Origin of the sequence: Spirosoma aureum (assembly GCF_011604685.1) — a bacterium.
Classification (GTDB): Bacteria; Bacteroidota; Bacteroidia; order Cytophagales; family Spirosomataceae; genus Spirosoma; species Spirosoma aureum.
Genome location: NZ_CP050063.1, coordinates 8,707,893 through 8,765,563, shown reverse-complemented (window position 1 = coordinate 8,765,563; position 57,671 = coordinate 8,707,893). Strand labels below are relative to the sequence as shown.

53 protein-coding genes (1 of these 53 only partly in view) are annotated in these 57,671 nt (G+C 47.2%); 32 read left to right on the top strand and 21 right to left on the bottom strand.

From position 1 onward, the window contains the following. Positions 1-21: 21 nt before the first annotated feature. From G8759_RS35135 to G8759_RS35120, 4 genes are all read left to right on the top strand, one after another. The gene (locus G8759_RS35135; RefSeq protein WP_162388788.1) at positions 22-471 is read left to right on the top strand and encodes a GatB/YqeY domain-containing protein; all 450 of its coding nucleotides are present in this window, start codon (positions 22-24) and stop codon (positions 469-471) included. Positions 472-569: 98 nt separating this feature from the next. Further along, complete coding sequence (locus G8759_RS35130) at positions 570-1,079, top strand: CvpA family protein (RefSeq protein WP_167219411.1); 510 nt, start codon at positions 570-572, stop codon at positions 1,077-1,079. Positions 1,080-1,138: 59 nt separating this feature from the next. Beyond that, complete coding sequence (gene rlmN / locus G8759_RS35125) at positions 1,139-2,185, top strand: 23S rRNA (adenine(2503)-C(2))-methyltransferase RlmN (RefSeq protein WP_167218422.1); 1,047 nt, start codon at positions 1,139-1,141, stop codon at positions 2,183-2,185. Between the two features lie 216 nt (positions 2,186-2,401). Then, positions 2,402-3,823, top strand: coding sequence for an inorganic phosphate transporter (locus G8759_RS35120; RefSeq protein WP_167218420.1), 1,422 nt, complete (start codon positions 2,402-2,404; stop codon positions 3,821-3,823). 91 nt (positions 3,824-3,914) lie between these two features. On the opposite strand, the gene G8759_RS35115 is transcribed toward G8759_RS35120, so the two are convergent. Together G8759_RS35115 and G8759_RS35110 are read right to left on the bottom strand one after the other, a co-directional pair. Next, positions 3,915-4,718, bottom strand: coding sequence for a lysophospholipid acyltransferase family protein (locus G8759_RS35115; RefSeq protein ID WP_167218418.1), 804 nt, complete (start codon positions 4,716-4,718; stop codon positions 3,915-3,917). Between the two features lie 210 nt (positions 4,719-4,928). Further along, entirely contained in the window at positions 4,929-5,711 is a 783-nt protein-coding gene (locus G8759_RS35110) for a DUF3050 domain-containing protein (RefSeq protein WP_167218415.1), read from the bottom strand. Between the two features lie 154 nt (positions 5,712-5,865). Here G8759_RS35110 and G8759_RS35105 point away from each other — a divergent pair, with 154 nt between their 5' ends. Continuing rightward, complete coding sequence (locus G8759_RS35105) at positions 5,866-6,564, top strand: porin family protein (protein ID WP_167218413.1); 699 nt, start codon at positions 5,866-5,868, stop codon at positions 6,562-6,564. A 133-nt stretch (positions 6,565-6,697) separates the two neighbouring features. On the opposite strand, the gene G8759_RS35100 is transcribed toward G8759_RS35105, so the two are convergent. The 5 genes from G8759_RS35100 to G8759_RS35080 all read right to left on the bottom strand — a co-directional run bounded on the left by G8759_RS35100 (position 6,698) and on the right by G8759_RS35080 (position 12,666). Further along, positions 6,698-7,429 carry an RluA family pseudouridine synthase gene (locus tag G8759_RS35100; RefSeq protein ID WP_167218411.1) on the bottom strand — a complete coding sequence of 244 codons (732 nt, stop codon included), beginning with the start codon at positions 7,427-7,429 and terminating at the stop codon, positions 6,698-6,700. Between the two features lie 71 nt (positions 7,430-7,500). Further along, on the bottom strand, positions 7,501-8,319 hold the full coding sequence (gene panB / locus G8759_RS35095; protein ID WP_167218409.1) for a 3-methyl-2-oxobutanoate hydroxymethyltransferase: 819 nt from the start codon (positions 8,317-8,319) through the stop codon (positions 7,501-7,503). A 90-nt stretch (positions 8,320-8,409) separates the two neighbouring features. After that, entirely contained in the window at positions 8,410-9,831 is a 1,422-nt protein-coding gene (locus tag G8759_RS35090; RefSeq protein WP_167218407.1) for a murein hydrolase activator EnvC family protein, read from the bottom strand. Between the two features lie 22 nt (positions 9,832-9,853). After that, positions 9,854-10,756 (bottom strand): DUF4292 domain-containing protein, encoded by a 903-nt coding sequence (locus G8759_RS35085; protein WP_167218405.1) that lies wholly within the window; start codon positions 10,754-10,756, stop codon positions 9,854-9,856. Between the two features lie 128 nt (positions 10,757-10,884). Beyond that, on the bottom strand, positions 10,885-12,666 hold the full coding sequence (locus G8759_RS35080; protein ID WP_167218403.1) for a tetratricopeptide repeat protein: 1,782 nt from the start codon (positions 12,664-12,666) through the stop codon (positions 10,885-10,887). A 448-nt stretch (positions 12,667-13,114) separates the two neighbouring features. On the opposite strand from G8759_RS35080, the gene G8759_RS35075 reads away from it, so the two are divergent. Next, the gene (locus tag G8759_RS35075; RefSeq protein ID WP_162388780.1) at positions 13,115-13,528 is read left to right on the top strand and encodes an Ohr family peroxiredoxin; all 414 of its coding nucleotides are present in this window, start codon (positions 13,115-13,117) and stop codon (positions 13,526-13,528) included. A gap of 50 nt (positions 13,529-13,578) precedes the next feature. Here G8759_RS35075 and G8759_RS35070 read toward each other — a convergent pair whose 3' ends face one another. The 4 genes from G8759_RS35070 to G8759_RS35055 form a co-directional block, all read right to left on the bottom strand. After that, positions 13,579-13,878 carry a Dabb family protein gene (locus G8759_RS35070; RefSeq protein WP_167218401.1) on the bottom strand — a complete coding sequence of 100 codons (300 nt, stop codon included), beginning with the start codon at positions 13,876-13,878 and terminating at the stop codon, positions 13,579-13,581. A gap of 89 nt (positions 13,879-13,967) precedes the next feature. Beyond that, positions 13,968-14,690: an RluA family pseudouridine synthase gene (locus G8759_RS35065; RefSeq protein ID WP_167218399.1), complete on the bottom strand. Its 723-nt coding sequence runs from the start codon at positions 14,688-14,690 to the stop codon at positions 13,968-13,970. Between the two features lie 145 nt (positions 14,691-14,835). Beyond that, positions 14,836-15,075: a 50S ribosomal protein L28 gene (gene rpmB / locus G8759_RS35060; RefSeq protein ID WP_162388777.1), complete on the bottom strand. Its 240-nt coding sequence runs from the start codon at positions 15,073-15,075 to the stop codon at positions 14,836-14,838. Between the two features lie 63 nt (positions 15,076-15,138). After that, positions 15,139-15,306 (bottom strand): DUF5522 domain-containing protein, encoded by a 168-nt coding sequence (locus G8759_RS35055; protein WP_167218397.1) that lies wholly within the window; start codon positions 15,304-15,306, stop codon positions 15,139-15,141. A 166-nt stretch (positions 15,307-15,472) separates the two neighbouring features. Between G8759_RS35055 and rocD the strand changes: the two genes are divergently transcribed. Then, entirely contained in the window at positions 15,473-16,720 is a 1,248-nt protein-coding gene (rocD, locus tag G8759_RS35050) for an ornithine--oxo-acid transaminase (RefSeq protein WP_167218395.1), read from the top strand. A gap of 97 nt (positions 16,721-16,817) precedes the next feature. On the opposite strand, the gene G8759_RS35045 is transcribed toward rocD, so the two are convergent. Together G8759_RS35045 and G8759_RS35040 are read right to left on the bottom strand one after the other, a co-directional pair. Beyond that, positions 16,818-17,903, bottom strand: a complete 1,086-nt coding sequence (locus G8759_RS35045; RefSeq protein ID WP_167218393.1) for a hypothetical protein — start codon at positions 17,901-17,903, stop codon at positions 16,818-16,820. A gap of 292 nt (positions 17,904-18,195) precedes the next feature. Continuing rightward, on the bottom strand, positions 18,196-19,788 hold the full coding sequence (locus tag G8759_RS35040) for an ABC-F family ATP-binding cassette domain-containing protein (protein WP_167218391.1): 1,593 nt from the start codon (positions 19,786-19,788) through the stop codon (positions 18,196-18,198). Positions 19,789-20,341: 553 nt separating this feature from the next. Here G8759_RS35040 and G8759_RS35035 point away from each other — a divergent pair. From G8759_RS35035 to G8759_RS35025, 3 genes are read left to right on the top strand one after another with little or no spacing between them, the layout of a single operon-like run. Next, entirely contained in the window at positions 20,342-20,884 is a 543-nt protein-coding gene (locus G8759_RS35035; protein WP_167218389.1) for a (2Fe-2S)-binding protein, read from the top strand. Between the two features lie 4 nt (positions 20,885-20,888). Then, a complete protein-coding gene (locus tag G8759_RS35030) occupies positions 20,889-21,884 on the top strand; it encodes an FAD binding domain-containing protein (RefSeq protein ID WP_167218387.1) in 996 nt (331 codons plus the stop codon). Then, positions 21,881-24,112, top strand: coding sequence for a xanthine dehydrogenase family protein molybdopterin-binding subunit (locus tag G8759_RS35025; RefSeq protein ID WP_167218385.1), 2,232 nt, complete (start codon positions 21,881-21,883; stop codon positions 24,110-24,112). Before G8759_RS35030 ends, G8759_RS35025 begins: the two co-directional genes overlap by 4 nt. A 63-nt stretch (positions 24,113-24,175) precedes the next feature. On the opposite strand, the gene G8759_RS35020 is transcribed toward G8759_RS35025, so the two are convergent. The 4 genes from G8759_RS35020 to G8759_RS35005 form a co-directional block, all read right to left on the bottom strand. Continuing rightward, positions 24,176-25,201: a WD40/YVTN/BNR-like repeat-containing protein gene (locus G8759_RS35020; protein WP_167218383.1), complete on the bottom strand. Its 1,026-nt coding sequence runs from the start codon at positions 25,199-25,201 to the stop codon at positions 24,176-24,178. A gap of 67 nt (positions 25,202-25,268) precedes the next feature. Next, positions 25,269-25,775: an anti-sigma factor gene (locus G8759_RS35015; protein WP_167218382.1), complete on the bottom strand. Its 507-nt coding sequence runs from the start codon at positions 25,773-25,775 to the stop codon at positions 25,269-25,271. 11 nt (positions 25,776-25,786) lie between these two features. Continuing rightward, positions 25,787-26,239 (bottom strand): hypothetical protein, encoded by a 453-nt coding sequence (locus tag G8759_RS35010; protein ID WP_167218379.1) that lies wholly within the window; start codon positions 26,237-26,239, stop codon positions 25,787-25,789. Between the two features lie 296 nt (positions 26,240-26,535). Next, entirely contained in the window at positions 26,536-27,336 is an 801-nt protein-coding gene (locus G8759_RS35005; RefSeq protein ID WP_167218377.1) for a Rossmann-like and DUF2520 domain-containing protein, read from the bottom strand. A gap of 157 nt (positions 27,337-27,493) precedes the next feature. Here G8759_RS35005 and G8759_RS35000 point away from each other — a divergent pair, with 157 nt between their 5' ends. The 3 genes from G8759_RS35000 (at position 27,494) to mptB (ending at position 31,124) form a co-directional block, all read left to right on the top strand. Next, positions 27,494-28,180, top strand: a complete 687-nt coding sequence (locus G8759_RS35000; RefSeq protein ID WP_232074069.1) for a glycosyltransferase family 2 protein — start codon at positions 27,494-27,496, stop codon at positions 28,178-28,180. A gap of 74 nt (positions 28,181-28,254) precedes the next feature. Further along, positions 28,255-29,775, top strand: a complete 1,521-nt coding sequence (locus G8759_RS34995) for a cellulose synthase family protein (protein ID WP_167218375.1) — start codon at positions 28,255-28,257, stop codon at positions 29,773-29,775. Then, positions 29,772-31,124: a polyprenol phosphomannose-dependent alpha 1,6 mannosyltransferase MptB gene (mptB, locus tag G8759_RS34990; protein WP_167218373.1), complete on the top strand. Its 1,353-nt coding sequence runs from the start codon at positions 29,772-29,774 to the stop codon at positions 31,122-31,124. Before G8759_RS34995 ends, mptB begins: the two co-directional genes overlap by 4 nt. 12 nt (positions 31,125-31,136) lie before the next feature. On the opposite strand, the gene G8759_RS34985 is transcribed toward mptB, so the two are convergent. Together G8759_RS34985 and G8759_RS34980 are read right to left on the bottom strand one after the other, a co-directional pair. Further along, on the bottom strand, positions 31,137-34,364 hold the full coding sequence (locus G8759_RS34985) for a TonB-dependent receptor (RefSeq protein ID WP_232074068.1): 3,228 nt from the start codon (positions 34,362-34,364) through the stop codon (positions 31,137-31,139). Positions 34,365-34,517: 153 nt separating this feature from the next. Next, positions 34,518-35,117, bottom strand: coding sequence for a Crp/Fnr family transcriptional regulator (locus G8759_RS34980; RefSeq protein WP_167218369.1), 600 nt, complete (start codon positions 35,115-35,117; stop codon positions 34,518-34,520). Positions 35,118-35,288: 171 nt separating this feature from the next. On the opposite strand from G8759_RS34980, the gene G8759_RS34975 reads away from it, so the two are divergent. After that, on the top strand, positions 35,289-36,191 hold the full coding sequence (locus G8759_RS34975) for an SAM hydrolase/SAM-dependent halogenase family protein (RefSeq protein WP_167218367.1): 903 nt from the start codon (positions 35,289-35,291) through the stop codon (positions 36,189-36,191). 23 nt (positions 36,192-36,214) lie between these two features. On the opposite strand, the gene G8759_RS34970 is transcribed toward G8759_RS34975, so the two are convergent. Together G8759_RS34970 and G8759_RS34965 are read right to left on the bottom strand one after the other, a co-directional pair. Next, positions 36,215-37,339 carry a hypothetical protein gene (locus G8759_RS34970; protein WP_167218365.1) on the bottom strand — a complete coding sequence of 375 codons (1,125 nt, stop codon included), beginning with the start codon at positions 37,337-37,339 and terminating at the stop codon, positions 36,215-36,217. A 137-nt stretch (positions 37,340-37,476) separates the two neighbouring features. Then, positions 37,477-39,594 carry a S9 family peptidase gene (locus G8759_RS34965; protein ID WP_167218363.1) on the bottom strand — a complete coding sequence of 706 codons (2,118 nt, stop codon included), beginning with the start codon at positions 39,592-39,594 and terminating at the stop codon, positions 37,477-37,479. 98 nt (positions 39,595-39,692) lie between these two features. Here G8759_RS34965 and G8759_RS34960 point away from each other — a divergent pair, with 98 nt between their 5' ends. From G8759_RS34960 to murG, 18 genes are all read left to right on the top strand, one after another. Next, complete coding sequence (locus G8759_RS34960) at positions 39,693-40,382, top strand: DUF3431 domain-containing protein (RefSeq protein WP_167218361.1); 690 nt, start codon at positions 39,693-39,695, stop codon at positions 40,380-40,382. Between the two features lie 139 nt (positions 40,383-40,521). Next, positions 40,522-42,015: a M20/M25/M40 family metallo-hydrolase gene (locus G8759_RS34955; RefSeq protein WP_167218359.1), complete on the top strand. Its 1,494-nt coding sequence runs from the start codon at positions 40,522-40,524 to the stop codon at positions 42,013-42,015. 122 nt (positions 42,016-42,137) lie between these two features. Continuing rightward, on the top strand, positions 42,138-42,536 hold the full coding sequence (locus G8759_RS34950) for an FtsL-like putative cell division protein (protein WP_162388760.1): 399 nt from the start codon (positions 42,138-42,140) through the stop codon (positions 42,534-42,536). Beyond that, positions 42,526-44,640, top strand: coding sequence for a penicillin-binding protein (locus G8759_RS34945; protein WP_167218357.1), 2,115 nt, complete (start codon positions 42,526-42,528; stop codon positions 44,638-44,640). Before G8759_RS34950 ends, G8759_RS34945 begins: the two co-directional genes overlap by 11 nt. A gap of 96 nt (positions 44,641-44,736) precedes the next feature. After that, on the top strand, positions 44,737-46,215 hold the full coding sequence (locus tag G8759_RS34940; RefSeq protein ID WP_167218355.1) for a UDP-N-acetylmuramoyl-L-alanyl-D-glutamate--2,6-diaminopimelate ligase: 1,479 nt from the start codon (positions 44,737-44,739) through the stop codon (positions 46,213-46,215). Positions 46,216-46,319: 104 nt separating this feature from the next. Beyond that, the gene (gene mraY, locus G8759_RS34935; protein ID WP_167218353.1) at positions 46,320-47,528 is read left to right on the top strand and encodes a phospho-N-acetylmuramoyl-pentapeptide-transferase; all 1,209 of its coding nucleotides are present in this window, start codon (positions 46,320-46,322) and stop codon (positions 47,526-47,528) included. Between the two features lie 126 nt (positions 47,529-47,654). Then, positions 47,655-48,098, top strand: a complete 444-nt coding sequence (rplM, locus tag G8759_RS34930) for a 50S ribosomal protein L13 (protein WP_162388754.1) — start codon at positions 47,655-47,657, stop codon at positions 48,096-48,098. Between the two features lie 6 nt (positions 48,099-48,104). Continuing rightward, entirely contained in the window at positions 48,105-48,491 is a 387-nt protein-coding gene (rpsI, locus tag G8759_RS34925; protein WP_162388753.1) for a 30S ribosomal protein S9, read from the top strand. 166 nt (positions 48,492-48,657) lie between these two features. Continuing rightward, a complete protein-coding gene (gene rpsB, locus G8759_RS34920) occupies positions 48,658-49,497 on the top strand; it encodes a 30S ribosomal protein S2 (protein ID WP_167218351.1) in 840 nt (279 codons plus the stop codon). Positions 49,498-49,712: 215 nt separating this feature from the next. Then, on the top strand, positions 49,713-50,546 hold the full coding sequence (gene tsf / locus G8759_RS34915; protein ID WP_167218349.1) for a translation elongation factor Ts: 834 nt from the start codon (positions 49,713-49,715) through the stop codon (positions 50,544-50,546). A gap of 133 nt (positions 50,547-50,679) precedes the next feature. Next, positions 50,680-51,276 carry an RNA polymerase sigma factor gene (locus G8759_RS34910; protein WP_167218347.1) on the top strand — a complete coding sequence of 199 codons (597 nt, stop codon included), beginning with the start codon at positions 50,680-50,682 and terminating at the stop codon, positions 51,274-51,276. Positions 51,277-51,449: 173 nt separating this feature from the next. Beyond that, a complete protein-coding gene (locus tag G8759_RS34905; protein WP_167218345.1) occupies positions 51,450-52,055 on the top strand; it encodes an RNA polymerase sigma factor in 606 nt (201 codons plus the stop codon). 226 nt (positions 52,056-52,281) lie between these two features. Next, the gene (locus G8759_RS34900) at positions 52,282-53,109 is read left to right on the top strand and encodes a mechanosensitive ion channel family protein (RefSeq protein ID WP_167218343.1); all 828 of its coding nucleotides are present in this window, start codon (positions 52,282-52,284) and stop codon (positions 53,107-53,109) included. A gap of 50 nt (positions 53,110-53,159) precedes the next feature. After that, positions 53,160-54,155 carry a DUF3078 domain-containing protein gene (locus G8759_RS34895; protein WP_167218341.1) on the top strand — a complete coding sequence of 332 codons (996 nt, stop codon included), beginning with the start codon at positions 53,160-53,162 and terminating at the stop codon, positions 54,153-54,155. 72 nt (positions 54,156-54,227) lie between these two features. Beyond that, positions 54,228-54,560 carry a large-conductance mechanosensitive channel protein MscL gene (mscL, locus tag G8759_RS34890; RefSeq protein ID WP_167218339.1) on the top strand — a complete coding sequence of 111 codons (333 nt, stop codon included), beginning with the start codon at positions 54,228-54,230 and terminating at the stop codon, positions 54,558-54,560. A 90-nt stretch (positions 54,561-54,650) separates the two neighbouring features. Next, entirely contained in the window at positions 54,651-56,003 is a 1,353-nt protein-coding gene (gene murD / locus G8759_RS34885; protein ID WP_167218337.1) for a UDP-N-acetylmuramoyl-L-alanine--D-glutamate ligase, read from the top strand. A 39-nt stretch (positions 56,004-56,042) separates the two neighbouring features. Next, positions 56,043-57,164 carry an FtsW/RodA/SpoVE family cell cycle protein gene (locus G8759_RS34880; RefSeq protein WP_167218335.1) on the top strand — a complete coding sequence of 374 codons (1,122 nt, stop codon included), beginning with the start codon at positions 56,043-56,045 and terminating at the stop codon, positions 57,162-57,164. 86 nt (positions 57,165-57,250) lie between these two features. Beyond that, on the top strand, positions 57,251-57,671 hold the 5' end (the start) of the coding sequence (gene murG, locus G8759_RS34875) for an undecaprenyldiphospho-muramoylpentapeptide beta-N-acetylglucosaminyltransferase (protein WP_167218333.1). The gene runs 671 nt beyond the window's last position; only the first 421 of its 1,092 coding nucleotides appear in the window; its start codon is at positions 57,251-57,253; its stop codon lies off the right edge, out of view.

The following is a 57,671-nucleotide window of genomic DNA, read 5'->3' as shown; positions in this document are numbered from 1 at the left end:
TATCCATTATTCATTACCAAAATGGCTCTGAAACAACAAATTGACGCTGATATCAAGCAGGCTATGCTGGCCAAAAATCAGGATAAACTCCGGGCTTTGCGTGCAATTAAGTCCATGATTTTGCTTGAAGAAACCAAAGAAGGTGGCACCGGCGAACTTAAACCCGAAGAAGAAACCCGAATTCTGACCAAAGCGGTGAAGCAGCGGAAAGATTCTGCCGATATCTACCGTCAGCAGAATCGGGCAGATTTGCTGGCAACGGAGGAGACGGAAATCGCCATTATCGAACAATATCTACCGAAACAGCTTTCGGAAGACGAATTGAAGGAGAAGCTCCAGGCAATTATCACGCGCATTGGCGCTTCGGCCCCTTCGGATATGGGAAAAGTAATGGGAGTAGCGACCAAAGAGCTGGCTGGTCAGACCGACGGGAAAGCTATTTCTGCAGCAGTTAAGCAACTTTTACAATAAGCGAAAGTGTGAAAGAGCGAAAAGGTGATCTAGCCTGTTTGCTCTCTCGCTCTTTAGCTCTTTCACCTTTTCACTAATTGAATACGCTCGACCTGCTGATGATCATTCCCCTGGTCTGGGGGGCTTTTAATGGTTACCGCAAGGGTCTCCTGGTGGAGATTGTTGCGGTCATTGCGTTTGTTGTGGCCATGATCGTTGGGTTCAAGTTTCTGGCCTTTGGCATCGAATTGCTGAGTCCGTACATCAGTCGCGAACTGGCACGTAAACTGTTGCCCTGGCTGGGATTTTCGGTGATCTTTTTTCCTACTGTGTTCATGATCAACCAGATGGGCTTTGCGCTCCGTCGCTCCCTGAAATATACACTCCTGGGAACGTTCGATAGTGTGGCAGGGGCAGCTGTTGGTCTTTTTACGTGGGTGTTTGGAATTAGTGTAATCCTTTGGTTGTTCAGCTATATGGGTGTCAGAATACCCCCCCGCCAGACCGAAGGCGCCTTTTTGTATGCGTACATTCGGCCAGTTGCTCCTCAAATAATGGACAAAGCTGCTGTTTGGGTACCTAAAGGGCTGGAAACAGGGAAGAAATTAAGTGAGCGAATGAGCAACTGAGTGAATGCCATCGGGTACTATTCACTCAGTTGCTCAATCACTCATTCACTCATTGAACAATGAAACAAGACATTCGCAAACTTACAGCCGCTCAATTGAAAGACTGGCTGGCGCAACATGGCGAACAGGGATTCAGGGCGAAGCAAGTTCATGAATGGCTCTGGAAAAAATCAGCTCAGTCGTTTGAGCAGATGACCAATCTGTCACTGCCAACGCGTGAATTATTAAAAACTCACTTCGAAATTCGGCCTCTAACTGTCGATCAGCAACAGCGAAGTAATGACGGCACCATCAAATCGTCGTTTCGGCTGTTCGATGGCAATCTGGTCGAGGGCGTGCTGATTCCTGCTCTCCGTAACGATGATGTGGACCGTATGACAGCCTGCGTATCAAGCCAGGTTGGTTGTTCGCTGACGTGTAAATTCTGCGCGACGGGTTACATGGACCGCAAACGCAACCTTGATGCTGCCGAAATTTATGATCAGGTGGTGGCTATCGACCGGCAGGCCAGGGAAAACTATGACGCACCGCTGTCTAACATCGTCTACATGGGCATGGGCGAACCGCTGCTGAATTATAAAAACGTGCTGGAATCGGTCGATCGAATTACATCGCCCGATGGGTTGGGTATGTCGCCCAAGCGGATCACGGTGTCGACGGCGGGAATTGCCAAAATGATCAGGCAACTCGGTGATGATGCGGTGAAATTTAATCTGGCCCTGTCGCTACACGCGGCCAATGACCAGAAGCGCAATCAGATAATGCCCATCAATGAAAGCAATACGCTTCAGGCTCTGGGTGATGCGCTGGGCTATTTTTACAAAAAAACGGGTACTCGTATTACGTTTGAATACATCCTGTTTTACAATTTTAATGATACCCTACAGGACGCGCAGGAGCTTTGGAAGTTTACAAAACGGGTTCCGGCAAAAATCAATATTATCGAATACAATCCTATTGCAGAGGCTAATTTCAAGAATACAGATCCGCAATCGTTGGATAAATTCGCTGGTTTTCTGGATGATAAGGGCGTAACCGTAAATGTCCGCCGTAGTCGGGGTAAAGACATCGATGCGGCCTGTGGACAGCTGGCTGGCAAAAAGTAGAAACACCAACATGCGATTTAGGTGATCAGCCTCACGACATCGTCAGGAATCATAACCTGACTGAGCTGTAACACGTTGCTGAACCGCAGAAGTCATACTATATTCGGTCTCTACTTAACAATTTGGTAATACTGCTATGGCCAGTTTACCTTACTTTTGTGGCAATCATCGGCTTACGGACTTGCTGTTTGCCTAATCATAGAAGATCTCCCACCCATGTTTGGATTAGAAACGGATGTTTTTATCCTCCTCTTTATCAGCTTATTCGCTGCCTGTGCTTTCGAATTTGTTAACGGTTTCCACGATACGGCCAATGCCGTTGCCACTGTCATTTATACCAATTCACTGAAGCCAACGGCGGCCGTTGTGTGGTCAGGAATATGCAATTTTACCGGTGTTTTGCTGGGCGGTATTGGCGTTGCAATGGGTATTGTAAACTTGTTGCCGGTCGAATTACTGGTCGACCAGAACGTTTATCACAGTGTTGCTATGGTACTGGCCTTGTTGCTGAGTGCCATCATCTGGAACCTAGGAACCTGGTATTTCGGACTGCCAAGTTCAAGTTCTCATACCCTGATCGGATCGATTCTGGGCGTAGGTCTGGCTTTTTCTACCATGCCTGATAATAAAGCTGGATCGGCTGTAAACTGGGAAAAAGCGATTGAAACAGGCGAAGCACTGCTATTGTCTCCTCTATTGGGCTTTAGCCTGGCCATTGTATTGATGTTTGTGTTACGTCGATCGGTGCCCGAGGATGTGAAAGGTCAGCTTTTCAAGGAGCCAAAGAAAAATAGTCTTCCACCTTCCTGGATTCGTGGTGTCCTGATTGCAACCTGTTCGCTGGTTAGTTTCTTTCATGGCAGCAATGACGGTCAAAAGGGAGTGGGCCTGATCATGTTGATTCTGATCGGTATTGTTCCCTTTCATTTTGCCGTACAGCCCGATCTTGATCCGCGTCTGATGCAACCAAATATTACGGGTATCGAACAAACGATCGCAGCGCTGGATTCAAATCAACTGGCGCCCATAAACCGTGATCGCCTGGCGCGTACCCGTATTGAACTGGCCGAACTGAAGGTGATGGTCAATGCTCCGCTTGTCGACAATAAAATTCCCAAGGAAGAACGTTTGAATGTTCGGCGCGATTTGCTGCTAATCAATAGCAACATGAATAAAATTGCGGAAGACGAAGGGGCCAACCTTAGCGCGAGCCAACTGGCGGTCATGAAAAAGAGTCTGAGCGAAGAAAACGGTTTGCGTCGTTTTACCGACTATGCTCCGTTGTGGGTAATTCTAATGATTGCTCTTTCGCTGGGCCTTGGTACGATGATCGGCTGGCGCCGGATTGTGGTAACCGTAGGCGAAAAAATTGGTAAGCAGCATTTAACGTATGCACAGGGCGCTTCGGCCGAACTGGTCGCTGCCAGTATGATTGGGTTAGCATCGGCGTTAAAACTGCCAGTTAGTACCACTCATGTTCTCTCCTCGGGTATTGCTGGAAGTATGGTTGCCAGCAAAGGTGTCAAAAATCTTCAGGCGGGTACCATTCGGAATATTGCTTTAGCGTGGGTATTGACGCTACCCGTTTCCATGCTATTGGCCTTCACACTTTACCTTTTATTCCGCTGGATTCTTTAACAGCGCCTTGAGCGACAGCGAAGATCAACTCATTGAGTCAGGTCATAGTGCCTGAAGTATATACCTTGTGGAAGGTTGATCTTCGCTTCGACTATTTCACCCATTCTGGCGCATCCTGTTCGATGGCATGCCGAACTTTGGCCACAATATCGTCGACGGTATCGTCGGGGCTTACCAGAAGTGGCGCTTTAAACTTTACGGTTAATAAAGTATTGCGCTTTTTAAACCTCAGCCCTTTCTTATCGAAGGCCCGGCGGAAACCGTTGATAACTACCGGAATTACGATTGGCTCGTTGTTTTTGATAAGATGTCCGGTCCCTTTCCGGACCGGAGCGTAAGGACTCGTTGTTCCTTGTGGGAAGCTAACCACCCAGCCATGAGCCAATGCTTTAGCGATTTTATCGTTAGCTGACGTGTCTACCGACCGCTGTACTTCGCGCCCTTCAGCACGCCAGGAGCGTTCAATCGTTAAAGCACCTCCCGCCGAAAAAATTCTGGGCACAATTCCTTTCTTCATCGTTTCTGATGCCGCCACGTAGTATTGCCGGGCTCGGGGCCCAAGAAGATACAACGGCGGTAGCATCGTATTCTGGAATCCCCATTTAACGGCGCAGAAGATATGGAAGAAGGCAATAACGTCGGCAAAATAAGTCTGGTGGTTCGACAGGAAGAGGACGTTGTTGATCGGTAAGTTTTCTAAATTTTCGGTTCCCTCAATCTGAATTCGATTGACGACTGTGTAACGAGCATAGGTAAGCCAGCCAACAATACCAATCAGCATACGTCTAACCAGAAGTGAGTTGCCAAACGGATCTCGCTCAAAAATGCCGAGCAGGTCTAAAGGCATCAGAAACTTAGGCAAGTAGCTAAATTTAGTAGGCTTTATGTATTTCATCACAGGTTAAGGGGGTCGCAATTCGATCCAATACAGCCGATTGTATAGCCATTTTATCGTGGCTGTTTACCAACAGAATGCACTGAATTAGTAAAGTTACAAGTCCGCTATAATGTTTTCAAGAAAAAGTACAAACCGATGCATTATAACGAAAATGCCCGAACAGGGTTTAGGCTTGTTCGGGCATTGAGATTAATTAAAAAAAGGTAATTACGCCGGTTCTGCAAGTGAGATCTGTTCGTAAACACTATCCCATAAAGCAATTCGGGCAACTAGAGCAGCTTCAACGGCTAGCGTAGCTTCGTTCCAGCGTTGTGTATCAGATCCGCAAAGTTCGGCCGTCATGGCTTTGGCTAAATGCGAATGATGGTCGCCGTCGACTTCAATATGTCGTTCGAGGTAATACGTAAAAAGGCCAAGCCGTTCGGGTGACTGATCGCGCAGTTGTCGGACAAGAGCAATAAACAGGTCGGGTATCAGGTCTTCACGTCCAAACGTAAATACAGCCGCAATTTCATGCAATTGGCCTTTTTTGATTAAGTCAAACGTAAAATTGACAAATTGACGGCTCCCATCCGGCAAGCTCACGTTTGAAAGCGCTTCATTGATGGTTTGGCCATGGGTTAGTTCGCTTATGAGGGCGTCGATCTGATGAGTAGCAGCACCAGCCTCATTCATTGCCTTCAGGTAAAGCTCAAAATGGCTGAGTCGATTCCCGTCCGGGTCGACGTCGCTTTCTTCTCCAACAACGATTTCGTTGATCAGATACCGTGTTTCGGGATTGCCGATCGGCCTCCAGGGAACATCTACGCAGGTTAAATTACGCTGTAGAGCCTTTAACAGCGACATGAAATCCCAGACAGCCCAGACATGCGACTGCATGAACAGCCGCAGATCGTCGATGCTACGTACCGAAGCGTATAACGGATGATTGGTTAGTTGTTGACGAAGCGGCTCGATGCGGTCCGACAAAAAATTTAGTTGCTCATTCATAGCGTATTGTAAAATAATTTCAACTTATCATTAATCTTTTTTTCAGATGCTCTGTCCAACCATCGATTTACACAAAACGCAGACAGCCTATTGCAAACGTTTTACACAATCAAGTTCAGGTTCCTATTTTACCAATCCATTTTTCCTTCAGACCATGAAACGTATTGTGCTTTCCCGTGTTATTGCGTTTGCCTTTACCCTATTCGCTGTTCAAACATCATTTGCTCAGGTTCAGATCGGTATCCGGGGCGGTGCCAACTGGGGCTTTGCGTCCAAACCCGATTTTCTGGGTAGTCTCACACCAAGTCTACACCCTTCGGCTGGCCCAACCGGCGCCATTTTTTTAGATATTCCAGTTAGTGACCGTGTATCATTCCGTCCTGAAGTGGCTTATGTACAAAAAGGTTTCGTTGTTAAAGAGGGGCTGGACCTTAATTTTGGTGGATTTACGCTACCCCTGGGTGCTCGGATTGCCTATCAGTCACAAACCATCGAGATCCCTTTACTGGCTAAAATTAACCTATCCGACGGTGCAGTTCAGCCTTACCTGATTGCTGGCCCTGCTGTGAGTTACGCGCTCGATGGCCGTGTCCGTACCCGTGCAACGGCGCTCATTACAACCCAGCCTATCGATGTCGACGTTAATTATGGTAACATGCTGAATCGCTGGGATGTTGGTGCTGTTGGTGGCTTAGGTTTATCAATGGACGCTGGGGTTGGTAAGTTCTTCATTGAAGGCCGCTACACGCATGGGTTCACCCGCCAGGTACAAGTTCCAGTCGTTAACATCAATACGCGTAACCGGGGCGTTGCCGTATCGCTGGGCTATTCATTTCCAATCGGCGGCTATTGATCTTCGATTTCATCATTCACTACAAGACTTTATATTTTTTGTTGAATCAACCTGAATCAGTAAAGGCGGGGCTAATTAGCTCCGCCTTTCTTATTAGGACAAAAATTTGGATACTAAATGTATACAAATTTTCTTATTCGAAAATAAAATCCATGTTTTTATCTTTATAATTTTCATCATCCAATTCCAGAAACTCTTCCCAGAAAGGATCATTAGGTAAGCCTGCCTTACAGATGAGTGGCTCTTTTTTGACCGGATGAATGAAATACAGCCGACGGGCATGGAGATAGATCTTTTTGTCGGCAACAGCCCGATCATACCCATATTTAACATCGCCCCGAATGGGGCTGCCCATATGCGCCAACTGCGAGCGAATCTGATGCGGCCGACCCGTAATCGGGTTTACTTCGAGCAGATAATGCTCATTGATTTTGCCCATTACGCGATACGATAGTTCGGCTTTCTGGGAGCCAGGAACTTCATAGTCATAAACCGTTACCTGGTTCTTCTGCTCATCTTTAATGAGCCAGTTAACCAGTTTATCGGTATTTTTGGGTGGCTTGTGCCGAACGACTGCCCAGTAGGTCTTTTGTACCTGACGTTTACGGAAGATTTCGTTCATCCGTTCCAGCGCTTTTGATGTCCGGGCAAATACAACCAGTCCACTTACCGGCCGATCGAGCCGGTGTACTAAACCCAGAAATACTTCACCGGGTTTTTCGTATTTCTCTTTTACGTACTGCTTCAGTACTTCCAGCAGGGTAGTATCGCCAGTGCGGTCACCCTGAACCAGAATCCCCGGCTCTTTATTAACAATCAATAGGTGATTGTCTTCGTAAATTACCTGAAATGGTTTCTTATTCATAAGTAACGCGGTTTTTCGCCCGCGATATAACGTCTTCTCCGGGTTTACACCCATGCTACTTATTTACTAACTCAATAAGCTTCTTTCTCGTTCGGAAAGTCGTTGGCTTTTACATCGTCCACATAATGGGCAATAGCCTTAGTAATGATTGTGTGCAAATCAGCATACCGGCGTAAGAAACGAGGCTTAAACTCATTATTGATGCCCAGCAGATCGTGGAGAACAAGAATCTGACCGTCAGCATCTGGGCCAGCACCAATACCGATAGTCGGAATCGTAAGGCTTTTAGAGACTGTTTTGGTCAGCGAAGCAGGGATTTTTTCCAGTACAACGCCAAAACAACCAATGTCCTCAAGCATACGGGCATCGTCGATGAGTTTTTGCGCTTCTGCTTCTTCTTTTGCCCGGACGGCGTAAGTGCCGAATTTATAAATAGACTGGGGCGTCAACCCCAAATGGCCCATCACCGGAACGCCTGCACTCAGTATTCGGACAATTGATTCCCGGATTTCCTGGCCACCCTCCATTTTTACGGCATGAGCGCCCGATTCTTTCATGATTCGTATCGCCGAACGCAGTGCTTCGGAGGAGTTACCCTGGTAGGAGCCGAAAGGAAGGTCAACCACAACCAATGCCCGTTTAACACCTCGTACCACCGAACTGGCGTGGTAAATCATCTGATCGAGCGTAATTGGCAACGTTGTTTCATGACCCGCCATTACATTCGAAGCCGAATCACCGACTAAGATCAGTTCAACGCCAGCTGTATCGACGACGCGCGCCATCGAATAATCGTAGGCGGTGAGGGCAGAGATTTTCTCCCCCTTATTTTTCAGTTCCTGAATGGTATGCGTTGTAACGCGCTTGATATCGGGATTATGAACAGACATGTCAGTGGTCAGTTGCAATTCTGAGTAAGCAGTCAAATGGCTGCAAAGGTAGTGCTTTTTAGTAACTGACAACTGAAGCTTTCGAATAGCTTAATGAGGCTGGAGCCACGACTCTGGATTGAGTTTGGTAAATTCTTTCCAGATCTGGAATTGCATTTCAGAAACCCCGTTTTTATCGGTCGCAACGGTACCGATCGATTCGCGGGCTTTTACCCGTTGCCCAACCCGTACGGAAACACTGCGCAACTTGGCATAAACCGTAAAGTAGTCGCCATGCTGTATAGCCACGACGTTATTCATCCCTGGCATATTGGCCACATCCTGTACCACACCGTCGTAGACAGACCGAACGCCTTCTCCAGCATTCGTCTGAATATCAACGCCCTGATTTTCAACATAAATGCCTTTTAAGACGGGGTGAGGCTTTCGCCCAAAGTGGTCAGAAATAAAGCCTTTTGTAACAGGCCAGGGGAGCCTTGACCGGGAGGCTGTAAAGGAAGAAGCCAGTGCCGACTCTTCATCGTTGAGGTTATTGTTACGGCGTTCGTCTGGTTTGGCAGGAGCCGGTGCGGGCTCGGCTGGGGTCTCTGCTTTGGCTACATCGGCGGGGGCCGGTTTTTCGCCCGCTTTTTCGGCAGCCGCGATTGCTTCTTCGGCTCGTTTCCGTTCGGCGGCTTTACGGGCCGCTTCGAGTCGGGCTATGCGTTCGCGTTCGGCACGCTCGCGAGCTTCCCGCTCTGCCCGTTCTTTCGCTTCCCGCGCAATCAGCCGGGTAATCATGGATTCCAGTCGACCTACAGCCCGGCGACTTTCGTCCAGCTCAGCACGAAGTTCAACTTCTTTAACACTCAGCGCTTTGACAACCTGATTTTTTTCATCTTTCAGGTTTTCCAGCTTTTTACTTTCCTGCACTTTTGTTACCAGTGTTCCCTGTTGTTCTTTGCGCTTACGCTGAGTGGCCTGTTGCTTGCCCTGCAACATTGTCTGGACATTGTTCATCTGCCGAACCTGACTTTGCCGGGCATCAGAATATTGACGGAGGTAACGATAACGGGCAACTAACTGATTGAAGTTATCGGACGCAAACAGAAAACCCATCGGATTAACCTGTTGACGGCGTTTATCCGCTGCGTACACCATCGAGCCATATTCGGCCTTTAATTTGTTCAGGTCGCGTTTGAGCGTATTGCTGGCCTGGCGAAGTTCGGCAATCTCGGATTCGGTCAGTTTAAGGTCTTTATTGAGGAGGTTGATTTGCTGCGACTGCGCGTTAATTTGCTGATTAAGGGCTTTGAGCTGCCCCAGACCTACCTGTTTTTCGGAAGCGGTCTGATTGAGAATGGTGCGAATCTGCCCCATTTTCTCCAGGTTTTGCTTCTTCTCTTTTTCCAATGCCTGCCGATTCCGTTGGGTTAGCTGTGCCATTCCAGGTATTGCCAACAAACAAAGGCTTACCAGTAAGCCAAGGCTCAGTTGGAAAGGAACAGGCATCGAAAAAGCTTTAGATTGCATAAGGGCTAAGAAACAAAATTACTTACGGCCGACGTTGATAACTGGCTGGAATCGTGAATGGAAATCCTGGAGTTTTATCAACCAGTTCAACTTTATTGTGTTTAATCCGTAGCAATGTCTGGTAAAATTGACCATCTGTTCTCGATTGGTAATCAAGCGTTACCAGGCTTGTATACGGAAACAGAAAATTATTCAGCGACGTAAAATCTTCATAATCCAGCCGCAAGGTGTTTTTGGTTGGCTGTTCGGTTACCATTAGTTTTTTTAGTTTCCGATCCTGCTCACCGATGTAGTTTTCGACCAGAACTTTACCCTCGCTCTGGCGCAACAGTAAATAATCCCGTTCGTTTTTGATTTTCTGAGCCGGGCGTTTGGGCAACGGTAAATTACCAACGATCAGCGCCTGTAATAATTCGAAATTCATGGCGAAATTGAATTGCTTACTTAGGGTCGGAAAATCATAAACAGAGTACTCTTTATGAATTTTATCGATTATGGTGATCGAGTCGCGGGTAATTAGTCCGCGCACCGCTTCGATTCCTAATTTGGATACTGACAGCCAGATCAGGCTGTCTTTGCGGACCCGAATGTTGATATTGGCGTTATCAATATCCTGATTGGGGCTTTTGAATGAAATTTTTGATTTGGCGGTCAGAAAGCGGAAGTCGATCTCGGCCACGTTAGCCCGTGCTTCTTCAATGCCTGGACGTGTTGGGCGAGGTGTTGTAGCTATCGAGTCGACCGGTCGAACTGGGGTTGGACGATCCGCCACCGACGAGTCGGGTGTTGTGGTAGTCAATGAGGTTGGTGTTGAAACGGTGGCAGTTGGTTGAGAGCCGCTCGAATGAGACAGATGCCGACGTCGACAGCTTTCCGAGTTTACCAACACGCCCAGAAGAAGAACAATTAACAGGTATTTATTCATTTGGGTGGTTTTCGGTATTCAGTATTTGATTTTCGGTATTCAGTTTTGGGGCGCTTTGGGTTTATTTAATAACCGTCAGAAGCCTAAATCGTAAACTATAAACCGTAAACCATACGTCAGAAACCGTTTTACAACTTTCCGGTGGCAATTTTCTTGTCTAAGTCGGGACTGCCACCACCTTTTGTTTTCGCAAGTTTCCATTGCTCGGCCGCCTTGTCGGGTTGGCCAAGCTGATAGAGAACATCGCCATAATGTTCGATAATCGTTCCGCTTACACCCGCCGGATCGGCCACTGCTTTTTCCAGGTACTGCTTTGCCTTGGCATAATCTTTCGAAATATAGAGCACCCAGGCGTAGGTATCCAGGTAGGTTGCATTGGTTGGATTCCGTTCGACGAGCTTTTGCGCTAGTTGTAGAGCTCGCGGCAAATTTGCTTTCCGCAATGACAGGAAGTAGCTGTAGTTATTAAGAACGTGATCGTTCAACGGGTCTACTTTCAGTACGGCTTCGTAGGCTTCGTCGGATTTTGCGTGATCACCAAGGCCATTATAGGCATCACCCAATTGAGCTTCGATGCCTTTCTTGAGTTCGTTGTTCGAGGTGGCAGCCAGCAATTTTTTACTTTCTTCCAACGCATCGACAGCTTCCTGATACTTCCGCTTATAGAGATTGGCCGATCCATTCGAATACCAGAAAAGCCCCTGTGTCGGAAACACTTCGAGCGCTTTTTGCGAGTGATCGAGCAAACTATCTACCTGATTCAATTCACCATCTAATTGCAATAAGGCACCCCAAACCTCATAAATTGAGCCATCTAAACGAGCCGCTTTGGCGTAGGCGTCACGCGCTTCAACTTTCTTGCCCTGCTGCATCAGTAAATCAGCTACCATCACCTGTGTTTTGGGGTCGTTTGGCGAGGTTTTGGCTAAATTCTGCGCCATACTTAGCGCATCCTGCTGGGCCGTAGGGTTTTCTCCGGTCATGCCAACGTAACTCGACAGAATCCGTGCCTTCAGCCCTGCTTCCAGATTCGGATTGGAAAGAACCTGATTCAGCTCTTTGCTAACACGGGCCATATCGCCCTTTTTTCGATAAATATCGGCCAGCAGAACATGTGCCTGAGGTAGATCCGAATTAAGTTTCAGTGCTTTATCGATCCAGGTGATGGCCTGGTCAGTGCGGTCGTTGGCAATCAGTAGTTCAGCTCCTTCGAGAAGATAATCAGGGTCACCTGGCTCTGAAGCAACTAGTTTCTCGGCCTCTTCAACCGCTTTGTCAATTTTATTCTGTTTAAGATAGATTCGCTGTTTCTGGCGCGTAATTTCTTCATTCAGTCCCAACTCCCGTTCTACCTTGTTATAGGTATCGAGTGCTTTATCCGGTTTTTCGTCAAAAAGGTAAATCGCGGCCAGTTCAACCCCATATTCCACATTTTCGGGGCCTTTTTTTAGCAGCGTTTCGTAAAGCTCTTCGGCTTCAACATAGCGTTTCTGTTTGACATAAAGTTCTGCCAGCAAGAGCGCGTAAAATTTATTTTCTTTATCCAGCGAATAGGCTTTGGAAGCATAAGGAATGGCTTCTGTGGTTTTGCCGGTTTTTATCAGGGCATTCGCCGTAGAGTATTGGGCAGCTGCATTGTTGGGATATTTCTGCAGAATTTTGCTAAACTGAGCAATGGCTTTTGCCGGCTCATCGGTCATCATAAACCGCATTCCTTCAGCAAATAGCGTTTCTTCTTCCATGCGAACCGTGGTTGTTGAACCTGATCCCGGTTTAGCAATGGTCGAGTCGGCTTTGATGCGTTTACGTTGCGCTACTGCAGGTGATACGGTAAGCCATAGCACCATACTCAGGCAACCAACTAACCCGATAAGTCGATGATTAAGAAGAAATCTGTATGATGTATTCATGTTGGTCTGCGTGTCGTAGTGCATCATTAACGAAAAACGCGGCTCAACCCGTTCTATTGCGCTTTTGGTTTAAATAAAGCCCTAAGACAAAGGTAGTTCAAAATGATTGAATGTTGGCAACCAATGGATGAACTGAACGGGTAAGAGCCCAATTAGGTGTTGGTATGTTTACATAAATCCCAGCAAATTCTTTGCCTTTATGACCAGAACCGTTTCGTCGTTTTTAGAAATATACAACCTGGTTCTGGCTAAACAGAACATTATGTGATAGACGGGCACATAAATTACTGAATAGACCCATTGCTTTGCTATTTCCAGAGCTACTGGCTTTCGCTCACAACCCTGTGGCTTCAAGACGGTGAGCGAAAGTCAGCAGTATAATTAACTTTTCTGGTTAGGCAGGGTTAATCATTTGCTATGTAAAAGCAATAAATTAAAAACTCAACGAATGGAAACGCTGTATACAGCCACCGTCAGCAATGTCGGTGGGCGCGAGGGAGATGTTAAATCGCTTGATGGGATTCTGGAAATGGATATCCGTCGGCCAGTTGAAATGCATGGAGAAGGCGGAAAACCTAACCCGGAAATGTTGTTTGCTGCGGCCTATAGCTCCTGTTACAACGGGGCACTAATGGGCATTGCCAAAAGGAAGAAAGTTATCCTGCCCGAACATGCCGTTGAGGTTAGTATCTCACTCAATAAAGACGGAGAGAGTATGTTTCTGTCGGGAAAGATCGTTGTGAAAGCACCCGGTATGGATCACGACGAACTTCAGCAACTGGCCGAAACGGCACACGCTGTTTGTCCCTACTCCAAGGCCGTAAAAGGTAATATGGATATAAAAGTGGAAGTGCTGGTGTAAAGGTGAGGAGCGGGGAGAACTAATGAAAGTCATTCTCCCCGCTCCTGTTCTTAACTTACGCCATCATATACCTGAACCCGCCCCCACAGGTGAGAACACTTGGCTACAAATGCCTCGTGAATTGGATGTACCTGATACGCATCATGGGCCGCTTTGTCGGTAAAGACAAACGTTAGTGTGAAGTCGTAGGAGTGATCAATGACAGGTCGGCGGGTTTCGGCGGGCGTACCGATGTAGGCAGCCGAAATTTCCTGTACGGCTTTCAGTGATTCCAGACCAGCCCGGAGAGCATTGTGGTCATCCCCGTTTTCGGGATGTTTAAGCCAGAAGAAAACAGTATGAACGAACATTTGGGTTTGTAGTTTTCGGTTTACAGTTTATAGCGTTAATAGGCCGACGCGAAACTACCACAAACAGTAAACCGAAAGCCACAAACGACTCAACTAAATTTTTCCAACTGTTTCACCAGTACGCCAAAATCCTTGGGATAGGGGGCTATAAATGTCTTCTCTTCGCCATTCAACAGGCTGAATGTCAACGAGTGGGCGTGGAGTGCAACCCGATGGATTAACGGTTGCTCTTCGGTGCCCTGCTTAAGGTTAAACTTACGCTTCACATCCGACAAAAAGACGGGTTCTCCTCCATAAGTTGGGTCATTGACGATTGGCGCTTTCAGGCACATCAGATGGACCCGAATCTGGTGCATTCGTCCCGTGATGGGCATACACTCGACCAGTGTGGTTGTACGATAGGCTTGTAGCGTATTGAAAATGGTTTCAGCAACCTTGCCTTTCTCCCGGTCAATTCGGACAGCCGTTCCGTCTTTGATGGGCGAAATGGGCAAATAGACCGAAATGCCGTCGAAATCGTGTACACCATTCGTAACGGCGTGGTAGCGTTTCGTAACCTCACGGTGCTCAAACTGCATCGCCAAATGCCGGTAAGCCTCCGGATTTTTGGCGATGGCCAGAATTCCCGATGTTTCCTTGTCCAGCCGATGGCCGAGTTGTGCATCAGCATGGTAGGCTTTTGCCATGCGCACAATACTTTGACCACCCCGGTCAACCGTGCGTTCGTCGAGCGAGGCTACGTGAGGTGGTTTATTGATCAGTATATAATCATCGTTTTCGAAAACGATGAGGTCTTCAAAGTTCAGTTTCATGAAAAACCGTTTTTGGTTTTACGATTGTCAATTTAGTGAAGTCGGCATAGAATTGCCGAATACCGTAAACTCAAAACCGTAATTACAAACACAAAAAGCCTCCTCCGTAGCGGAAGAGGCTCACTGATAAATATCTTGCGAAAGACTATACCGACAGCGTACCGCGCTCGTATGCCTTGCGGAGCGTTGCTTCCAGACCGTTTTTGTTGATGGTCTTAATGGCCGATGTAGCCACTTTCAGCGTAACCCACTCGCCGGTTGATTCGACGAAGAACCGCTTCTTTTGCAGGTTCGGGAAAAATTTACGCTTGGTTTTATTGTTGGCGTGAGAAACATTGTTTCCCGTACGCGTGCGTTTTCCTGTTATTTGACAAACTCTGGCCATTACCGTACTCGTTTTCCGTATGAGGGCGCAAAATTACCTAATCTATTCATAATCTGCAACTCATTACTCCTTTTTTTTGAATCCATACGGGCAATGCCGGCAACCATTCCGGCAACAATAACCTCGTTTGAGATGATAGGCGGCCGTAAAGACAACAAAACCTTCGGGTGTATAGTAATAATCAGTGTTGTCTAAACCTGCAATTTTTTTCTTCTCGGGCTGCGATGACATGCTTTTGGGCATATGCCTGAATAACTGTATTTTTGAGCAAACGGCCTGTTTGATTTTGGGTATTGCGTTTTGGCGTTGACACGTGGTTAGGCACAGCATCAATCGGCCAATGGCTAAAATCCAGCATCTGGCGCCTAAATATATTAAACTTATTTCACTGCGAGCTATGGAAACGACAACACCGATTTCAGCCGCCGACCAGGCCATGCAACTGGAATGGCACTACGGTGCACATAATTACCATCCGATTCCGGCCGTATTGACGCGGGGCGAAGGGGTCTTTGTGTGGGATGTGGAGGAGAAGCGCTACTTTGATTTTCTGTCTGCTTATAGTGCGGTTAGTCAGGGCCATTGCCATCCACGTATCATTAATGCAATGATTCAGCAGGCGCAACGATTGACGCTTACATCGAGGGCATTTTATAATGATAAAACGGGTCTGTGCGAAAAATTCCTCTGCGAATATTTTGGCTATGATAAAGCGCTTCTCATGAATTCTGGCGCTGAAGGGGGAGAAACGGCTCTTAAGCTGACCCGAAAATGGGCTTATAAAGTGAAAGGTATCCAGCAGGATCAGGCTAAAACCGTCTACGCTGCCGGAAATTTCTGGGGGCGAACGCTGGCTGCCATTTCATCATCGACAGATCCGAGCAGTACAAACGACTTTGGTCCGTTGGTTCCCGGCTACATTATCATCCCCTATAACGACCTGAACGCACTGGAGGATACTTTTAAAAGCGACCCGAATATTGCCGGATTTATGGTTGAGCCCATTCAGGGCGAAGCCGGAGTCGTTGTGCCTGACGAAGGCTACCTGCGTGGTGTTCGCGATTTGTGCACGAAATATAATGTCCTGTTTATTGCCGATGAAGTCCAAACCGGAATCGGTCGTACCGGTAAACGAGTAGCCTGCGATCATGAAAACGTAAAGCCTGATCTGCTGGTATTGGGTAAAGCACTGTCGGGTGGCACAATGCCCGTATCGGCGGTAATGACGTCAGACGAGGTAATGCTGACGATTAAGCCCGGCGAACACGGCAGCACCTATGGAGGAAATCCGCTGGCGTGTGCTGTCACGATGGAAGCGCTTCAGGTTGTTGACGACGAGAAATTGGCGGAGAACGCAGCAGCGATGGGCGACATTTTCCGGGCTCGTATGACTGCGTTGAGTCAGAAAACGGATCTTGTAAAATCTGTTCGCGGGAAAGGATTACTCAATGCCATTGTCATTGCCGAACGGCCCGAGCTTGGCTCCGAAACGGCCTGGGAAATCTGTCTTAAACTAAAAGACAACGGTCTGTTGACCAAGCCGACTCACGGCGATAAAATCCGGTTTGCCCCTCCGCTCGTTATTAACGAAGACCAGATGCACGAAGCATGCGATATTATTGAAAAAACGGCGCTGGCATTTTAGTCAATAGCCTAGCGAAAAACAAAGCGGTGGGCGAGAGGAGGCTGGGTTAGTAGTGCCCATTTCTCCTGTTCGCCCACCGCTTTGCGTTACTAGCTATTTATTCCGCTTTTGTACCATCGGCATTGTAAAAAACACCACCTGCTATTGGCTGACCATTTTTGAACGTTGCCACCAAACGGCCACCATCTGCGAAATAGTAGGTCCCTTTGCCATTCGGCACGTTTTTCTGAAACCAGCCTGCATACTTATCGCCGTTCAGGAAGAAATAAACGCCGTAGTCCGAACGAAGATTATCCCGGAAGTTACCTTTGTACTTTACCTTGCCATCGGCGTAATACTCGACTCCTTCGCCGTGTTTATCGCCTTCTTCAAATTCACCGGCATAACGTTCGCGGGTGGGGTACACGAAGGTTCCTGTTCCATCCTGGCAGTCGCCGGAAACACAGCCCACTGTGGCGCGGGCGGTGGAAGTGGGAGCAACAACGGGTCGCGATGGGGCAGCTGTTGTATTGGTGTTAGTAGCGATAGGCTTGGGAGCCATCGCTGTTGGGGTTTTAACGGCTGTCCGGTTTTTGGGATACATCGCTTCAGCTTCCAGCCAGCCTTTTCGGATCGCTTCGATGCGGGCAGGTTTGGCCGGGTGCGTTGATGTGGCATGTTCGTCGCCGAGCGCCCTGACAGCTACGGTCGCTTCATCGAGTGATGCGCCCAGCTGATGCAGGACAAATCCCGAAAACTTATCGGCTTCAATTTCCTTGAGCGGCTGACCGCCCCGTCCATCAATCGTGTGTCCCTGAAGGTGATGACCGATCTCGTGCGCCATGATGCTGATGGCCGACCAGTCGGTTTCAGTTTCTTCTTCGATACCTTGCATGAAAGCCGCATCATAAATTATAAAACGCTGGCCTTTAACCACTGTAGCAAAGCAGTTGTCGGTATTGGCACACTCCATAACCTTGAAGTTGCGCACCAGGCCAATTGGTTTTAAAATTCGGTCTACCACACGTTCGGCGTGGCCAGTAGAGGGCGCGTTCGTGTTTGCACAGATAACCTGCGGACCACTGTTTCCGCCTGTGTATTTGCAGATGAATGTTTCCTGCGCTGGCGTTTGAGCCATCAGGGGGCCAAACAAGGCCATGCTTACTAAAATAGTGGGTAGTGATAAAGCCGTTTTCACAGGCATAACCGAGCAGCGTTAATCGTTCAACACGGCAGAATAACGAACAAATACAGGTTGCTATTTTAGGGCAAATGAGTAAAGTGGCGAGATATGAATAGGCAAATGCCTTTACTGGTTTCTTCTCTAAATCTCTCACTAGCTTCACTGGAGAGATTTAGAGAAGAAAACCTTTGTGAACCAACTACTTATCTTAAAATAAATCAATTTATTAGGTAAGCAGTTGCGGAATATCCACTGAACTATTCCCCTTTGCCTAGACTAAAGGTTCATCGGTAGATTTAACGAATGACCGGCATTAATTCAGGCTGATCGTTGATTCTACCAGAATCTCATCAATAAAATACTGGTCATGTGAAATGACCAGTACAGAACCGTTAAAACTCTTTACCGCCGTTGTCAGTATTTCCTGACTAAGCACATCCAGATTATTGGTAGGTTCATCCAGAATGAGTAGGTCGGGCGTATTATTGCCGATTTCCAGGCAGCAAAGCACCAGTTTCATCTTTTCACCTCCACTGAGTCCAGCGCATTTCCTGTCCCAGCTCTCCCTGGGAAATTGATGCTGGTGCAACATCATTTTCAGGTCATGCTCCAGCAGCGGTCGGGTATTGAATTTTTGGGCCTGCTCAATAACCGAAAGCTGGTTGTCGATGATCGAATAGTCCTGATCTATGTAGGCATGGTGGAAATCAGCCCTAAAAAGTACTCCGACCGACGGCTGTAAATTACCCGTCATTAGTTTCAGGAGCGTTGTCTTGCCGGAACCATTATTGCCCGCTATCCTTATTCGGTCGCCAGAACGAACCTGAAAGGTCAAAGGAGACTGCCAGAGGTATTGGTCGCTATAGGAGAAATTTATGGCCCTGGCATCGATCAACAGCTTTCCTTTGTGTAGATCGGATTTTCGAAGATCGAGCTTTAAAGCCTGATTTTCCTGAATTTGGGACCTGATTTGTTTAACGTTATCCGCAATGCCATTTATTTTCTCGGTTTGAACATCTTTCAATTTGGCGGTACTTTGCTCTGCTTTGCGTTGAAGTCCACCGGCAACAATGCGGGGCAACGATTGTTTTTGGCCTTGCGCCTTTCCCCGGACTTCCTTCTTCTGACGTTGTTCCGCAACATCCCTGGCTTTCTGCTGGGCTTGTTTCAGAGTCTTCGCCTGCTCGTCCAGTTGATTGTGCAGCGCATTTAATTTACCATCTTTCTGGTCTTTATAGAACGCATAATTTCCGCCATAGACCTCAATGCCACTTTTACTCAATTCCAGCGTCTTGTCCAGCAGATTTAACAATGTACGGTCATGGCTAACCACCAGAATGGTTTCTCTACTCTTGATAATGAACTCATAGAGTAAATCACGGCTTTCTGAATCCAAATGATTGGAGGGTTCATCAAGAAGGATGATGGAAGGAGAATGAATGCCTATTCCCGCCAGAAAAACCTTTGTTTTCTCTCCTCCGCTCAATGAATTCATGGTTTGAAAAAGGTCCAGATGCTGTAAATGCCAATAGGCCAGTGCGGTAGTCACACGTTCTTCAATCTCCCAGTCATCATTCAAAACTGTAAAGTTTTGGGAAGATACATCCCCGTCGAGAATGGCCCGTAAGGCGTTCCGCTTCTCCTGTATTCCTAATGCTTTTGCTACGGAATAATCATCGAATTGACCTACATGTTGGGGTACGTAATAGGGTTTTCCCGAACAAATAATTTCGCCTTCGGCTGGTAGAATACGACCTGCAATTAATTGCAGAAAAGTTGATTTGCCTGCGCCATTATTTCCTACCAAAGCCGCTTTTTCGCCAGTAAGAATGGATACGTTTATGCGTTGAAACAGCACCCCTCCATCGGGATGTATATAGGAAAGTGACTTAGCTACAATACTCATGATTGTACTAAATTGAATGGGATAAACGAATGGGAAAAATAGAATACGGATAGCCAAACAAGCCCGTGATGGCGTTTGCTATCTTGCTGACTGAGCAATTCGAAATTGCCCGTTATGGAAGGAGAATTACATGAGATTTAAGTAATAGCCACTACACAGAGGGACTGCGTAATTGGCCTATTGACAACTTTTTGCCAAAACGTTCCGCTGAGCTGGAACAGATGATGGTAGACAACCATCGATCTTACTTAAATCCTACATGGAAAGAGTGATTCGTTTTTAACGATACAAAGATAATGCTGGCAACGCATAAAACGCAAGCTATTGCACCACTGAAAAAATGACTGGAGTAAGATCATCGGGAAGACTATCAGAGGCTAATTGCTGAAAAAGTCTCAAAAGTCGATGATCAATAAGCACGTATTTTATGCGATTGGCCGGGCCGGTCAATAACTCGATCGCCTGAACAGTTGCTGATCTTCTGGTTTTTTGAACATCCGCCTGAAGGGTCCGTTCTACCATTCATCTGATTAACTATTGCTTAATAGACAGTATGCAGACGACACTCTTACCTCCTGAGGTACTTCCGAATGAGGTTTCGTTGCCAGTCAAACGATTGGTTACGTTAACCGTAAACGGCGAGGAAAAACAACTCGAATTAGCTCCCTGGACAACCTTACTCGACGCGCTACGAGAATACATGAACCTGACCGGCACCAAAAAAGGCTGCGATCATGGACAGTGTGGTGCCTGCACTGTGCTGGTTGATGGAAAGCGGATTAATTCGTGCCTGACGCTGGCGATCATGAAAGAAGGGTCCGAAATAACGACTATCGAAGGAATTGCCAGCGACGGCGACGGCTCTTCGATTCAATTACATCCGCTTCAGGCCGCTTTCATTGAGCATGATGCCTATCAATGCGGCTATTGCACGCCGGGCCAGATCTGTTCGGCCATAGGATTGATCAACGAAGGGCGAGTGCGCACTGCCGACGACATTCGGGAGTTGATGAGTGGTAATATATGCCGCTGCGGTGCATATCCCCACATTGTAGATGCGATTAGTGAAGTAATGCAAATCGATGTAAAGGCCTGATGTTATGAATAGCTTTTCTTACGCCCGTCCCGATGATATTGAGATTGCTGTAGACGATTTGGCAACTCACAATGGGGCTAAATTTATAGCTGGTGGTACGAATCTCCTCGATTTGATGAAGGAGAATGTCGAACGACCTAATCGACTCATCGACATTAATCGGCTCCCGCTCAGCACAATTGAGGATACTGAAGACGGGGGGCTACGGCTTGGCGCTTTAGTGACAAACGCTGATACGGCCTATAATGAGCAGGTAGAAACGCGTTATCCACTCCTGTCGCAGGCTATTCTGGCGGGAGCATCTCCTCAGCTGCGAAATATGGCAACAAACGGCGGCAATCTCTTTCAACGCACACGCTGCTATTATTTTTACGATACGGCGATGCCCTGCAACAAACGCCAGCCCGGTTCTGGATGTGGTGCCCTGAACGGCTATAACCGCATTCATGCTATTCTGGGTACGAGCGAGAGTTGTATCGCGACTCACCCATCGGACATGTGCGTTGCTTTACGTGCGCTTGATGCCGTTGTCCGCGTATCGGGCCCATCGGGTGAGCGAACCATTCCAATCGCTGATTTTCACCGGCTACCAGGTCATGAGCCACAATACGACAATACCATACAACCCGGCGAATTAGTGGTCGCTATTGATTTACCCGCAAAAGGGTTTTCTGAGTACCATACCTATCTCAAACTTCGCGACCGCGCTTCGTATGCGTTTGCCCTGGTATCGGTAGCTGCGGCTCTCGAAATAGAAGATGGCCAGATTACCGATGCCCGAATTGCATTAGGTGGTGTGGCACATAAGCCCTGGCGAAAGCAGGAAGTAGAAGCTATGCTGATTGGTAAGCCAGCCACTAAAACCAGTTTTCAGCCCATAGCTGAAGCGCTGGTTGAGGGGGCGCGGGGATATGGACATAATACATTCAAAATAGAACTGGCTAAGCGTGCTATCGTGCGGGCGTTAGGGCAGGCTGCTAAACTCGAACCAACCGTATGACTCGATACATCGGAAAGCCGCTGAGCCGTGTTGATGGGCTCGATAAAGTGACTGGCAAAGCTAAATATGCCGGTGAGTTCAATGTGCCGGGTTTAGCCTATGGATACGTAGTGTCAAGCGCTATTGCCAAAGGCAAAATAAACCGTATCGATACTCGTGATGCTCTTAGCCTTGATGGGGTCTTACAGGTCTTTACGCATGAGAACCGGCCAAAACTGGCGTGGTTCGATCTAAACTATAAAGACCAGGATGCACCCCCAGGTTCGCCGTTCAGGCCGTTGCAGGATGAGAAAATAAAGTATAGTGGTCAGCCTGTTGCACTGGTTGTGGCCGAAAACTTTGAACTGGCCCGGTATGCAGCTTCGCTGGTTAAGGTCGATTATACCATTGAACCGCACGAAACGGATCTGGAAGCAAATCGGGACGAAGCTCGTAAGCCCAAGCTGGGTGTAGCGAGCTTATTGAAGCCACCACCGCCTAAACCTCGCGGCCATTTTGAGGAGGCTTTCGCTGAATCGGCCGGGCAGGTCATGGAGGAGTATGTTCATGCCATTGAGCATCACAACCCCATGGAGATGTTTGCTACGACGGTGGTTTATGAGCGAAAAGGGAAGCTAACGATATACGACAAAACACAGGGTGCTCCCAACAGCCAGTTATATGTGTCACAGGTATTTGATATGCCGTTTAGTGATGTACGCGTACTATCGCCTTACGTTGGGGGAGGTTTCGGATCCGGGCTACGCCCTCAATACCAGTTGTTTTTGGCAGTGCTGGCCGCTCGTGAACTGAAGCGATCGGTACGGGTGACCCTGACCCGCCAGCAGATGTTCACATTTGGTCACCGACCCGCTACGATACAAACAGTGGGTTTGGGTGGCTCTCTAGATGGAACGATGAATGCGATCCGTCATGATGCCGTTGCCGAAACCTCACAATTTGAAGATTATACTGAAATAGTGGTCAACTGGGCGGGCATGCTCTATTCCGCCGAAAACGTCAAACTTAGCTATGAACTAGTCCCGCTGGATGTATACACGCCACTCGATATGCGGGCGCCGGGCGGAGTAACGGGCGTGTCGGCTCTTGAGTGTGCAGTTGATGAACTGGCTTATAAAATCGGGATGGACCCGCTCGAATTGCGTCTGAAAAATTATACAGACCGGGACATGAACGAAGACTTGCCCTATTCGAGCAAAGAGCTTAGAGAATGTTTTCGGCAGGGGGCCGAGCGATTTGGCTGGTCTAAACGCAACCCTGAACCCCGATCAATGCGAACTAATCATACACTCATCGGGTGGGGAATGGCAGTCGGTATATGGGATGCCACGCAGGGACCCGCGCGGGCAGAAGCCGTTCTGATGGTCAACGGAAAATTGCGCGTGAGCAGTGCTACGGCTGATATCGGGACCGGTACATACACTGTTATGACGCAGATTGCTGCCGATACACTCGGGATTCCGGTTGAGGATGTGCTGTTTAAGCTGGGTGACTCTGATCTGCCCTTAGCGCCCATTCAGGGTGGTTCCTGGACGGTGGCAACGGTCGGTTCGGCCGTCAAAGTCGCCTGCGAAGATCTGGGCAAAAAACTGTTCAAACTGGCGAAGAAAATGCCGAATTCTCCGTTTGCGAAAAAAAGCCTTGATGAAGTCGAGTTTATGAACAAATCCATTCGTCTGAAAAACGATCCGACTACATCGGTTTCATTGCTGGCCGTAGTCGATTCAAATGGAGGTCGGGCTGTTCGGGAAACGTCGACTTCGTTACCGAATATGCTGGAACAACGAAAATACGCCCGAAATACGCATTCGGCAGTGTTTGTTGAAGTTCAGGTCGATGAAGAACTGGGAACGATTCAGGTAACGCGGGCCGTGAGCGCCATTGCGGGTGGCCGTATCATGAACCCCAAAACTGCCCGTTCTCAAATTATTGGTGGCATGGTTTGGGGGATCAGTAAAGCACTTGAAGAAGAAAGTGTGATGGATCACACTTTTGGTCGATTCATGAATCATAATTTAGCCGAATACCATGTAGCCGTTAACGCCGATATTCATGATCTTGACGTCATCTTTGTTGAAGAACATGATACTATCGTGAATCCTCTTGGAGCGAAAGGACTTGGCGAAATCGGTATCGTTGGCATGCCTGCCGCCATTGCCAATGCCGTTTTTCACGCTACTGGTAAACGAATTCGGGAGTTGCCGATTACGTTGGATAAGCTTTTGTGAATAAGTGAGTTCAGTAAGGGGATGATGGTGGAAATCACCTAAGCTTCCCCTTACTGAACTCACTTATTTAAATCGTTGTACGGCTATTTTTCCTTTGGCCCCTACAGCATAGCAAGTGCCTTTTGCACAGGCGAGGGAGTGGAATCCGTCCGTGTCGATTTTTTGCCAGGTTTGACCCTGATCGGCCGATAAACTCGTGCCAGATGGCCCTACAGTAAGCAAACGATCGCCAGGAATAAGCGCAATGGCTTCTTTAAGGCCAGGTGGGTCAGTCTGGGCAACAAGTTGCCAGGTATCGCCACCGTCGCGGGTGATGGCTGCATTAGGGCCGGTTTGTTGCTCCTGCTTGTAATTACCACCAACAACCATTCCTACTTTCTCGGTAAAAAACTGCATTCCGAACAAACCTGTAGCATCGCCAGCCGGTAACGGCGTATTGCTGACACTCCAGGTCCGGCCGCGGTCGCTGGAGCGGAATACGCGTGAATTGATGGCCCCACCCGAGGCAATCCATACGTTTCGTTTGCCCTGTATGACAAGGCTGGTGCCACTGGCTGCAAAGGCAGCTTCATTGGGGTGCATCAGGGGTATGTTGCCGGGAGGCACAGGTTGCCACGTTTTTCCGCCGTCGTCGGTCGTGAGAATGAACCATCTGTTATCGACTGGATCACTGAAAATAATGCCATGCTGTTTATCCCAGAAATCCATTCCGTCGAAGAAAACTCCGGGTTGTTGTGTTCTGTACAGGAGCGCCCATGTTTTTCCGCTGTCAGTTGTTTTATAGATGCGAGCCTGATCTTTTTCGGCGGGGCCAGCACTCATTAAGTAAGCGGTTTGCTCATCAATGGCCTGTACATCGCGAAAATCGCATGATTGGGCATCCGGAACACTCCCCGTTTGCCAGGTTTGACCGCCATCCGCTGTACGAACAAAGGTGCCCTGAGTGCCACCAATCCAGGCAACATTAGGCCCTGATACGCTCACCGACCGAAAGCTGGCGGTAGTTTGAACTGTTTGTAATTGCCATTGCCCAATGGCAGGAGCGAAAGAAGAGAAATAGGCTAAAACAATAACTATACGTTGCTTCATGGGAAAGAGATTGTCTGCTAACGGGCAATTCGTTTGCCTTATGACAGTCAGTCAACCCAAATGTAACCTAAGGTGTTACACCAGATGGCAGCGGGGATGTTTGCTGAGAGGCTGCTTTAAGCCGGATAATTTCCTGTTCGAGACTGTTTGTTTTGAAATAATAGTAAAGTCCGAGGATCAAAAAAATCTTGGATAGAATAAACACGGCAATAAAAGCCGGGCGCCAGTATTTATGCACCCGAATGTGGGTATCATCTACTTCGACATCTATGTAATTGGGTTTTACCGATTCGTCTGATGGCTCTGGTTTGAAACGGGTGTACTCTTCCGGATCGCGCTTTTTGAGCTCGTTCTTATTTATTTTTTCCAAAATCGCCTTCCTGACGGCTGGTGGCGGAGGAACAGCGTTACGCAAAAAATACTGCTCCATTTCTGTTTCCAACTCATTCAAATGAGATAATATTTCCGGATCAGTAGTCAACAAACGTTCTACCTCCTGTTTCTCATCGTCAGACACCAGGCCTAATAGATATGATTCTAAAACGCCATTTGTCAAATAGTGATAATTCTTCAAGGCGAGGACAGTTAAGATGTACGAAGATACTTAAAATAATCGCGAATAGACTTCATGACATCTGCATATGGCATTTGCAATCGTTCGGCAATCGCTCCGAGCGCATAGCCCTGGCGGAACGATAGATCAAATATAAGCTTCTCTGTATTGTCGTTCTCGGGTTGTTGAGGTTCTGCAGGTAATGGATTGGCAGTTGTTGCGATCCTATTGGCTTCGAGCGCTTTGGTACGGGCTAGCCGAATTATATTACAGGCCAGACTGGTAGGCGCTTTCAGACACTGATCCATTTCAGGAGAGGCAAATAAATCGACTAAAATCTGTTGCGCCAGCTCAGGTTGGGGAATTATCTGTAAGATAACGCCATACGCCATAGCCCCAAACTTTTCGTACAACGCAAGCCGCTCAGTATCCGCAGAACTGCCCTCAGAAACAGACGTTCCGTCTAATCGTTTTAACGCACCCATACCGGTCAATTAATTACACCTGTTCCATCAAAGGATCACTGGTTAGTAGAATTCTCAAATAATAGTTGAGAAAACTTTTCTCCATAAAGTACTAACAGCGCGAAATATACGCAAATGAGTTAGTTACATGAGCAGGAGGTATATCAATTTTGTTTAAAAATAAAGTAAAACTATATCATTTGTTGATTTTGCCCAAGTCTTTGATAATTTATTAAATGTGACTTAGGGAAAGGTAAAACCAAGTTACCAGTGATACAACAAAAGCTGATTTTTGAAAACCTATACTATTCTCTGATTCATCGACCATATCGATGCCTGATATTTTCGGTCATGATCTGATAAATTTCGGCCAGTTGCGGTTGCGATGATAACTGGGATAAATGGCTTTCGATCGTTGTCATATCGCCCCGGCGGGCCGGCCCTGTCTGAACATCGGCGGGATTATTGGCCGCCAGTCCCTTGCGGATCGTTTCCCGGATAATGGGTTGCAGCAATTCGAATTCCAGGCCATCGGCAGTGCTCAGATCATGAGCAATGCTTAATAGATGATTGGTGAAATTACAGGCGAAGACGGCTGCCAGGTGGAGCGTTTGGCGTTCTGACGACGTAAGCAGGTAAACAATATCACTTAATTCCTGCCCTAACTTGACGAGAGCGTCTTCCGTTACTTTGTCGGATGCTTCGATGCAGAGAGGTATCTCGCCGAAGTCCATAAAAGACTGACCTCTAGTAAACGTCTGTAATCCGTAAAACACACCCGTTTGTACCGGAACATCGCTATAAATAGCCATCCAGTTTTGAAGCGCACTGAGCGATTTATTGCCTGATGTGTGAACAAGCGTAGCGTTTTCGGGCAATACGAGTCGAGAACAGACCGAGTCGAGGGCGTCGTCGGGAACGGCCAGGACAAATAATTTTGAGGGGCTGTCAGCAAAATTCAGATCTGAATGAGTCCGGGCATCGTAGAGATTACTAACCAACTGACGACTATGCTGAAGCTGCCGACTGTAAACTTCATTGATGTGATGTCCCGCGTTTTCGAGGGCTGGAGCAAGGTGCCAGGCGAGGTTACCCGCACCAATAAAGGATATTTCCATATGTCAAGTATATAACATTTTGATTGAATTTGGCATCCTATCTTTGGGATGGGTAAATGAGCGAATAGATAATTGGGATAAAGCAATACTAAACCAGGCCCTTCCTATTCGCCTTAATGCCCCAATTTCTTGCTCACACAAACTGCTTAGCTATATTTTGTACTCAATACTCGTTATCATTCCTGCCTTCAATGAAGAAAACTCGGTTGGCAACGTCATCCGTGAAATTCCGGTAGGTCTGGTGGATGAAGTTGTCGTGGTCAACAACAATTCGAATGACCAAACGGCGGTTGAAGCGGCCCGCGCTGGAGCCACCGTATTGAACGAGCCAATTCAGGGATACGGACGGGCTTGTTTGGCCGGAATCACCTACGCTCACAATCGGCAACAAAAGCCAGATGTTGTTGTTTTCATTGATGCTGACTATTCGGATTTTCCCAACGAAATGACACAGGTGGTAGCGCCCATTCTAAACGATGAAGCAGATATGGTGATTGGTTCGCGGGCACTGGGTAACCGACAGCGGGGCTCGATGACACCGCAGCAATTGGTTGGTAACTGGCTGGCTACAACGTTGCTTCGCTGGCTGTATGGGGTTCATTATACGGATCTTGGTCCGTTTCGGGCGATTCGATTTGATAAACTACTGGCTTTGAACATGCGGGATACAACGTACGGATGGACTGTTGAGATGCAACTGAAGGCAGCAAAGCAAGGACTACGGATCACAGAGGTTCCGGTCAACTATCGAAAGCGAATTGGGTTCTCAAAAATTTCAGGAACCGTGAAGGGCACGGTGCTGGCAGGTTACAAGATTATTACGACGATTTTCAAGTACTGGTAATTAATAACCGGGCAATTGTTCATAATTGCCCGGCAACGAACTCAACGTTAGATCAATTTTGTTTTTTCGACAATATGGAAATTTCAGTCCTGATTCTGTATGGGCTGGCTTTGGGGCTATTGTTTCTCTACAACTGTGGCCAGTTAAGCCTGATTATCATCTACCTGCGTTCTGAGCGAAAACGCAGGGAAGCTATCCTGTCGGTTGGTACACTAGAGCCAGACAAATTCCCCCGCGTAACCGTACAGTTGCCAGTCTATAACGAACTCTACGTCATTGAGCGATTGATCGACGCCGTCGTGCAGATGAATTATCCTAAAGACAGGCTCGATATTCAGGTACTCGATGATTCTACCGACGAAACCGTACAGATCATTGCCAATAAAGTAAAAGCGTATCAACGGCAGGGCTTTGCCATTGAGCATGTTCAGCGGCCGGAACGCAAAGGGTTCAAGGCCGGTGCGCTAGCTTATGGTCTGGAGTTTGCAAAAGGGGAGTTTATCGCGATTTTTGATGCCGATTTTGTGCCTGACGCTGATTTTCTGCTCAAAACAATACCCCATTTCAGAGACCCGAAAGTAGCTATTGTACAAACGCGCTGGGAGCATCTTAACGAAGATTTCTCGCTGATGACTCAATTGCAGGCATTTGGTCTAAATGCTCATTTTACCATTGAGCAAAGCGGACGGTATGCTGCCGGTTTTCTGGCTAATTTCAATGGTACCGGGGGCGTCTGGCGTAAGTCCGCCATTGCCGATGCTGGTGGCTGGCAGAGCGATACCCTCACTGAAGACCTCGATTTAAGCTACCGGGCTCAACTGCGCGGCTGGAAATTCGTTTATCGTGAGGATGTTGGTTCGCCTGCTGAATTGCCCGTAGCGATGAATGCGCTAAAGTCACAGCAATACCGCTGGATGAAGGGTGCCGCCGAATGCGCCCGCAAACTATTCGTAAAGGTTCTGAAAGCACCGAATGTCTCGCTGGTCAGCAAGCTCCATGCATTTTTTCATTTATTCAGTAGTGCTACGTTTATTCTGGTATTACTGCTTGGTGTGTTGAGTGTGCCACTTATTTATATTCGTCATCGACATCCGGAATGGGAAAACGCGTTTTTTGTGATCAACCTGTTTCAGGTTAATCTTCTGATTCTGATCTCATTTTATGGTATTCCGTTCTGGTTACTGAAACAGGGAAACAAGTCAAAATTAGCCTGGTATTTTACCATGTACTCGTCACTGATGATGGGTCTGTCGCTGCACAACACAATTGCCGTCATTGAAGGGTACATCGGGCGAAAAACACCGTTCATCCGAACCCCTAAATTCAATGTACGAACGGCCACTGATCGTTGGGATGCCAATAAGTATGTTAGTCGTCAATTGAGTTGGTTGACACTGGCAGAAGGGGCTTTAGCCATTTATTTTTTCGGAGGGCTGATGCTTGCTATTTACACGCATGATTTCCGGATGTTCTTTCTGCATTGTATGCTGATGGTTGGGTTTGGAATGGTCGCTGTATATTCGCTCATCCAATCGGGACGTCGTCCGGCCAGCCCCGCTGTGCGGTTGGCTCGCCCCGTGCCGGTGAGCGTATGATCGTAACTCCGCTTCGTTTTCTTTGGTTGATTTTATCGGCCGCTTCGTATGTTACCCTGGCCTATTTCGTTACCCGTCAGCAATTCGGATGGTTGATTAGTTTATCGACTGTCTTATTGCTGGGGTATACATGGGCGATTCGCCGGATTGATAAGCAGCGCGAAGGGTCGACTGACCGTGTCCTGTTTGCTTCAGCAATCGGCTTTAGGCTCCTATTGCTCTTTGCCGTTCCCTGCCTTTCCGACGATGTGTATCGATTCGTTTGGGATGGGCGTCTGCTGGCACATGGATTTAATCCGTATCTATATCTGCCATCCAGACTTGTTGAAACCGATTTAGCTGCCACAGCCGGTTTAGACCGAGTGTTGTTTCAGCAACTTAATTCTCCAGATTATTTCACGGTCTACCCGCCTTTAAATCAGGCAATATTCGGACTGGCTGCCTGGCTATCGCCACATAGTTTATTGGGTAATATTGTCTGGTTGCGCATTCCAATTCTGCTTAGTGAAATAGGGTCGCTTTGGTTAATGACCAGGCTATTTCGTCGGTTGAACCGTAACCCCAATCTGGCTCTATTATATGGACTGAATCCGCTGGTTATTCTGGAACTGACAGGAAACTTGCATTTTGAGGCCGTTATGATCTTTTTTACGCTGCTGGCTGGCTGGTGGCTTTTGACAGAACGCTGGATACGTTCCGCGGCTGCGTTGGCACTGGCCATTGGTACAAAATTGCTGCCTTTATTGCTGTTGCCACTGATTGTTCGATGGCTAGGCTGGCGAAAGGGAATGGTTTATGCCACGCTAGCCGGTGTTTTCACTATTCTCCAGTTTTTGCCATTTGCGAGTCTGGAACTGGTTCAAAATGTAGTATCGAGCGTAAATCTGTATTTTCAGAAATTTGAATTTAATGCCAGTGTGTATTATGTTCTGCGGTCTGTTGGTTATTGGATTAAGGGGTATAATGCCATTGAAACCATTGGCTTCTGGCTGTCGATTACAACAACGCTGAGCATTTTGTGGATTTCGTTCCGGTGGCGTAACGTATCGGTTCCGGCGCAGATATTGGCAATCTTGACCCTCTATTTCGGTTTTGCAACGACGGTACATCCCTGGTATATCACCACGGTCGTTGCGGCTTCGGTCTTCACCCGATTTCGGTATCCGTTGGTTTGGTCTGCGATAATTCCGGTATCGTACTTTACCTATCGCACAATACCCTATCATGAAAACCTGTGGCTGACCGCAGCTGAATATAGTACAGTTGTAGCGGTTGCATTTTGGGAGGTAAGAATAGGCCAGAAATCCAATAAAAAAACCACTGGCATTTCGACCAATGGCTTTTTCTGAGTTGCGTCCGAATTAGAACGAATAGCGGGCTCCTAACTGTACGGAGTATGGAGTGCCGTTTTTCTGCGTAACCCCTACGTTTTCATTGACGCGGTAAGCATACTGGCGACTTGTGGCATTAAAACCAGATGGTGTTAGCAGTGTTTGATTGCCAAGATTGAAATTTCCACCCCAATTCCGGCCTGAAGTTGCTTCGGCACCTTTCGTTATAACACCGTCCAGGGCCTGGCCAAGTAGGTTTGCAAAGTTGAAAACGTCTACCGAAACCTCTAATTTCTGAGTTTTATAGGTCTTGAAAATCTTTGAGAGCCGTACATCGAACGTACCCGAAAATCCATTTTCACCACCGTTCCGATCGGCAATAGAGCCAATACTGTTGCGAATATGCTTCGCGGCACGGTTGTCGGGATTGTCAAGCACGCGCTGGATCGATGTGCGAACCGATTGGGCTACTTCCGGATTCGTAGGATCAAAGACAAAGGCCAGGTCATTATCGTTACCAGGCCCACCGACAAAGTCACCGTTGATGTCGCCATCTACTAATAATGAATAGCGTGTCCCACCCATACCCGTAAAACGTACACTAAGCACAACGCCCCCAATAGCCGGTGTCGACCCGTAGGCTACGAGTTTGTGCCGGAACTGATTGTCCGAATAGTTGATCTCATTCAGGCTGCGCGGATCACTCTTGACGGGCCTGAACGTAGATGTATTGGCTACGTTTCCATTGTAGGATGTGTTGTCTTTGGCATCGTTCCAGGTATAGCTGAAGGCCAGTGATCCGTTACGCGGCAGACGAATCTCGCCATCAACAACAAACGTCAGAGTTTTAAGCCGGGCGCCATTGGTCAGCATTAGTGTTCGGCCAACTTCCTGCGTTTTACGTCCCAGCACGTTATCGGTCTGACCACTACTAGTAGCGATCGTATTGGCAGGTACAAACACACTCCGGTTGGCTTCGTTGGTTAGCGTAAAAGCAGGCTGATCGACCAGATTCTTGTCGATATACACGTAATTATTTGTTGTATATGTATACAGGACGTTGGCCCCCAGCCGGATATTATCGCCGATAAATCGACTGTAGGCTGCGTTTGCTTTATAAATAGTAGGCACCTGAAAGTTGGGGTCATTCAGATTGATTGTCGACACGATGTTGGTGCCCGCTGGTATGCCTGGAGCCGTACTGGGGTCGTTGCGGTAAGACACAAAATTTGGCACCGGCACTGGATTAGGCTGGTTTACATTGGCGGGTCGCGTTACATCGATTGAGGCAACTTTGGTTCCGCTATTCTGAATGTTGTTCACCTGGGCGTAGTTGATGACATATGCTGAAAATACGCCACCTCCCAGCCGGAATACATCCCGGTTTCTACCACCTGGGTTCCAGGTCAACTGAAAGCGGGGCTGAATATTATTCCAGTCAGTTGGATTGGCATCGGTACGCAGTCCTAATGCCCGTTCTACTGTTGGGTTATAATCGCCTTTTGTCAGATAGCTGGTCAGATCCCAGCGTAAGCCTGCCTGTACAGCCACATCGGGATGAGGATTGAACTGCACCTGCCCAAACAACGACGCATTGAGTACATACTGCTGCACCGATGGAATCCCATTGATCGGTACTTCCCGAGCATAGCGTGATGGATTCAGATTGTTAAACTCGCTCAGACTGTTGAAAATAAACCGGCCATTTTGCTCATTGGAAATATAGGTGTCCAGATACGTCAACGTGTTATCGGTCCCGAATGTGAAATTATACCGCCCTTTGTTCCAATAAAGGGTATTGGCCAGTTGGACCTGGTTTTCCAGATTGCGTTCTGGAGTGAATCGCTGTCCTCCCAATTGAACGGAGGTATTGCTGCTTCGACCGTTTGGCAATATCGAACGAACCGTGACGATGGCGCGGGGAATATTGGCTGATGGCAACAGGTTGTTGGCTTCGTAATTTCGGGTAGCCGACTGATACTGTACTTTCAATTCATTGATCAGTGTCGGCTTCAGCGTAGAGCGGAGGGAGATCAGGGTGCTATTCTCCCGGGATTTGAAGTTGCCATATACCTCAAATAAATTGATCGCTGAGTTGTCGTTATTACTATTGGGGTTGTTCCAGTTGCTGAAATTATTGCGGATCGTGAGGATGTTTCTGGGATTGATCTGCCAATCCAGACGGGTAAAGAGGGTATTGGCCACGGTTTCCCGGCTGAATTCTCCCACTTGCTGCGTATTGCTCAATCCATATTTCTGCCGCCCAATCGTGATGACACTGTCCAGTACGGCTTTGCTGATACCCAGTGCATTGGCATCAGCATCGGATCGAATGTCAGCGATGTAAAAAGGGGATGATTCTGTCTGCCGATCCAGCGCAACAAAGTAATGGAGTTTGTCCTTGATAATAGGGCCACCTAAGCTGAACCCATACTGGAATCGACTGAAATCGACCGCTCGAACATTACCGCGAATGTCTCTGGCGCTAGACAAGCCACTGGCGTTGTAATAGGTGAAAGCCGTACCGGTAATTTGATTTGTTCCTGATTTAGTGACGACACTAACCGACCCTCCGCCCTGACGTCCTTTCGTTACATCGTAGTCATTGGTTGTGATTTCAAACTCACGGATGGCTTCGAGCGATAACGAATAAGGTCCACTGCCCAGGGCACCACTGGTCAGGTTATTGCGTGCGCTGGCCCCGTCGATCAGGTAATTGGTCGATGATGGTAACTGGCCGCCAACGCTACCGCCGTTACTTAATGGCGACAGGGCTAATAAGTTGGTGAAGCTTCGGTTGTTGACGGGCAATTTGGCAATATTGTCGGCCGTGATAGCCGTGGAAGCGCCTAACCGATCGACTCGGCTTTTGAGTGCGTTTTCTGTCACTTTTACCTCCTGCAACTCGTTGGTATTTTCGGCCAGATTAACATTGATCACCACCTGGTCGCCCTGATTGAGCCGATAACCTGTTCGGGATTGATTAACATAACCGACATACGAAACAATAACTGTATAGGGTCCGCCAAGAGGAGCCTGCCTGAACGTAAATCGCCCATCAGTATTGGTGATCGTATTGATCTGGAACCCCGTCGATTCGTTGCGGGCAGTAACGGTTGCGCCCGGTAATACCTCGCCATTTGTTCCTTTTACCAGGCCGATAATACTGGCATCGGTAGCCTGTCCGAAGAGGTTGGTGCCAGCCAAAAGTGTAAAATACGCTGTAATGCAGAGAAAATAAGCTAAACGTTGCCGCATAGTGTTCATGATCGAGTTGGTGATGAACACCAAAAGTCCGATTACTCACCCACAGCCATATGTTAGATTTTAACCTATTTTTAATCCTTGATATTGCCTTTACATTGGGTTAACATTAACTCAACACTGGCCTGTAAATACGCTTGTTTTCGGCTAGAACACGGCTTCTTTTAGTTTCTTGGAAATAGTTTGTCGGGTTGTTCCAGTAAGATCGGCCAGTACCTGAAGAGATAATAAGTTAAACACGTTATGGGACTTGCCTTCATTGTCACGAACGAGTTTGTCGTATTCTTTCCGAAGATTGGCCAGCCGGGCATCTATATCACCACGAGTCATATAGAGTAGCCGGGTTTCGGCTTTCCACCATCGTCGAACAACGTTGCTATTAAACCAGTCGGATGCAATTGGGTTGTGAACAATGATGTGTTTAAAAAAACGAAGGTCAATAGATAGAACGGTTACACTCGTGACCGCTTTTGCAAACTCAAAAAATTCGGTATCATCCAGATAATTCAGATCGCCAAAAAATTCGCCGGGCTGTAATATATCATAAGCTACCCGTTCGCCATCGGGCGAGTAGCTGCCAATTTTTACCACACCTCGTTCAATCAGGTGAATGCAGGTTTGTTGATCGCCGGGCTGATAAATGTAAACCGCTCTATCGAACTTTTGCCTGACAACAGTATTCGGAGCCCACCGATCTTCACTATTTACTAAATTTGTTAGATAGGTATACAATGAGTCATCCTTCATAGATAAGTCTTAACGTGTATATAAAGCTGATTTGATTGTACTCTTGGCGGGATGCAGCACCTAATTTACGGATAAATGCTGCCTGAAGAAGGGGGTTAATAATAAGATAACAGTGCCTGGAAAAAGCTGGCAGGCAATATCTTTGCGATTCATGCGCCAATCTCTGCTTTTATGACTATACGCACTACAGTCACCTTTCTGATTCTTTTTTGCTTCCGTCAACTTGCTACGGCTCAGAATGGTATTGTTGTTTTTCAATCTGATTTTGGTCTGAAAGATGGAGCTGTGTCAGCCATGAAAGGCGTGGCCATGGGCGTCTCAGCCGACCTAAAACTGTTTGATCTCACGCATGAAATACCCGCTTATGATATCTGGCAAGCTGCTTACCGACTTCATCAGACAGTCCCCTATTACCCGAAAGGAACCGTTTTTGTTTCGGTCTGTGACCCCGGCGTTGGTACAGATCGGCACTCGGTTGTATTGCTCACAAAATCAGGTCATTATATTGTGACGCCTGATAACGGTACCCTGACATTAATTGCGGAGCATTTGGGCATCAGCGAGATCCGGGAAATTGACGAAACTGTCAATCGACTGAAAAATTCGAATGAGTCGTATACTTTTCACGGACGTGATGTCTATGCCTACACGGCTGCCCGGCTGGCATCCCGCACCATAACATTTCAACAAGTCGGTTCAACCGTTCGTAAAGACGTGGTTCGTTTGCCGTATCAGAAAGCCGAGTTTTCAAACGGTATGCTGAAAGGAAACATTCCAGCTCTTGATATTCAGTATGGTAATGTCTGGACTAATATTCCCAAAGCGATGTTGTCACAACTGGGTGCTAAGTCCGGCGAGATGCTACGTGTGCAGATTATGCATAAAAACGAAACGCTGTACGATAAATCCGTTCGGATGGTCAATACGTTTGGTGAATCACCCGTTGGCGATGATGTGGCCTATATCAATAGTCTACTGAACTTTTCGATTGCCGTTAATCAGGGCAATTTTTCGGAGAAGTATAAGGTGTTCAGTGGTGCCGACTGGAAAGTCGTTGTGAGCAGGCAGCCCTAATATAAACAAGGCTTCGGTCAGAATTAGCTGAAAAACAGATCTGTATCATCAGCCTTCCGAATTTTATAAGACTTGAGCCAGGCTTTCAGAATGGCAGGGTCGGAGAGGTCTTTTACATCTTTCTTGGTGGCTTTAATGTCCTTTTTTAACGCACGAATGTCGTTGTTAAAACTGAATTCAAGTCCTAAGACCGAATTGACCATCATGAACGGTTTGCCAAGCATGCCCGATAGTTGACTTTGCAGACCAACTAGTTCGTCGCTAAGTTCATCGGCCTGTTGCTTCAGAATTTTATTGTAGTACTTCAACTGGGTTTCGGCCAGCGATTCCAGATGTTGCTGGTCGATCCGGTTGAATTCAAGCTGGAGCCGAAGCAGAGCAAGAAGGTCGCTTTTTTCGTAGGCTTCGGTCACACACTGCATAATTTCGGTTTTGCGTGTTTTCTCCGCTTCGTCGGGTTCTCGGTCGGGGTGAAAAGCCTTTACCAGGTCCATGTAGAGGGTTCGTACGGCCTTCGTGATGTTACGTTCTTCAAGCTGTTTTTTGGCTTCACGCTCCTGTTGCTTTGCTGATTTTGGCTTTTTTGCCCGTTTTTCTTCCGCTTCCCGCTGCTCATCGGCCTGTCGGGTCTGCAACTGTTCCTCTATGTACGCCATAAACTTTTCCTGCGTACTGATATCCGCATTCTCGTCGAACTTGATTCCGTACATCGAACTGACCATTTCTTTCATTACCTCAGAAACCTGCTGGTCGGCTTCAGCATCGGTAGTATCAAAGCCGTCGGTATCGTACTTATCGAAGATCGGTTTGAGTTCGTCCAGGCCGTGTTCACTAATCAGATTATAGGTCAGATTGACGATCAGGTCGACCAGTTTTTTCTTCTCCGCTTTGGTTGTTTCTGGTCGTTCGTATGCATGATCGAACACGCGCACGAGGTTGGTCCGTAGTTGATTGAACTCTTGCAACAAAGGCTCATACTCGGTATAGATGCGTTGCTGAATAGTAGTAGCGGCTGATCGGAAGAGACTTAGATTATCCTCTAACTCGCCAATTTTATTGGTCAGCCGATTAAACTCTTTCTGGACTTTCGAGAGCGGGGCTTCGTCTTTGCCGGGCGTCGGAATAAAAACGACCTGAGGATTAGGCATACTGTAGAGGTTATTTAGGAAGGCAAAACAAAACCAAGTAATGAAACAAGACTTAAACTTGAATGCTAAGCGTTCAAAAAATAGCTCAAAGGGTAAGCAAGAAACATGCCCTTTGAGCTACAATTAATATCTGTATCCTACTGCTTCTCGCCAACCAGATTCAGCATGAAAGCATACTCCAGCGCAATTTCCCTGAGCGCCTGGAAACGACCCGATGCGCCACCGTGGCCTGCTTCCATGTTGGTATGGAGCAGAAGCTGGTTGTTATCAGTCTTCATTGCCCGTAGTTTGGCAACCCATTTGGCAGGCTCCCAGTATTGCACCTGCGAATCGTGCAGACCCGTGGTTACGAGCAGGTTCGGGTAGGCTTTCTTTTCAACATTATCGTAGGGCGAATATGACAGCATGTAGTCGTAATACTGTTTTTGCTTTGGATTACCCCACTCCTCAAATTCACCGGTTGTGAGCGGAATACTTTCATCGAGCATGGTTGTAACTACATCCACAAACGGCACAGCCGCCACTACTCCCCGATACAGTTGTGGTGCCTGATTGATGATGGCGCCCATCAGCAAACCACCCGCGCTGCCACCCATCGCAAACAGCTTGTCGGAGCTGGTATACTTGTTTTTGATCAGATATTCCGATACATCAACAAAATCGTTAAACGTATTTTTCTTCTTCAGCATCTTGCCATCTTCGTACCACCGACGGCCCATTTCCTGGCCACCCCGGATGTGGGCGATGGCATAGATAAATCCCCGATCGAGCAGGCTCAGGCGCGTAGAGCCAAAGCCCGGATCGGTGGAGTAGCCATAGGAACCATAGGAATACTGGAGGAGCGGAGCCGAGCCATCTTTGGGCGTGCCTTTACGATAAACAAGAGAAACTGGAATCTGCGCACCGTCGCGGGCCGACACGTAAAACCGCTCCGAGACATAGTTGTTTTTATCGAAACCACCCAGCACCTCCTGCTGTTTCATCAGCTTTTTCTCATGGGTGTCCATGTTGTAATCGAAGGTGGAGTTGGGCGTTGTCAGCGATGCATAACTATAACGAAGCACATTTGTGTTGAAATCCGGGTTATAACCAATGCCCGAAACATAAGCCGGTTCGCCAAAGTCGAGGTATTCGTCGGTCCTGGTTTTTTGGTTGATAACCCGAATGTTCGTCAGGCCCGCTTTCCGTTCACCCAATACGAGGTGATTGACAAATACGTCCATATTGTCGAGATAAACGTCAGGCCGATGGGCAATTACCTCTTTCCAGGCAGTGCGGTCGGCGGTTTTACCTTCTGGCACTTCCATCAACCGGAAATTCTCGGCCTTCCAGTTCGTACGGACATAGAATTTGTTTTGATAATGAACGATATCGTATTCATGACCTTTCTCCCGCGGCAGAAAAACCTTGAATTCGCCCGTTGGATTGCTGGCTTCCAGAAGGCGATATTCCGTCGAGACACCATTATGGTCGGAGCCAATCGTGATGTATTTCTTGGATTTTGATCGACCCAGCCCCATGTAAAACTGGTTATCCTGCTCTTCGTAAACCAGTACATCGGTTTTGGGGTCAGTGCCCAGCACATGCCGATATACCTGGTAACCCAGTAGCGTCTGTGGGTCTTTCTTGATGTAAAACAAGGTCTTGTTGTCGGTTGCCCAAGCGAAACTACCACCTTCGGTATCCGGAATGAATTCGGGATAAATCTGACCCGTTTTCAGATTTTTTATCCGTAGCGTATAGAGTCTCCGGCTAACGGTATCTTCGGCGAAAATGGCCAGTTCGTCATTATCCGATATTTCATACCCACCGATCTGGTAGTAATTATGCCCCTTAGCCATGGCGTTACCGTCGAACATTATTTCTTCGGTACCTTCCAGAGAACCCTTTTTGCGGCAATAAATCGGGTACTCGCCCCCGGTTATGAATCGGGTGTAATAATAATATGGCCCTTCTTTATACGGAACGGATTCATCCTGTTGCTTGATTCGGCCTTTCATCTCCTCAAAGAGCTTTTCCTGTAGCCCCTTAACGGGCGCCAGTACCTGATCGAGGTAAGCGTTTTCGGCTTTCAGATACTTGATGACCTCCGGATTTTCCCGCTCATTGAGGTAATAATAATTGTCGATTCGCTTGTGGCCGTTCGTGATTAATTCTTTCGGTTTAATCGCGGCCTTGGGAGCCTTAAGTGTTTGTGCCTGTGTCATGCTATACAGCGTGAGCGTGGTAATGAGAGTAAAACAAGTTCGTTTCATAACAGTCCGTCAGGGCAGTTCGTTTCGGAAGCTTGCTCGTAAAAATAAGCTACAGATTGACGAAACCTATACGCTTTCGGAAACCTTATAGGTTCGTTATGCTCGAACTCGTCGTTGCTCATTATACGGAAAATCTAAACTGGCTCCGCAACCTGCCTTCCGGAATTCGTCTGACTGTTTACGATAAAAGCCCGGATCATTCAGCCGGATCTGATGCGATTTCGCTCCCTAACATTGGCCGGGAAGCGCATACGTATTTGCACCACATAGTCAGTCGATATGATTCGCTGGCCGACTGGACACTTTTCGCTCAGGGAAAGCCCTTCGATCACGCATTTGATTTTAAGAAAACCGTAAAATCATTTGTCGATAAGTCTGATCACATAGACGATCCGGTCCAGAAACCATTTCACTGGCTGGGTCATCTGATCGACACCGATGATAACCGGGGGGAACGTCTTTTTCAACCGTGGAGCAAAAACGAGGATGGGCGGAGACTTGATTTGCGGGGCTTTCACCAGACGCTGTTTGATACGGCTGGACCAGTACTTTACACGTTTGTGTTGGGTGCTCAGTTTGCCATCCATCGCGATGCCATTCGGCAACAGCCACTTACTTTTTATGAACGGGCTCTGGCTGTGTCCATCACATTTCCGGATGCGGCCCATTGCTTCGAGCGGAGCTGGGACCGTGTTTTTGGTCTGACTGGTATTGACCCCGACTGGCTTGCCGGCCGGCAAACCGTCTACCTGAAGCCCATGAAAAACCAGTTACCCGAAAAGTTGTAGTCTGGTTTCTCAACGTAGTGTCTGTTTTCAGTTTTTTTATCAGCTGACCGAACGCTTTTACCGGATAAAGTGTCTGACTAGTTGGCCCCAAAATCAGCGGTCTTTTTTGTATATTTAGCGAAGAATTAACCAACCCTCTATGCACCGAACGTTTTACGTGCCCCGCTTCCGGCTCGTCCTGTTCTGTATCGGCACTGCCGGTTTCCTGACCGCTTTTTACTCCAACACTATTTCGCTCGAAAAAGCCTTCACTCGTATCAATGAGGAGGTGATGCAGCACAGTCGAGCCTATGAAACGCTCTCCGATGCAACGCAGCAGGTAGGACATCGGCTTACGGGTAGCCCCAACGGTACCCGCGCCGAAGCGTATGCCTTTGATCTCCTATCGTCTTATGGTTTCAAGGAAGTTCGTTATGAGCCTTTTGAGGTCGAAGCCTGGACACGCGACACCGTTACTTTATCGGTTGTACCAAACCGGAGCGATAATTTTCGGGAAGTAAAGGTTGTATCGCTGGCGCACTCACCCGTTGAGGCTCACGTGAAAGGTGAAATCGTGGATGTCGGCAATGGACTGGAAGGCGACTTTGCGGCTTTAAAAGATAAACTGAAAGGTAAAGTTGCGCTGGTAAATATTGGTCTGGCCGCTCCCACAAAAGGTGCCCGTAACTTACACCGTTCCGAAAAAACAGCACTGGCCATTCAGTATGGGGCTTCGGGGGTGATCATGGTCAACCTGGTTCCGGGAAATGTATTACTGACCGGAACGGCCTCGGTTACGGGTAAACTGATTCCGATTCCATCTGTCTGTATCTCCTACGAAAGCGGACAATCATTGCGTTCATGGATGCAGGAAGAGGCTAACCCGCTGCATGCTGTTATCGATATGACCAATACGAGTCGTAAGATTCGGGCCCGAAATGTCATTGCAACGCTCAAAGGCTCGAAGTATCCTGACGAAAAGATCATTGTCGGTGGCCATCTGGATTCCTGGGATCTGGCAACGGGCGCCATTGATAACGGCATCGGTTCATTCGCTATCATGGACATTGCCCGAACCTTCAAAGCACTGAAGCTGAAACCCAAACGCACCATTGAATTCGTGCTCTTTATGGGAGAAGAACAGGGCTTGCTTGGCTCGCGGGCGATGGTCGAAAATCTGAAAAAAAGCGGCCAGCTCGACAAAGTCCGCTATATGCTGAACCTCGACATGACCAATGATCCGACGGGGCTGAACGCTTTTGGTCGTTCCGATATGGTATCGTTTCTGAATACGGTTGGCGAAACGATCAAGCGAGCTGAACCGGCATTCGCCAACGAGATGCAAAATCAGGCCGGACTTCATTCCGATCACCAGCCGTTCATGCTAGAAGGCGTTCCGGTCGTTGGCATGAATGGTCATCTTGCCCGTGAAGTACTGGATTGCTATCACGCTAACTGCGATCGCATTACACTTGTCAATGCCGACCAGTTGAAAAACACAGTCCGCTACTCAACTATGCTGCTTTTTGCCCTTGCCGATGCCGATGATATTCCGACTCGGCGACAAACGGATACGCAAACTCGTGATTATCTGGTAACCCAAGGCTTACGCACACCCCTACAGATTGCCAATGAGTGGCGCTGGAAAGAGTAAGCATTTCTTTTGCCACGAAGAAACGATGACACTTTGCCAAAAAGTTGTCATCGTTTCTTATTTATAGGCTACGGGTGGCGTAGTGTTTTTTGTTACTTTGTGGACGCGAATCCTGACCCATCATGGCTAAAAATACATTCCGGGAACCCGAACGGGTTGCTAAACAGAAAAAGCAACGTCGCCGACTCAGAATGGCCTCGTGGCTCAATGATTTCATTGGCTTAGACCGACTCTTTGGCGAAGACAACTCCTGGCCAATTCGCCATATCGACCGTATTTTATGGGTTACTTTTCTGCTCGTTGTTTATATTGGCTTAAATCATAATGCCGAACGTCTTGTGCGTCGAATTCAGCGTACTAAAACGCAGGTAGATGAATTACGGTCGCAGTATACTGTTTTGCAGGCCGATTTTATGAAGAGCGGAAAACAGTCTGAACTTAGTAAGCGTGTAGCCGAAATCGGCCTGTCCGACAGTCAAAATCCACCCCATAAAATCGTCGTCAAGAGCAATGAACATTAAACAAGACATCATTCAACGGGCCAACCATGTTTATTACGTTGTCGTTGTCCTTTCCCTGAGCGTGATTTTTCGGCTCGTCTACGTTCAGTATTTTCAGACATTTAAAGGCAAGTTCTGGCGCGAACGGGTAGCGGCAACGCTTATTCAGCGCGATACCATACGGGCTATGCGCGGCAATATTTATGCGAACGATGGCAGAAGTCTGCTGGCGACTTCATTGCCTACATATGTCGTCGGGCTGGACCCAACGATGGCCAAGCAGGATTACTTCGACAAGAAAAAAGACTCGCTTGGTCTGTTACTGTCCCGAATTTACGGTGACCGTTCGGCACAGGATTATACCGGACTCGTTATCGATGCCCGCGCCCACAAACGCCGGTATGTGCTGCTGAATCGTAAACGCGTCACCTTTCAGCAACGGCAGTATATGCTGAAGTGGCCGTTTTTTCGGTCGTCGCCAAAGGTGGCTGCCAGGGGTGGGGTTCTGCGCCCCTACTATGAGCGCTATCATCCATTCGACCATATGGCGGAACGGACCATCGGTAATCTTGATGCTAAAACGGGCCGGGGGCTAATTGGACTGGAAGCCAGTTTTCAGCCTGCTTTGGCGGGTAAAAATGCCGTTGGGCTGGTTGAAGTACTGTCTGGTGGAGTTCGTAAACCCGTTGAGGATGGTCCTGACATGAAGCCAGAGCCAGGGATGGATTTGTATACGACCATCGATGTCAACTATCAGGATATGGCCGAAACGGCTTTGCGGTCAGCCCTCCAAAAATACAACGCGGCCAAAGGGTGCGTCATCGTAATGGAAGTAGCAACGGGGGAAATCCGGGCAATGGCCAATTTGACCAAGCAGGGAGATCGGTACGTTGAGAATTTTAACCATGCACTGGCTGGCCGTACGGACCCTGGCTCTACCTTCAAATTAGCTACAATGATGGCCCTTCTTGAAGATAAAGCGATTTCGCTTGAGCAACCTGTTGCCACAGGAGGGGGCTCGATGCAGTATCATGGCCTTGGTATTCATGATGCTAAACGGGGAGGTTCGGGCACAATTACGGCTCGGCAGGTCTTTGAAAAGTCGTCGAATGTTGGAATTCACCTGCTGATGCGGAGTCACTTTTACAGCAGAGCCGACCGCTATTGTGACTACCTGCGCCGGTTTCATCTCGATAAGGCAACGGGTATCCACATGAAAGGTGAGGCCATTCCGGTGGTTCGAAATCCTGATATGAAAGGCTGGAGTAAAGTCTCGCTGACATCCATGTCTTACGGCTATGAAATGCAGATTACACCATTGCAAATGCTGACGTTCTATAATGCCGTGGCCAACAATGGTCGATGGGTGCGGCCGATGATTGTTAAGCAGATCAAGCTTGCCGATGAGATCATAGAAGACAATACGCCTTATGTGCTTCCCGAACCGATCTGTTCGCCACAAACCGCTCGCAAAGCCCAGGAGTTACTGCGTGGGGTCGTAGAACATGGCACGGCTCGTCACATTAACAACCCGAACTATGCCATTGCAGGTAAGACGGGTACGGCTCAGAAGGTGATCAATGGGCGGTATCAGGTTGGTAAATACTATACCTCATTCATTGGCTATTTCCCCGCCGATAGGCCCAAGTATAGCATGATTACGGTCGTAGATACACCGCAGGGCGACAATATAGATTTACTGTATGCAGGAGCCGTAGCAGCGCCAGTCTTTAAAGAAGTTGCCGACCGAATTGTGGCCTACGACATTCGTATGCATGCGCCTATTCGGGCAAGAGCCTCAGAGCCGAGCTCTACGACTGGTTTGCTGGCGGGCTATTCCGATGATCTGCATACGATTAGTACAGCCTTAAAGATTAAAAACGAGCCGTCAACAGAAGGTTGGGTTGAAGCTACGCCAAGTGGCCGCTGGAAATCGCGCCCGACGCGACCCGGCCACGTTCCTGATGTACGCGGCCTGACGCTTCGCGATGCGGTTTATCTGTTGGAAAATCGCGGATTTAAGGTTGTGGTTGAAGGGCGGGGCAAGGTTAAAGAACAATCGATTACGCCCGGCTCCGGTGCCGACGAGGTAGGCGTAAAGGTAATTACCCTGAAAATGGGGTGAAATACCCTATCGTACGGTTAGCTGAAAATTAGGTAGAACGGGCCCCATGCCGTTTTTTTGCACTCGCGAAAACGGCATGGGGCCCGTTCTATATGTATGCAACTGAAAGATCTTTTTTATAAAATTTCGCTGCTGGCTACATCTGGCAGTATGAGCACCGACATCACGAATCTTACCATGGACTCCCGCAAGGTAGGCCCTGGTAGTTTGTTCGTGGCCGTGCGTGGAACTGTTACCGATGGCCATAATTTCATTGCAACCGCTGTTAGTCAGGGGGCATCGGCCGTGTTGTGCGAAGAATTTCCAGCCGAGACCGACCCTTCAGTGGCTTATGTACGCGTTCTGGATTCTGCCCGCACAATGGGGCTTGTAGCCGCTAATTTTTATGGCCAGCCCTCACAAAAAATGAAACTCATTGGCGTAACGGGTACAAATGGTAAAACGTCCGTTGCCACGCTGCTCTTTCGGTTATTTCGGGGGTTAGGATACCGCTGCGGGCTTCTGTCGACCGTTCAGAACCAGATTGATGATCAGGTTATTCCGGCTACGCATACTACTCCTGATGTAATCACCACCAATCAGCTGTTAACGCAGATGCTGACGCATGGATGCACACATGTGTTTATGGAAGTGAGCTCACATGCGGTTGTGCAGGAGCGTATCGCGGGGTTAACTTTCGCCGGAGGGATTTTTACGAATATTACTCACGATCATCTGGATTTTCATGGAACGTTCGATAACTATATACGGGCAAAAAAGGGGTTTTTCGATCAGCTACCCGCTTCTGCTTTTGCATTGACCAATGTAGACGATAAGCGTGGGCTGGTGATGCTACAAAATACGGCAGCCAGAAAGGAAACCTATTCACTGCAAACATTAGCAACCTTTAAAGGGAAAATTATTGCCGACAGCCTGTTTGGCCTGAATATGCTGGTTGACGATAAAGAAGTCTGGTTCAAGCTTATTGGCCGGTTTAACGCCTACAATCTGCTCAGTGTTTATGGCACGGCTGTGCTTCTGGGCGAAGATCCTGCCGAGGTATTGACATTATTATCTGGTATTACGCCACCACCAGGTCGATTTGAGCAGGTTGTTTCCGATGATAAAATAGTTGGTATTGTCGATTATGCCCATACGCCTGATGCGTTACAAAACGTACTGGAAACAATTACCGAAATACGCCATGATGACGAACAGGGACGCCAGCCGCAGATTATAACAGTTGTGGGTTGTGGCGGTAATCGTGATGCTGCAAAGCGACCCATAATGGCCGATATTGCCTGCCGGTTCAGCAATCGCGTCATTCTGACGTCCGACAATCCGCGTAACGAAGATCCGATGGAAATTCTGGAACAAATGCAGGCTGGTGTTTCGCCCGTTGATTACAAAAAAACGGTAACGATAGAAGACCGCCGTGATGCCATAAAACGGGCCGTTTCGATGGCCAGACCGCACGATATTATTCTTGTTGCGGGCAAAGGGCATGAAACCTATCAGGAAATTAAGGGAATTAAATACGATTTTGATGATCATGCCGTGTTGCAGGAAGCTTTCTCGGAACGCGGAAATCAGTAACTTTGGCCTGTATAAAGAGCGGAAGAATAGAAGGCGAAAGAGCGAATAACGAATTCCTCCCGCCTTTTCACTCTTTCACTCTTTCACTCTTTCGCTCTTTTAAAATGCTCTATTACCTATTCCATTTACTGGACGAACGCTACAATTTCCCTGGAGCTGGGGTTTTTCAATATATATCGTTCCGGGCGCTTGGTGCTGTTATAACCTCCCTGCTCATTGCTGCTATCTTTGGTCGTCGCATTATCGACATACTCCGCAATCTTCAGATTGGAGAATCTATTCGCGATTTGGGTTTGGAAGGTCAGATGCAGAAACGCGGTACGCCAACCATGGGTGGATTTATTATCCTGGCATCGTTGCTGATTCCAGCACTGCTTTTTGCGAAACTGTCCAATGTATACGTCGTTCTGGCGCTTGTGTCGACCGTCTGGACAGGATTGATTGGCTTTCTGGATGACTATATCAAGGTTTTCAAGAAAAATAAAGAGGGATTGCAGGGTAAGTTTAAGGTTGTTGGACAGGTTGGTCTGGGGCTGATTGTTGGTCTTACGTTATCCTTCAACGACTATGTTAAAATCCGCAAATACGCTCCCCGGTTGCTGAGCACATCGACGGTGCCGGATATTTATACCGATATCAAGTCAACACTCACGACGGTTCCATTCGTTAAGAACAACGAATTTGATTACAGCTCACTGCTATTCGGCGTCGTTCCAGATAGTTACACATGGATTGTCTATGTCCTGATCTGTATTTTTATTATTACAGCGGTTTCCAATGGAGCGAATATCACCGATGGTATCGACGGTTTGGCCGCTGGAACATCCGTCATTATTGGGTTGACTATTGGTGTGCTTGCCTACCTGTCGGGTAATAAAGTTTTCTCGCAGTACCTGAATATCATGTATATCCCCAATGCGGGCGAACTGGTAATTTTCTGTGCGGCCTTTGTTGGAGCCTGCGTCGGTTTTTTGTGGTACAACTCTTATCCTGCGCAGGTATTCATGGGCGATACCGGTAGCCTCATGCTGGGTGGGGTGATCGCTGTATTATTTCTGGCCATTCGAAAAGAGCTGATGATTCCCATAATTTGTGGCATCTTTCTGGTCGAGCTGGTGTCCGTAATTATGCAGGTGAGCTATTTTAAATATAGCAAACGCAAGTATGGCGAAGGTAGGCGAATCTTCCTGATGTCGCCCCTACACCATCATTTTCAGAAGAAAGGCTACCATGAAGCTAAACTGGTAACACGCTTCTGGATTATTGGAATTATCCTGGCCGTTCTGGCCTTAGCGACATTGAAACTGCGATAGTGCGGAAAACTTTACAGAGCCTTGTTTTTCAGCGTCATACCGCGTATATTTGCACTCCCGTTTCGAAAGCGGGAGTGCTTTTTTGTAGGCAAATCATTAGAAATCAATTAATTAGTCTCCATAACAGTGAATACGCTCAGTTACAAAACCATCTCTGCCAACAAAGAAACGGTGCAGAAGGAGTGGATTGTGGTTGACGCTCAGGGTGAAGTGCTTGGTCGGCTGGCCAGCCAAATCGCACGCCTGATTCGCGGCAAACACAAAACAAACTTCACGCCACACGTTGATTGCGGGGATAACGTGATCGTCATCAATGCCGACAAGGTTCGCCTGACCGGCTCGAAGTTGACCGACAAAGTTTATGTCCGCCACACGGGTTATCCCGGTGGTCAACGGTTCGCAACGCCCCGGCTGCTGCTTGAAAAGCACCCCGAGCGTATCATCGAACACGCCGTAAAAGGCATGTTGCCTAAAAATCGGCTTGGTCGTCGGTTGTATACCAACCTGTACGTTTATGCTGGTGACCAACATCCGCACGAGGCTCAGCAACCCAAAGCAGTTAAATTCTAAGTCATAATGGATCGTATTAACACCATTGGCCGGCGTAAAACTGCCATCTCCCGCATTTATTTGTCGGCGGGCAGCGGGGCCATCTCGGTAAACGGGAAAGATTACAAACAATATTTCCCAACCGAAGTACTGCAAATCATTTTGAACCAACCGTTTTCGACCGTTAACGGTGTTGGTGGCTACGACGTAAAAGTTAACGTTCGTGGTGGCGGAGTGGCTGGTCAGGCCGAAGCAACCCGTATGGCAATTGCCCGTGCGCTGGTTGAGCTGAACGCTGATTTCCGTCCTGCCCTCAAGAAAGAAGGCTTCCTGACTCGGGATTCGCGTATGGTTGAACGTAAGAAATACGGTCGCCGGAAAGCCCGTCGTCGGTTCCAGTTCTCGAAACGCTAACCAATGCATAATGACCGATGTAAACTGTATAATGAACCTGTTGGCCATTGTACGTTCGTCAGTACTCATTATCCATTAACTCAAGTCCAGACTGCGCTTAGATGATGCCGATGCGTGGTGCTGCGTATTTTTTCATTATTCATTATTTTATTGTTCATTTTTAGAAATGGCACAAATCGAATATAAAGACCTCCTGGACGCTGGTGTGCACTTTGGCCACCTTACGCGTAAATGGGACCCCCGGATGGCTCCGTATATCTTCATGGAGAAGAACGGCATCCATATTATTGACCTCAATAAAACATTGGCCGCTCTCGACGAAGCCTGCAATTCGATTAAAGGAATTGTTCGCTCGGGCCGGAAGGTAATGTTTGTCGCAACGAAAAAACAGGCACAGGAGATTGTTTCGGAAGAAGCACGTCGTCTGAAAATGCCTTACGTTACAGATCGCTGGCAGGGCGGTATGTTGACGAACTTCGCTACGATTCGCAAGTCGCTGAAGAAAATGCAAACGCTGGATAAAATGCTGAAAGATGAGGAGACCATCAAGAGCATTGCCAAGCGGGAGCGTTTGACCCGTACCCGCGACAAAGAGAAACTGGAACGCGTATTAGGCGGTATTGCCGACCTGACCCGTTTGCCAGCTGCTTTGTTCGTTGTTGACGTAAAGCGTGAGCACATTGCTGTTGCAGAAGCACATCGTCTGGGCATTCCCGTATTTGCTATGTGCGATACGAACTCGAATCCGGAAGATGTTGATTTTGCAATCCCGGCTAATGACGATGCTTATAAGTCTATTTCGCTGATTACGCTCGCTATCGGTAAGGCTATTGAAGAAGGCCTGATGGAGCGGAAACAGGATAAAGACGATCAGCGCGTTCAGGAAGAAGAAGATGCTAAGCGTGCCGAAGACCTTGCGCAAGCTAAGGCCGAAGGTGCCAGCGCTGAACAACCTGAAGCAGAAGCAGCACCAGCTGCTGTGGCTGAAGACGAGACGGAAGCATAAAAAGTTATAAAGCTGTATAGTCAGCTGGTTGTATGGTTGGGTCCGCAGTGGGCCATTGCGTTATAACTTGTTAACTATAAAAACCGCTACGACGGATCGTTTTATGACTTAAGGAAATAGCCCGTAGCCAGCCGCTATGGGCTATTCCATTTCAGACACGACTTGCTGAGTACCAAATAATTTTTGGAAATTTAAATCGACAATCACCTATTACTATGGCAATTACTGCTGCTGACGTAAACAAACTTCGGCAAGAGACCGGAGCTGGCATGATGGACTGTAAAAAAGCCCTCACCGAAGCCGATGGCGATTTTGAAAAAGCAAAAGAGATTCTGCGGAAGCAGGGTCAGAAAATAGCCGACAAACGTGCTGACAACACAACGGCTGAAGGTATCGTACTGGCTCACGTGAGTCAGGATGGCAAAAGTGGCAAAGTAATTGCTCTGGCCTGCGAAACAGAGCCCGTTTCAAAAGTGGCTGACTTCCAGAATCTGGCAATGGCCATCATGAGCACTGCTGTTGCAACCGATGCAACAGACAAAGCTGCCTTGCTGGCAACACCTCAAGCCGATGGCCGTGCACTTCAGGATCACATTACAGATCTGATGGGTAAAATCGGAGAAAAAATTGATGTCGCTTCATTCGAAACGGTTTCGGGCGATAAAGTTGTGTCTTACATTCACTCGAACGGTAAATTAGGTGTACTGGTAGGCCTATCGAATACGAATGGTACGGATGTGACCGAAGTCGGCAAAGACATCGCGATGCAGATTGCGGCTATGAAACCGGTTGCTCTGGATAAAGATGGTGTTGATGCCACTATTGTTCAGCGTGAAATTGAAATTGGTAAAGAGCAGGCCCGTCAGGAAGGCAAACCCGAAGCAATGCTTGAAAAAATTGCCCTGGGTAAACTAAATAAGTTCTATAAAGAAAATACGTTGCTCAATCAGGAATTTGTTAAAGACAACTCAGTAACGATTGCGCAACTGCTCGATAAAACCAGTAAAGGGTTAACCGTTTCGGCGTTTAAGCGCGTGGCTATTGGTTAATTTCTTTGTGTTACCTACCGTTTAGTAAAACCTGGCAAATTTGCCAGGTTTTTTACTTTTTAATTAAATCGAAAACTAATTGTTGTTCGTAGGTAGAGAAAGTTCTTTTTCACTTCCTCTACCTACGAACAGAATGGAAAATTTTACGGATGAAGACCTCGTAAAACTGTACATTAAAACGCATAAGAATAGTTATTTTAATGCATTGTATGAGCGTTACTGCCCTAAAGTTCGGCGAAGATGTTTATTATTTATTAAAGACGAAGTGCAGGCCGAAGATTTAACGCAGGACATTTTTATAAAGTTACTTAATAAGATAAATAGTTATAAACACGAATCCCGATTTTCTACCTGGCTTTATTCTATTACCCGCAATCATTGTACCGATCAAATCCGAATGCCCCATACAAAACAAGGATTGGCTCTGGATGAATGCTACGACATTCCTGCTTTATTTACAAGTGACCTTGATCAGCGAACAGAAAATCAATTTGCTGAGATAACCGAGCGGCAAATGAAACTGGCCATGACTCGTCTGGAGCCCGAAGAACAGGGGCTACTTCGGATGAAGTATATGGATGAAGTCAGTGTTAAAGAAATTGCTGCCCAGTTTTCTCTAACGCAGAGCGCTGTTAAAATGCGGCTCAAACGCTCTCGTGATCGGTTACGTCAATTTTATGGGGAAGTAAGGATTGATGATTCGTTGCCTTATGAGTTAATGTATAGTTAATTATCTATCAAAAAAAGAATTAAGTATTTATTTTAGTCAACACTTCTGTAAACCTACTATTTGGTAGATATTTTGCTGTGCTTTGTAGTGTGGTCGAAACCTTTCATTAGTTTAATGAACGAAATCCGTTACTTTGGTTGTTTTTCGGGTCTTAACGAGCACTACCGAATCAAATGAAGCACTTTTCGGACGAAGAATTGGTCCGGTTATATATCGAAACGCAGAAGAACGCTTATTTCGAACGTTTATATGAACGCTACTGCGATAAAGTATACCGAAAATGCCTTTCATTTACCAAGGATCCACTGCAGGCCGAAGATCTGACGCATGACATATTTTTGAAGCTTGTTATCAAGCTTGGAGGCTTTAAAGAACAGGCAAAGTTTTCTACCTGGTTGTATTCGATTACCTATAACCACTGTACTGATCATATGCGGTCGCCACAACGGCGAACAGAAGTGTATATGGATGAAGGGTGGGAACGCCTGGATCTGGGAGCTGATGATGGATTGGCCGAATTGGCCGAGATGGAAGCGCAAAAACTGAAGCTGGCCCTGGAACAGCTTGACCCTACTGAGCAAAGCCTGTTATTAATGAAATATCAGGATAATATTAGTATTCGTGAGCTTGCTGATTTGAACGGTATAACCGAGAGCGCCGTGAAAATGCGCTTGAAGCGTACCCGTGATAAACTACGCAAGTATTATCTGGAAGCCGCTTTGTTTTGGTTGCTCTTGGCCATTAAAGCTGCTTTATCGATTCGGTGGCCATTTCGATAATTAGCCTGCTTATAAACTATGGAAACTCCCAATCCATTCCAAGAAATGGAGTCGGACGCAGAATGTCCCCCCCATTTAAAAACCGAACTAATTTCGGAAATAGACATGATTCGAGATTTCACTACTGTCATAGAGCTATACATTGGCGACCTGTTTGGCGTAGTATCTGTACTGGCTAACCCCCCTCACTAATCCAGAATATGCTGAATACGAACACTGTAACTGTATGAAACAACTACCTGACATAACAGAAGTTTTACGTAATACCTTTCAAACACTCATTGACCAATTTGTCGAATTTGTACCTCGTATACTAGGCGCACTCGTTATTTTATTGATTGGTATTGGCGTTGCCCGGCTAATTGCGTTCGTCGTCCGGCGAATTCTGGCGCAGGTGGGTTTTGATAAAATTGGTAGCCGGCTAAACGAAATCAGTATTATCAAACAGCTTAATACAGAGATAAAACTGAGCGAAATAGTCAGTAAGGTTCTGTATTACTTCATTCTACTGGTTTTTATAACAGCAGCTACTGAAACGCTGGGAGTAGCTGCTATTACTGAAATGGTTTCATCGCTGGTTAATTTCATTCCGAAAGTAATTGCAGCCGCTATCATGTTACAAGTAGGGGTTTTACTGGCTGATACGCTCAGGACTACAGTATTGAATGTATGCCAGTCATTTAACATTTCTTCTGGACGGCTACTGAGTACGATTGTGTTTGTTTTCTTCCTGGTTATTACCATCATCAGCGCACTGGGTCAGGCAGGAATTAATACGGAACTGCTTGAATCAAGCTTTAATCTGGTCATTGGAGGAGGGATCTTTGCGTTTGCAGTAGGATACGGAATCGCTTCTCGTGATGTGATGGCTAACATACTGTCCTCATTTTATTCCAGAAATAAATACAAAGAAGGTCAAACGATTCAGATTGATGATGTAAAGGGCGAAATTGTTAAAGTAGATACAACATCCCTGACACTTCAGACGGGTGAGACAACGACTGTGTTTCCATTGCAGGTCCTACAAACGAAAAAGGTGGAAATTTTTAGTTAAAAAGTCTTCTTCGTATGTATCTTAACGGATGTTCGACCGTCTTAGGTAGTATGAAAAACGTTATCTATACGCTCGTCTGCTGGATAAGCCTCACTAACGCATTTGGTCAGGACTCCACAAGAATTACTACTAATTTTAAAGATACGGTAGCTGTTAAGCCCGACACCTCCTACTGGCAAAAATCGTTTAGTGGGGGTATTAACTTTAACCAGGCATCGTTTAGCAACTGGTCGGGTGGGGGGGTTAATTCCGTTGCAATCGGAGCAGTCGTTGCAGCCCGCGCTTTGTACGAAAAAGGGAAAATATCCTGGGATAACACCGCTGATCTTCAGTTGGGGTATGTTCGGCAGTTTGGCAATACGCGTAAGGCGGCCGATCAAATTATCCTGATTTCGGTTCTGGGACGTCAAATTGCACCGAAATGGGACTTGTTTATTTCGGGAACCTTCAATACGTTTTTTGCCCCAGGTTATCGGTATGATAAGATCCCTGCCGATCAAACCCGGTTGAAGGTATCGAATTTTTTTGCACCGGCTCAATTCACATTTGCGGCCGGAATCGCTTACAAACCTAACGATTGGTTTTCGCTTCGGATGAGCCCAATTGCGCCCCGGTTTACGTTTCTGGCCGATGATGCTGTTCGGGTACGTGAGTTAGCCGATGGCTCATTTGTAGCCGATCCAACTCAAGTCGCTTATGGAGTACAACCGGGCAAGAGCGTGAGAGCAGAATGGCTTGCTTTTCAATTACAAGCAGCCCTAAATCGTAATTTAGGTGAAAACGTCTCGATAAATGCCCGTTATCAGCTGTTTGCAAATTATACAGAATTAGCTAATATCAATCATCGGCTCGATCTGATTTTAACCGCTAAAGTAAGCCGCTATTTGAGCACAACCTTCGGTTTAATTGCCCTTTATAATAAAGATTTTGGCCCTGATCTACAGATTCAGCAGACACTGGCTATTGGCTTGTCGTACAATATCAGTTCGTTCCGTAAGAAAAAAGATCCAATTAAAGCAACTGATCCGTTGCCTGGGCGATTTTGATTTGACTTCAGTATTACATAGCTTGACAGTCCATAGTAATAAAAAAATTCTAACCTAAAACCAAGAGGTCTTATGCTAAGTGAATTTCGTGCATTCATTGCCCAGGGTAATGTGCTTGATCTTGCCGTCGGTATTATTATCGGCGCGGCTTTTGGTAAAATCACTACATCTTTGGTAGAGGATATCATTAATCCGATCTTAGGATTAGTAATTGGTGGTATTGACTTTAGTCAGTTGAAAATTGTTTTGAAGGAAGCTGTAGGGACATCGCCCGAAGTAGCGATCCGTTATGGTAATTTTTTGAACGTATTGATCCAGTTTTTAGTCATTGCCTGGGTTGTTTTCCTGATTGTAAAAGCCGCCAACCGTGCTCGTTTTTCAAACTCGATGGCTCCTAAGGAATAAAGTGTATTTTGAAAAAAATGAACGAAAAGCCTTGGTCTATGACCGGGGCTTCTTCATTTATGCGTTATTTTGCCAATCGTTTGATTGACTATGGTAACGAAGAAAATTGCAATTCTGGGTGGTGGTGAAAGCGGTGTAGGGGCAGCTTTGCTGGCTCAGGCAAAAGGTTTTGAGGTTTTTTTGTCAGATAAAGGAGCTTTGAAGGAAAGCTACAGGGCAACCTTGCGAGCCGCTAATATTTCATTTGAAGAAGGAAAGCATACTGAAGAACATATTCTTGATGCTGTTGAAGTAATTAAAAGCCCAGGTATTCCGGAAACGGTGCCATTAGTGCTGAAGTTGAAAGCGCAGCAAACACCTGTTATTTCGGAAATTGAATTTGCTGCCCGTTACACGAAAGCAAATCTAATTGGTATTACGGGTAGTAATGGAAAAACGACAACGACACTCCTGATTTATCATCTCCTCAAAAGCGCCGGGATTAATGTTGGGCTGGCAGGTAATGTGGGTGATAGTTTTGCCGCCCAGGTAATCGATGATTCATTCGATTATTACGTGCTGGAGCTAAGTAGTTTTCAACTGGATGATATGTATGATACGCACCTCGATGTGATGGTGCTGCTCAACATTACGCCTGATCATCTTGATCGGTATAACTATAATTTTCAGAACTACACTGATTCAAAATTCCGGATTATTCAGAACGCCCGGCCGGAGGACACATTTATCTATTTTCAGGAAAGTTTACCCATTCAGAACGAACTTGAAAAGCGCAGTCCGGTTGTAAACCAACTACCAATTTCACTCGAAACCTCGGTGACTCCCGGTGGCTATCTGACAAATGGAGAGTTAGTAGCAACCTATGGTTCGTCGGTTTTTCGACTGGCCATGGCTGACACGACCCTTCGTGGACCGCATAATGCCATTAATACGTTGGCTGCTGTGCTGGCCGCTCAGTCAGTAGGTATTGACAATGAGTCTATAATAGAAGGGCTTAAAACATTTCAAAATGCAGCTCATCGACTCGAACCGGCCGGAACCGTCAATGGCGTTCAGTTTATTAATGACTCCAAAGCAACGAATGTCGATTCGGTATTTTATGCCTTATCAAGTATGGAGGTTCCAACCATCTGGATTGCGGGAGGGCAGGATAAAGGGAATGACTATAGCCAACTCGACGAAGTTGTACGCCAGAAAGTAAAAGCACTGATTTGTTTAGGGATTGATAACCACAAATTAGTAAGTTACTTCGGCAATAAAGTCCCCACGATCTACGAAACCCAGAGTGTGACAGACGCAGTGGCAAAAGGCCTCGAATGGGGGCAACCGGGCGATGCAGTTTTACTCTCACCAGCCTGCGCCAGTTTTGATTTGTTTAAAAATTATGAAGATCGCGGTAATCAATTCAAAGCTGCCGTTAAGAACTTAATGATGAATACGTAAATGCACAATCATTCATCACTCCAAATTCATCCGTAAAACATGGCCCTTCGCGACTGGATTCGAACTCATCTTAAAGGCGACCGCCAAATCTGGTGGATTGTCCTCTATTTATCCATTATGAGCGTGCTGGTTGTGTATAGCGCAACCGGCACAAAGGCATTCCGGGAGTTAGACGGTAATACCGAGATTTTTTTGCTTAAACACGGATCTCTCTTAATGCTGGGCCTGGTTTGTACCTATTTCGCTCACCGGATCAACTACATTTATTATGCCCGGTTGGCTAAATTTGGGTTGTGGTTATCTATCCCATTGCTTCTATGGGCGTTCTTCAAAGGATCGGCCCTGAATGATGCGTCGCGTTGGGTTACAATTCCCATTATTAACCAGACCTTTCAGCCATCAGATTTGGCGAAACTGGCTCTGATCTCTAGTCTTGCGGCCATGCTGGCAAAGCGGCAGCGGTTCATGAGCGATCCCAGTGTGTTGATCAACATGATTTTCTGGATTGCGCTTATTTGCTCGTTAATCGTACTCTCTAATACATCAACAGCCCTCTTATTAGGCGCAACCTGCTTTCTGCTCATGTATATCGGTCGGGTTCCGGTTCGGTACCTGGCTATCATGGTAGGGGCCTGCATTGTATTTGGTGGAATCGGATTATACCTGGGGCAACGGTTTGGAACAGCTACAAACCGGATTAAAAGCTTTATGGATTCCGATACTGTACTCTATCAGGTCGAACAATCTTACATCGCGCTCGCCAATGGTGGGCTAACAGGCCAGGGCCCCGGTAACAGCCACCAGCGAAACACGCTGCCAAACCCCTTCTCCGACTTTATTTATGCCATTATCGTTGAAGAGTATGGCCTCTTGCTGGGAGGTATTCCAGTTGTGCTGGCGTATATCTGGTTTCTCTGGCGAGGCATTAAAGCAATTCAAAAAACAACGCGACCGTTTGGCGGACTTCTGTCCGCAGGCTTAACGTTCAGTATTGTTTTTCAGGCCTTTGCCAGTATATGTGTTGCCATTGGTCTAGCCCCCGTAACAGGTCAGCCGTTACCCTTACTCAGTATGGGAGGTACCTCCTTGATATTTACTGGCCTAGCCATTGGCATTGTGTTGAGCGTCAGCCGCGATGAAGCCGATGAAAGTAAAATATAAGTAGTCGGTTTTGGGGTTACTATTGGCAACTCAGAAGGTATAAGAGGTGTCGCCTATCGTAAGCCAAAAACTGCAAACTGAATACTATGAGAATAATTATCAGCGGGGGCGGAACAGGCGGACACATTTATCCGGCTATTGCCATTGCCAACGAATTGAAAGCAATAGATCCCGCTACCGAGATTTTGTTTGTAGGAGCCGAAGGGAAGATGGAGATGGAGAAAGTTCCACGAGCCGGCTATAAGATCGTAGGCTTACCTGTTGTCGGTATCAAGCGTGAACTGACGCTGGCTAACCTGGCTTTCCCGTTCAAGCTAGGCCAGAGTTTCCTGCGTGCGCAGCAAATCGTCCGCGATTTTCGCCCCGATGCAGCTGTTGGTGTTGGTGGCTATGCCAGCGGCCCTTTACTACTGGCGGCATCAATGAAAGGAATTCCAACGCTTATTCAGGAGCAGAATTCCTATGCAGGGCTAACCAACAAAGCACTGGCACGGTGGGCAAAACGAA

Excerpts from the sequence above, each read along its gene's own strand:
- G8759_RS34965 (WP_167218363.1), bottom strand. The coding sequence starts at position 39,594 with ATGAAACGAACTTGTTTTACTCTCATTACCACGCTCACGCTGTATAGC.
- mptB (WP_167218373.1), top strand. The coding sequence starts at position 29,772 with ATGATCGTAACTCCGCTTCGTTTTCTTTGGTTGATTTTATCGGCCGCT.
- G8759_RS34985 (WP_232074068.1), bottom strand. The coding sequence starts at position 34,364 with ATGCGGCAACGTTTAGCTTATTTTCTCTGCATTACAGCGTATTTTACA.
- G8759_RS34950 (WP_162388760.1), top strand. The coding sequence starts at position 42,138 with ATGGCTAAAAATACATTCCGGGAACCCGAACGGGTTGCTAAACAGAAA.
- G8759_RS34980 (WP_167218369.1), bottom strand. The coding sequence starts at position 35,117 with ATGAAGGATGACTCATTGTATACCTATCTAACAAATTTAGTAAATAGT.
- G8759_RS34995 (WP_167218375.1), top strand. The coding sequence starts at position 28,255 with ATGGAAATTTCAGTCCTGATTCTGTATGGGCTGGCTTTGGGGCTATTG.
- G8759_RS35105 (WP_167218413.1), top strand. The coding sequence starts at position 5,866 with ATGAAACGTATTGTGCTTTCCCGTGTTATTGCGTTTGCCTTTACCCTA.
- G8759_RS34940 (WP_167218355.1), top strand. The coding sequence starts at position 44,737 with ATGCAACTGAAAGATCTTTTTTATAAAATTTCGCTGCTGGCTACATCT.
- rocD (WP_167218395.1), top strand. The coding sequence starts at position 15,473 with ATGGAAACGACAACACCGATTTCAGCCGCCGACCAGGCCATGCAACTG.
- tsf (WP_167218349.1), top strand. The coding sequence starts at position 49,713 with ATGGCAATTACTGCTGCTGACGTAAACAAACTTCGGCAAGAGACCGGA.
- G8759_RS35010 (WP_167218379.1), bottom strand. The coding sequence starts at position 26,239 with ATGGGTGCGTTAAAACGATTAGACGGAACGTCTGTTTCTGAGGGCAGT.
- G8759_RS35080 (WP_167218403.1), bottom strand. The coding sequence starts at position 12,666 with ATGAATACATCATACAGATTTCTTCTTAATCATCGACTTATCGGGTTA.
- mraY (WP_167218353.1), top strand. The coding sequence starts at position 46,320 with ATGCTCTATTACCTATTCCATTTACTGGACGAACGCTACAATTTCCCT.
- G8759_RS35005 (WP_167218377.1), bottom strand. The coding sequence starts at position 27,336 with ATGGAAATATCCTTTATTGGTGCGGGTAACCTCGCCTGGCACCTTGCT.
- rpsI (WP_162388753.1), top strand. The coding sequence starts at position 48,105 with ATGGATCGTATTAACACCATTGGCCGGCGTAAAACTGCCATCTCCCGC.
- G8759_RS34955 (WP_167218359.1), top strand. The coding sequence starts at position 40,522 with ATGCACCGAACGTTTTACGTGCCCCGCTTCCGGCTCGTCCTGTTCTGT.
- G8759_RS34895 (WP_167218341.1), top strand. The coding sequence starts at position 53,160 with ATGAAAAACGTTATCTATACGCTCGTCTGCTGGATAAGCCTCACTAAC.
- G8759_RS35090 (WP_167218407.1), bottom strand. The coding sequence starts at position 9,831 with ATGCAATCTAAAGCTTTTTCGATGCCTGTTCCTTTCCAACTGAGCCTT.
- panB (WP_167218409.1), bottom strand. The coding sequence starts at position 8,319 with ATGTCTGTTCATAATCCCGATATCAAGCGCGTTACAACGCATACCATT.
- G8759_RS35130 (WP_167219411.1), top strand. The coding sequence starts at position 570 with ATGATCATTCCCCTGGTCTGGGGGGCTTTTAATGGTTACCGCAAGGGT.
- G8759_RS35115 (WP_167218418.1), bottom strand. The coding sequence starts at position 4,718 with ATGAAATACATAAAGCCTACTAAATTTAGCTACTTGCCTAAGTTTCTG.
- G8759_RS35045 (WP_167218393.1), bottom strand. The coding sequence starts at position 17,903 with ATGCCTGTGAAAACGGCTTTATCACTACCCACTATTTTAGTAAGCATG.
- G8759_RS35020 (WP_167218383.1), bottom strand. The coding sequence starts at position 25,201 with ATGAAGCAACGTATAGTTATTGTTTTAGCCTATTTCTCTTCTTTCGCT.
- G8759_RS34960 (WP_167218361.1), top strand. The coding sequence starts at position 39,693 with ATGCTCGAACTCGTCGTTGCTCATTATACGGAAAATCTAAACTGGCTC.
- G8759_RS35070 (WP_167218401.1), bottom strand. The coding sequence starts at position 13,878 with ATGTTCGTTCATACTGTTTTCTTCTGGCTTAAACATCCCGAAAACGGG.
- G8759_RS35075 (WP_162388780.1), top strand. The coding sequence starts at position 13,115 with ATGGAAACGCTGTATACAGCCACCGTCAGCAATGTCGGTGGGCGCGAG.
- G8759_RS35025 (WP_167218385.1), top strand. The coding sequence starts at position 21,881 with ATGACTCGATACATCGGAAAGCCGCTGAGCCGTGTTGATGGGCTCGAT.
- G8759_RS35120 (WP_167218420.1), top strand. The coding sequence starts at position 2,402 with ATGTTTGGATTAGAAACGGATGTTTTTATCCTCCTCTTTATCAGCTTA.
- G8759_RS35040 (WP_167218391.1), bottom strand. The coding sequence starts at position 19,788 with ATGAGTATTGTAGCTAAGTCACTTTCCTATATACATCCCGATGGAGGG.
- G8759_RS34970 (WP_167218365.1), bottom strand. The coding sequence starts at position 37,339 with ATGCCTAATCCTCAGGTCGTTTTTATTCCGACGCCCGGCAAAGACGAA.
- G8759_RS35030 (WP_167218387.1), top strand. The coding sequence starts at position 20,889 with ATGAATAGCTTTTCTTACGCCCGTCCCGATGATATTGAGATTGCTGTA.
- G8759_RS35035 (WP_167218389.1), top strand. The coding sequence starts at position 20,342 with ATGCAGACGACACTCTTACCTCCTGAGGTACTTCCGAATGAGGTTTCG.
- rpsB (WP_167218351.1), top strand. The coding sequence starts at position 48,658 with ATGGCACAAATCGAATATAAAGACCTCCTGGACGCTGGTGTGCACTTT.
- G8759_RS35065 (WP_167218399.1), bottom strand. The coding sequence starts at position 14,690 with ATGAAACTGAACTTTGAAGACCTCATCGTTTTCGAAAACGATGATTAT.
- murD (WP_167218337.1), top strand. The coding sequence starts at position 54,651 with ATGGTAACGAAGAAAATTGCAATTCTGGGTGGTGGTGAAAGCGGTGTA.
- rlmN (WP_167218422.1), top strand. The coding sequence starts at position 1,139 with ATGAAACAAGACATTCGCAAACTTACAGCCGCTCAATTGAAAGACTGG.
- G8759_RS34880 (WP_167218335.1), top strand. The coding sequence starts at position 56,043 with ATGGCCCTTCGCGACTGGATTCGAACTCATCTTAAAGGCGACCGCCAA.
- G8759_RS35110 (WP_167218415.1), bottom strand. The coding sequence starts at position 5,711 with ATGAATGAGCAACTAAATTTTTTGTCGGACCGCATCGAGCCGCTTCGT.
- G8759_RS34905 (WP_167218345.1), top strand. The coding sequence starts at position 51,450 with ATGAAGCACTTTTCGGACGAAGAATTGGTCCGGTTATATATCGAAACG.
- G8759_RS34900 (WP_167218343.1), top strand. The coding sequence starts at position 52,282 with ATGAAACAACTACCTGACATAACAGAAGTTTTACGTAATACCTTTCAA.
- G8759_RS34975 (WP_167218367.1), top strand. The coding sequence starts at position 35,289 with ATGACTATACGCACTACAGTCACCTTTCTGATTCTTTTTTGCTTCCGT.
- mscL (WP_167218339.1), top strand. The coding sequence starts at position 54,228 with ATGCTAAGTGAATTTCGTGCATTCATTGCCCAGGGTAATGTGCTTGAT.
- G8759_RS34945 (WP_167218357.1), top strand. The coding sequence starts at position 42,526 with ATGAACATTAAACAAGACATCATTCAACGGGCCAACCATGTTTATTAC.
- G8759_RS35135 (WP_162388788.1), top strand. The coding sequence starts at position 22 with ATGGCTCTGAAACAACAAATTGACGCTGATATCAAGCAGGCTATGCTG.
- G8759_RS35055 (WP_167218397.1), bottom strand. The coding sequence starts at position 15,306 with ATGTCATCGCAGCCCGAGAAGAAAAAAATTGCAGGTTTAGACAACACT.
- rpmB (WP_162388777.1), bottom strand. The coding sequence starts at position 15,075 with ATGGCCAGAGTTTGTCAAATAACAGGAAAACGCACGCGTACGGGAAAC.
- G8759_RS35085 (WP_167218405.1), bottom strand. The coding sequence starts at position 10,756 with ATGAATAAATACCTGTTAATTGTTCTTCTTCTGGGCGTGTTGGTAAAC.
- G8759_RS34910 (WP_167218347.1), top strand. The coding sequence starts at position 50,680 with ATGGAAAATTTTACGGATGAAGACCTCGTAAAACTGTACATTAAAACG.
- G8759_RS35100 (WP_167218411.1), bottom strand. The coding sequence starts at position 7,429 with ATGAATAAGAAACCATTTCAGGTAATTTACGAAGACAATCACCTATTG.